This window comes from Kitasatospora sp. NPDC056181 (assembly GCF_042266225.1).
Taxonomy (GTDB): domain Bacteria; phylum Actinomycetota; class Actinomycetes; order Streptomycetales; family Streptomycetaceae; genus Kitasatospora.
The window spans coordinates 1-57,671 of the sequence record NZ_JBHJUK010000037.1 but is presented as its reverse complement, the minus strand read 5'-3'; the positions used below and the strand labels follow the sequence as shown (position 1 = coordinate 57,671).

At 74.0% G+C, this 57,671-nt stretch carries 40 protein-coding genes, 1 pseudogene and 1 riboswitch; of the genes and pseudogenes, 29 read left to right on the top strand and 12 right to left on the bottom strand.

What is annotated here, in order from left to right:
- The first annotated feature begins 521 nt into the window (after nucleotides 1-521).
- From ACFC1F_RS16765 to ACFC1F_RS16750, 4 genes are read left to right on the top strand one after another with little or no spacing between them, the layout of a single operon-like run.
- Entirely contained in the window at nucleotides 522-1,349 is an 828-nt protein-coding gene (locus ACFC1F_RS16765; protein ID WP_376159002.1) for a hypothetical protein, read from the top strand.
- Between the two features lie 58 nt (nucleotides 1,350-1,407).
- Nucleotides 1,408-3,534, top strand: coding sequence for a CHAT domain-containing protein (locus ACFC1F_RS16760; protein WP_376159000.1), 2,127 nt, complete (start codon nucleotides 1,408-1,410; stop codon nucleotides 3,532-3,534).
- A complete protein-coding gene (locus ACFC1F_RS16755) occupies nucleotides 3,531-8,579 on the top strand; it encodes a hypothetical protein (protein ID WP_376158998.1) in 5,049 nt (1,682 codons plus the stop codon). The genes ACFC1F_RS16760 and ACFC1F_RS16755 overlap by 4 nt, the downstream gene beginning before the upstream one ends.
- Before the next feature lie 13 nt (nucleotides 8,580-8,592).
- Complete coding sequence (locus ACFC1F_RS16750) at nucleotides 8,593-9,798, top strand: hypothetical protein (RefSeq protein ID WP_376158996.1); 1,206 nt, start codon at nucleotides 8,593-8,595, stop codon at nucleotides 9,796-9,798.
- 49 nt (nucleotides 9,799-9,847) lie between these two features.
- Here the strand turns inward: ACFC1F_RS16750 and ACFC1F_RS16745 are convergent, their stop codons facing one another.
- Entirely contained in the window at nucleotides 9,848-10,492 is a 645-nt protein-coding gene (locus tag ACFC1F_RS16745) for a GntR family transcriptional regulator (protein WP_209413906.1), read from the bottom strand.
- A 118-nt stretch (nucleotides 10,493-10,610) separates the two neighbouring features.
- On the opposite strand from ACFC1F_RS16745, the gene ACFC1F_RS16740 reads away from it, so the two are divergent.
- The 9 genes from ACFC1F_RS16740 (at nucleotide 10,611) to ACFC1F_RS16700 (ending at nucleotide 22,386) form a co-directional block, all read left to right on the top strand.
- On the top strand, nucleotides 10,611-12,623 hold the full coding sequence (locus ACFC1F_RS16740) for a beta-galactosidase (protein WP_376158994.1): 2,013 nt from the start codon (nucleotides 10,611-10,613) through the stop codon (nucleotides 12,621-12,623).
- A gap of 15 nt (nucleotides 12,624-12,638) precedes the next feature.
- Nucleotides 12,639-14,006 (top strand): aminomethyl-transferring glycine dehydrogenase subunit GcvPA, encoded by a 1,368-nt coding sequence (gcvPA, locus tag ACFC1F_RS16735; RefSeq protein WP_376158993.1) that lies wholly within the window; start codon nucleotides 12,639-12,641, stop codon nucleotides 14,004-14,006.
- Complete coding sequence (gene gcvPB, locus ACFC1F_RS16730) at nucleotides 14,003-15,676, top strand: aminomethyl-transferring glycine dehydrogenase subunit GcvPB (RefSeq protein ID WP_376158992.1); 1,674 nt, start codon at nucleotides 14,003-14,005, stop codon at nucleotides 15,674-15,676. Before gcvPA ends, gcvPB begins: the two co-directional genes overlap by 4 nt.
- Nucleotides 15,673-16,779: an ATP-NAD kinase family protein gene (locus tag ACFC1F_RS16725; RefSeq protein WP_376158990.1), complete on the top strand. Its 1,107-nt coding sequence runs from the start codon at nucleotides 15,673-15,675 to the stop codon at nucleotides 16,777-16,779. The genes gcvPB and ACFC1F_RS16725 overlap by 4 nt, the downstream gene beginning before the upstream one ends.
- Complete coding sequence (locus tag ACFC1F_RS16720; RefSeq protein ID WP_376158988.1) at nucleotides 16,776-17,525, top strand: SDR family NAD(P)-dependent oxidoreductase; 750 nt, start codon at nucleotides 16,776-16,778, stop codon at nucleotides 17,523-17,525. Before ACFC1F_RS16725 ends, ACFC1F_RS16720 begins: the two co-directional genes overlap by 4 nt.
- Before the next feature lie 102 nt (nucleotides 17,526-17,627).
- Nucleotides 17,628-18,938, top strand: a complete 1,311-nt coding sequence (locus tag ACFC1F_RS16715; RefSeq protein WP_376158986.1) for an ABC transporter substrate-binding protein — start codon at nucleotides 17,628-17,630, stop codon at nucleotides 18,936-18,938.
- Nucleotides 18,935-19,900: a carbohydrate ABC transporter permease gene (locus ACFC1F_RS16710; RefSeq protein WP_376158984.1), complete on the top strand. Its 966-nt coding sequence runs from the start codon at nucleotides 18,935-18,937 to the stop codon at nucleotides 19,898-19,900. Before ACFC1F_RS16715 ends, ACFC1F_RS16710 begins: the two co-directional genes overlap by 4 nt.
- Before the next feature lie 9 nt (nucleotides 19,901-19,909).
- A complete protein-coding gene (locus tag ACFC1F_RS16705) occupies nucleotides 19,910-20,749 on the top strand; it encodes a carbohydrate ABC transporter permease (protein WP_209413899.1) in 840 nt (279 codons plus the stop codon).
- The gene (locus ACFC1F_RS16700) at nucleotides 20,749-22,386 is read left to right on the top strand and encodes an amylo-alpha-1,6-glucosidase (protein ID WP_376158982.1); all 1,638 of its coding nucleotides are present in this window, start codon (nucleotides 20,749-20,751) and stop codon (nucleotides 22,384-22,386) included. Before ACFC1F_RS16705 ends, ACFC1F_RS16700 begins: the two co-directional genes overlap by 1 nt.
- Before the next feature lie 212 nt (nucleotides 22,387-22,598).
- On the opposite strand, the gene ACFC1F_RS16695 is transcribed toward ACFC1F_RS16700, so the two are convergent.
- Nucleotides 22,599-22,799, bottom strand: coding sequence for a hypothetical protein (locus ACFC1F_RS16695; RefSeq protein ID WP_376158980.1), 201 nt, complete (start codon nucleotides 22,797-22,799; stop codon nucleotides 22,599-22,601).
- Complete coding sequence (locus ACFC1F_RS16690; RefSeq protein WP_307853244.1) at nucleotides 22,796-23,302, bottom strand: carboxymuconolactone decarboxylase family protein; 507 nt, start codon at nucleotides 23,300-23,302, stop codon at nucleotides 22,796-22,798. Before ACFC1F_RS16690 ends, ACFC1F_RS16695 begins: the two co-directional genes overlap by 4 nt.
- A gap of 240 nt (nucleotides 23,303-23,542) precedes the next feature.
- On the opposite strand from ACFC1F_RS16690, the pseudogene ACFC1F_RS16685 reads away from it, so the two are divergent.
- The 11 genes and pseudogenes from ACFC1F_RS16685 to ACFC1F_RS16635 all read left to right on the top strand — a co-directional run.
- Nucleotides 23,543-25,153, top strand: a pseudogene (locus ACFC1F_RS16685) (AMP-binding protein); the annotation flags it as partial.
- A gap of 15 nt (nucleotides 25,154-25,168) precedes the next feature.
- Nucleotides 25,169-25,570, top strand: coding sequence for an acyl-CoA thioesterase (locus tag ACFC1F_RS16680; protein ID WP_376159016.1), 402 nt, complete (start codon nucleotides 25,169-25,171; stop codon nucleotides 25,568-25,570).
- A 74-nt stretch (nucleotides 25,571-25,644) separates the two neighbouring features.
- Nucleotides 25,645-28,371 (top strand): FAD-dependent monooxygenase, encoded by a 2,727-nt coding sequence (locus tag ACFC1F_RS16675; RefSeq protein ID WP_376158978.1) that lies wholly within the window; start codon nucleotides 25,645-25,647, stop codon nucleotides 28,369-28,371.
- A gap of 11 nt (nucleotides 28,372-28,382) precedes the next feature.
- Nucleotides 28,383-29,441 (top strand): carbon-nitrogen hydrolase family protein, encoded by a 1,059-nt coding sequence (locus tag ACFC1F_RS16670; protein ID WP_376158976.1) that lies wholly within the window; start codon nucleotides 28,383-28,385, stop codon nucleotides 29,439-29,441.
- Nucleotides 29,438-30,550: a cupin domain-containing protein gene (locus ACFC1F_RS16665; RefSeq protein ID WP_376158974.1), complete on the top strand. Its 1,113-nt coding sequence runs from the start codon at nucleotides 29,438-29,440 to the stop codon at nucleotides 30,548-30,550. Before ACFC1F_RS16670 ends, ACFC1F_RS16665 begins: the two co-directional genes overlap by 4 nt.
- Before the next feature lie 11 nt (nucleotides 30,551-30,561).
- A complete protein-coding gene (locus tag ACFC1F_RS16660) occupies nucleotides 30,562-31,659 on the top strand; it encodes a fumarylacetoacetate hydrolase family protein (RefSeq protein ID WP_376158972.1) in 1,098 nt (365 codons plus the stop codon).
- Nucleotides 31,656-32,528, top strand: a complete 873-nt coding sequence (locus ACFC1F_RS16655) for an Asp/Glu racemase (protein ID WP_376158971.1) — start codon at nucleotides 31,656-31,658, stop codon at nucleotides 32,526-32,528. The genes ACFC1F_RS16660 and ACFC1F_RS16655 overlap by 4 nt, the downstream gene beginning before the upstream one ends.
- Nucleotides 32,529-32,576: 48 nt before the next feature.
- On the top strand, nucleotides 32,577-33,548 hold the full coding sequence (locus ACFC1F_RS16650) for a PaaX family transcriptional regulator C-terminal domain-containing protein (protein WP_376158969.1): 972 nt from the start codon (nucleotides 32,577-32,579) through the stop codon (nucleotides 33,546-33,548).
- Nucleotides 33,549-33,598: 50 nt separating this feature from the next.
- Nucleotides 33,599-35,212: an amidohydrolase gene (locus tag ACFC1F_RS16645; RefSeq protein ID WP_376158967.1), complete on the top strand. Its 1,614-nt coding sequence runs from the start codon at nucleotides 33,599-33,601 to the stop codon at nucleotides 35,210-35,212.
- Nucleotides 35,213-35,444: 232 nt separating this feature from the next.
- Nucleotides 35,445-35,585, top strand: a riboswitch (SAM riboswitch).
- 202 nt (nucleotides 35,586-35,787) lie between these two features.
- Nucleotides 35,788-36,501, top strand: coding sequence for an IclR family transcriptional regulator (locus ACFC1F_RS16640; protein WP_376158965.1), 714 nt, complete (start codon nucleotides 35,788-35,790; stop codon nucleotides 36,499-36,501).
- A gap of 225 nt (nucleotides 36,502-36,726) precedes the next feature.
- Complete coding sequence (locus ACFC1F_RS16635; RefSeq protein ID WP_376158963.1) at nucleotides 36,727-38,349, top strand: sulfatase-like hydrolase/transferase; 1,623 nt, start codon at nucleotides 36,727-36,729, stop codon at nucleotides 38,347-38,349.
- A 49-nt stretch (nucleotides 38,350-38,398) separates the two neighbouring features.
- On the opposite strand, the gene ACFC1F_RS16630 is transcribed toward ACFC1F_RS16635, so the two are convergent.
- The 4 genes from ACFC1F_RS16630 to ACFC1F_RS16615 form a co-directional block, all read right to left on the bottom strand.
- Entirely contained in the window at nucleotides 38,399-39,202 is an 804-nt protein-coding gene (locus ACFC1F_RS16630; protein ID WP_376158961.1) for a class I SAM-dependent methyltransferase, read from the bottom strand.
- Nucleotides 39,203-39,530: 328 nt separating this feature from the next.
- The gene (locus ACFC1F_RS16625) at nucleotides 39,531-40,064 is read right to left on the bottom strand and encodes an EF-hand domain-containing protein (RefSeq protein WP_376158959.1); all 534 of its coding nucleotides are present in this window, start codon (nucleotides 40,062-40,064) and stop codon (nucleotides 39,531-39,533) included.
- 48 nt (nucleotides 40,065-40,112) lie between these two features.
- Nucleotides 40,113-40,667, bottom strand: coding sequence for a hypothetical protein (locus ACFC1F_RS16620; protein ID WP_376158957.1), 555 nt, complete (start codon nucleotides 40,665-40,667; stop codon nucleotides 40,113-40,115).
- A gap of 256 nt (nucleotides 40,668-40,923) precedes the next feature.
- Complete coding sequence (locus ACFC1F_RS16615; protein ID WP_376158955.1) at nucleotides 40,924-42,204, bottom strand: amidohydrolase family protein; 1,281 nt, start codon at nucleotides 42,202-42,204, stop codon at nucleotides 40,924-40,926.
- Nucleotides 42,205-42,446: 242 nt separating this feature from the next.
- Between ACFC1F_RS16615 and ACFC1F_RS16610 the strand changes: the two genes are divergently transcribed.
- Nucleotides 42,447-43,511, top strand: coding sequence for an alpha/beta fold hydrolase (locus ACFC1F_RS16610; RefSeq protein WP_376158953.1), 1,065 nt, complete (start codon nucleotides 42,447-42,449; stop codon nucleotides 43,509-43,511).
- A 37-nt stretch (nucleotides 43,512-43,548) separates the two neighbouring features.
- Here the strand turns inward: ACFC1F_RS16610 and ACFC1F_RS16605 are convergent, their stop codons facing one another.
- Genes ACFC1F_RS16605 through ACFC1F_RS16585 form a run of 5 tightly spaced genes read right to left on the bottom strand, consistent with a single transcriptional unit; the run spans nucleotide 43,549 to nucleotide 50,059 of the window.
- Nucleotides 43,549-44,847 (bottom strand): NAD(P)/FAD-dependent oxidoreductase, encoded by a 1,299-nt coding sequence (locus ACFC1F_RS16605; protein ID WP_376158951.1) that lies wholly within the window; start codon nucleotides 44,845-44,847, stop codon nucleotides 43,549-43,551.
- On the bottom strand, nucleotides 44,844-45,617 hold the full coding sequence (locus ACFC1F_RS16600) for an ABC transporter ATP-binding protein (protein ID WP_376158949.1): 774 nt from the start codon (nucleotides 45,615-45,617) through the stop codon (nucleotides 44,844-44,846). The genes ACFC1F_RS16605 and ACFC1F_RS16600 overlap by 4 nt, the downstream gene beginning before the upstream one ends.
- Nucleotides 45,614-47,452 (bottom strand): dipeptide/oligopeptide/nickel ABC transporter permease/ATP-binding protein, encoded by a 1,839-nt coding sequence (locus ACFC1F_RS16595; protein WP_376159014.1) that lies wholly within the window; start codon nucleotides 47,450-47,452, stop codon nucleotides 45,614-45,616. The genes ACFC1F_RS16600 and ACFC1F_RS16595 overlap by 4 nt, the downstream gene beginning before the upstream one ends.
- A 40-nt stretch (nucleotides 47,453-47,492) precedes the next feature.
- Nucleotides 47,493-48,461 (bottom strand): ABC transporter permease, encoded by a 969-nt coding sequence (locus ACFC1F_RS16590; protein WP_376158947.1) that lies wholly within the window; start codon nucleotides 48,459-48,461, stop codon nucleotides 47,493-47,495.
- A 14-nt stretch (nucleotides 48,462-48,475) separates the two neighbouring features.
- On the bottom strand, nucleotides 48,476-50,059 hold the full coding sequence (locus tag ACFC1F_RS16585; protein ID WP_376158945.1) for an ABC transporter substrate-binding protein: 1,584 nt from the start codon (nucleotides 50,057-50,059) through the stop codon (nucleotides 48,476-48,478).
- 209 nt (nucleotides 50,060-50,268) lie between these two features.
- Between ACFC1F_RS16585 and ACFC1F_RS16580 the strand changes: the two genes are divergently transcribed.
- The 4 genes from ACFC1F_RS16580 to ACFC1F_RS16565 all read left to right on the top strand — a co-directional run.
- On the top strand, nucleotides 50,269-51,984 hold the full coding sequence (locus ACFC1F_RS16580) for a DUF885 family protein (RefSeq protein ID WP_376158943.1): 1,716 nt from the start codon (nucleotides 50,269-50,271) through the stop codon (nucleotides 51,982-51,984).
- 311 nt (nucleotides 51,985-52,295) lie between these two features.
- Nucleotides 52,296-52,661 (top strand): DUF5132 domain-containing protein, encoded by a 366-nt coding sequence (locus ACFC1F_RS16575; protein WP_376158941.1) that lies wholly within the window; start codon nucleotides 52,296-52,298, stop codon nucleotides 52,659-52,661.
- Nucleotides 52,662-52,922: 261 nt separating this feature from the next.
- Nucleotides 52,923-55,187 carry an ABC transporter ATP-binding protein gene (locus tag ACFC1F_RS16570; protein WP_376158939.1) on the top strand — a complete coding sequence of 755 codons (2,265 nt, stop codon included), beginning with the start codon at nucleotides 52,923-52,925 and terminating at the stop codon, nucleotides 55,185-55,187.
- 113 nt (nucleotides 55,188-55,300) lie between these two features.
- On the top strand, nucleotides 55,301-57,671 hold a 2,371-nt coding region (locus ACFC1F_RS16565; RefSeq protein WP_376158937.1), incomplete at its 3' end, for an AMP-binding protein.

Sequence of the window (57,671 nt, the reverse complement as noted above, 5' to 3'; positions counted from 1 at the left end):
GTGGCAGACGCAGGCGGCGGGTTCCGGTCGTGTGAGGCGTTCTGCGAGGGCGACGGTGGCACCTGTTCCGGCCGTTGGCTGATGCCGATCGCGGCCTGCCCACAGGTGACGCCGAAGAACGGTGTGCCGGTGGCGCCCGGGCGGCCGCCGGGGGCCCGGACTCGGCTGCGGCGAAGTTCGTTCGCCAGCGCCTCAGGGAAGGATGAGGACGTACGCCCTGGTCGCGAGCCGCAGGCCCGCAGCCGGGGACGAACGACTCACCGAACCCGCAGCACCGGCCTGCCGACCGCCCCGCCGCAGCAGGACGGATCCGGGGAGTGCCCGCCGCGCACCTGATGGGACCGGCCGTTCGGAGGCGTCCGACCCGGCCGTTCCGGGGCCTTTGACAGTGTCATCCGGGGTCATTAGCGTGATGAACAGACGGCTTTTTCCGAGCCACGTTGAACAATTCTCCGACTACCCGGGATTCCGTAGGAGTCGGTCCGGTCGGTTTTTGCGGTTCCCGGACCCGGGAGTTCGCGATGGATGGCTACGACGTCTACCGCACGGCCATGTCCGGCGACCACTGGCGGGGCTGGTGGGTCAACTGGCCGCTGTCGAACCGCATCAGACTCGGCGACGTCTACGAGGTACAGAGGAACGCGTTACACAGAGCGGGTGACCTGGCCGGCCGCGGCATCACCTTCACCACGGAGAACGGGGCACCGCCTGCCACATACGTCTACGACTCCCAGGGCTCGGTGGCGGTGACGTTCAAGGCCTCGGGGACGAGCCCCGGTGCCCTGTCCGCTCTCACTCGGGCCGACGCCGGCGCGGCCCTCGAGTTCCACCGGGACAGGACGGCCTTCGTCGCGTTCCAGGGGATCTCCCAGACGGGCCTCGCCGATGTCCGCGCGCTGGCGGAGCAGCTGGTCGAGGCGTGGATGAACAAGTCCTGGGACGAGTCGCTCCGCGCCGTGACCAGTATGGTCTCCGTGGCGGCCGGAACGGTGCTCACCGCAGCCGCGGCGGGCGCCTCCGCAGTGCTCAGGATGACGGGGGCGGTCGGTGCCGGCGGCCCGACCGCGATGCTGGACCTCGCGGTCGGCGGGTCCTTGGTGAGCAGCAACGCCCTCGGCGCCGAGTGGACCGGCCCGGAGCTCACCCCCTTCTACCAGGTGGTGGGGCTTCGTAAGCCCTGGCTGCGAAAGGTCGAGGCCGACTTCGGTCCGCCGCAGCCCGGCCGTGGGGGCTTCCCGGGCACGCTCGCGCCGATTGTGGTCGAGCAGATCCGCGATGACCCCGATGCCGTGCTGACGGTGGCCGACCCGGAGGAACAACTGCCGTTCGCCACCGGGGAGCCGGGCTGAGAAGAGGACGGAGGTCGTGGTGACTACTGCGCAATTCCGTGTCACCGCCGGTCCGTCCGTGCCGGAGGGCGGGGACTGGTGGACGGATCTGGAGGTAAGCCTGCACGTGCAGGGGCTCTGCCCGGAGGCGCGTCGCGTCGAGGCCGATCAGCACCCGGCGGACCGGGCCGCGTCCGACGAGGGGGCCTCTGACGAGAAAGCCTCCGACCAGGTCGACCCCGAGAAGGCCAAGTCCTTGCTCGGGACGGCCGCGGCGATGCGCCCCCATGCGACGCTGGCGGACCGGGAGGGGGCCGGCGGCCTGCTGATGGCATGCCTGACGCCGGGAAGGGTCGGCCTGCTGTGGGAGCGGGCCCAGGTCTGCGGCACGTCAGCCGAGCCGTTACGGCTGAGCATCGAGATCGCGGTGCCGCAGTTGCGGCCGCTGCCGTGGGAATTGCTCCGGGACGACGGGGAGTGGCTCTTCTACAGCCCGGACTTCCTCTGCGCGCGTCGTTGGGCAGGCGACGGCTCCAGGGCGAGGCGGGGCAGGGTGGTCACGCAAGGAAGCCAACTGGGGCCCCTGCGGGTTTTGGTGGTGGTCTGCAATCCGGATGACGGCAAGGACCGCTCCGACGAGGAACGTGTCAGGATCGCGGCGGCCCTCGGGATCACGCCCTGCGCCCACGTCCAGTTCCTCGAAGCTCCGACACGTCCGGTCCTTGCCAAGGAGCTCAAGACCTGGCACCCGCACGTCCTGCACTTCATCGGTCACGGCATGCCGGCGGTGGCGGGCGACGAGGCCGCCCTGCCCATCAACTGGGTGCCCGACGGGGTTGAGTCCGGTCGGGAGTGCTGGAAGCTGACGTCCTCGATCGTCCACGAGCTGCTCGCGCAGTGGCAGCCGCGGCTCGTCGTCCTGAGCGCCTGCGGGACCGCTGCCGACCTCCAGGACCGCCGCGGCGGCCTGGCGGAGGCCTTTCTCGCGGCCAGGGTGGGAGCGGTGGTGTCCATGCTGGCGGACATCGACTCGCCGGTGTGCGCCGTGTTCGCCAGGGAGCTGTACCGCGAGGTCGCGGATGGCGCCCCGGTCGACCATGCGGTCCGGGAGGCCCGTCAGACGCTGAGCGAGGAGTACACCGAGGAGGGGCACTGGGCGCTCCCCGTCCTCGCCACATCCGGCGACCCCGCGACCGCCCTCGCGATCCACCACGCGCCGCCCCGGGCCGCCGTCGACGCGTTGTGCAAGGGGAAGCGGTACCAGCACCTGGAGCTCTTCGTGGACCGGTCGGAGGAGCGGAGGACGGCGTGGCGGGCGCTCGATCCGAGTGAGTCGGTCTCCGACCGCCGACTGCTCGTGGTGTCGGGGGCGTCGTGGAACACCGACTATCCCCACACGGGCAAGACGTTGTTCACGCTGTCCTGCCTGGTCACCTGCTTCCTCCGGGGGCACCGCATCACCTACGTGGACCTCCAGAGCAGGATGCCGGCGGACGGCGGCACAAGTCCGCGCAAGGGGAAACGCAAGGGGAAGAAGAACTGGCTGGAGTTGCTGCGAGCGGTCCGTGCGGCCTGCCTGGACGGCAGCCAGGCGGAGACGTGGCGGCCGGAGGACTTCTCCCGCTTCAATGCCGAGCTCAACGCCCTCGTCAGGGGATTCGCCCCGGTGCCCGAGCAGGGCGGTGCCGGAAACACCGGCGTGGTCGAGGACGAGGGAGGGTCGTTCGACGAAAATGTCGGGCGGTCGGACGAGCGGCGCCGGAGGATCTTCCGGGTCTTCCTGGAGACTCTGACGCCCCCGGGGGACGACCGGGTCCACGTCCTCGCCCTCGACCATGCCGACTACCTGACGGAGTGGGACTGCCGACAGATGGTCTATCCCGAGCTGATCGAGCCGGTCGCCGCAGGAACCGCACCGGGCGCACTCCGGCTCCTCCTGGTGGCTACGCCGAACTGGATCGGCAAGGCCCTGCCGGAGCGGGACAGTAGCCTGTGGGGGCCGCCGCTGACCTTGAGGGACTTCGACTGCGCGCACCTCATGCGTCTGGCCGACGAGTTCTGCGAGCGGGCCGGCCTTCACTCCGCCGCGGCCAGGGAAGTCTTCGCGGGGTACAGACCAACGCTTTCGCGCGGTGTACCGGTCCAGATGTTCGGCAGCATCGGGGATTGGCTGATCAAACTCAAGGCACAGGGGGAACCGTTATGACCTGGTCTTCCGAAGGACTCGCGGTGCTGGAGGAGATCAAGGCCCGGATCGCCGCCGGTGCGAGCCCCGCCGAGATCCGCCGCTCACTGTGGCCCGGCGCGTGGGAGCCGCTGCTCAAGGCCTGCGCGGCCGCACGCACCTTCGACCGGGAACTGCTGGACGGCGTGCTGCGGCCGGCCGCGGGACCGGGGGCCGTAGCGGACTCGCCCACCCTCGACCGGTTGACCGAGCTGGGGATCGCCGAGCCGGTGCCCGACGAACCCGGCCAGTACCGGCTGACGGACGGTGACCAGGCCGCGTACATGCAGGCCTGGAGGGTGGAGTGGGAGGGCCGCCCGACGGCACCGGCGGAGCTGGCCGATCTGGAACGGCGGCTCGCCGACCACCGCGGGCGTAGCGGCGACCGGGTCGAGCAGCTGCGGCACCTGCTGGTGGCCGACCCGGCGCAGGCGCTCAAGCTGTTCGACGAACTGTTCGTGGAGGCGGACGGGGCGCGGGACTTCGCCCGGTGCCAGGACCTGCTGGACGTCCTCGACGACCCCGACCGGCTCACCCTGGCCGGGCCGGACGTCGCGCACCGCCGTAAGGACCGTGCAGCGTACGTCGGGACACAGGGCTACTGGGCGGTGGACTACGCCCGGTGCGCCCAGTACCTGACTCCGCCCGGCCTGGAGAATCGGGCTGCGGCGCTCCTCAGCGGCACCGGCGAGAGGGTGTGGCAGGTCTTCGCCTCAGCAGGTATGGGGAAGACCATGCAGCTGCGCTGGCTCGTCACGCGCTACTGCGCCCCCGCCGAGCGGGACGTCCCGTGCGCCCGGATCGACTTCGACGTGGTGTCCCCCGCGGCGGTCGGCCGTCACCCCTGGCTGGTCCTGCTGGAGGCCGCCGCGCAGTTCGGCAACCGGTGGCCGCAGGGGACGTTCGGCCGACTCGACCGGTTCGCGCCCTATCGCAGCCTGCTGGACCGGCGCGCCTCCGGCCTGAGCAGCACGGCCGCACAGGGGCTGGGCACCCAGGACACCGGCCAGGTGCGGTCGGAGGTCACGGAACTCTTCGTCGACCGGTTCAACGAGGCCGCCGGCGACCGCCCGGCCCTGCTGGTCTGCGACACGCTGGAGGAACTGCTGCTGCGCGGCGGGGAGGACTTCAAGGGCTTCCTGGAACTGCTCGGACAGGTGCTCCGGGGCTGCCCCCAGCTGCGCCTCGTCCTGGCCGGGCGCTACGACATCGAGGAACGGTTCCCCGGGGCACTCGACGTGCTGGGGAGGGTGGTCCGCGTCGAGGTCGAGCCGTTCACGGACGAGCAGGCGGAGAGGTACCTCGGGGAGATCCGGGGAATCGACGACCCCGCCAAACGCAAGGTGGCGCGGTGCCGGTCCAACGGACGGCCGCTCACGCTCGCGCTCTTCGCCGACGCCATCGTCCAGGACCCGGGGCTGAGCACCAAGACCCTGCAACGGATGCAGGGACCGTTGACCACCCTGCTCATCCGCCGGGTGATCCGGCGGATCGAGGACGAAAGGGTGCGGTGGTTGGTGCGCTACGGGGTGGTCCCGCGCAAACTTCGGCGGAAGGACCTGTTCACCGTGATGCGCCCGTTCCTTCGGAACATGGACCGGCCGACCAGGAACGACGACCCCCGCCGGGATGCGCACGGCCTGGAGGGCCAGGGCGCCTATCCGTTCACCGCCCCGCCCGCCGATGACGCCGAGCTCGTGAGGATCTGGGACCGCCTGCTCGACTATGCGGGCGGCTCCTCCTGGGTCTCCGAGGTGGCGGGAGACCCGTCGGCGGTGGTCTTCCACCCGGACGTGGTCGCGCCGCAGCGGCGGCTCATCTCCGACAAGCCGGTGTTCTGGCAGCTGCACCAGGCCTACGCCCGATACTTCGACGGGCTCGCCGAGAAGGACCCGGGCCAGTGGGCGGACCACACGCGCGAGGCCGTCTACCACCGCTTCCAGCTGCGCGACCCGCAGGCCGTCGAGTACTGGCGGTCGGCCCTGCGCCGGGCCCGCGACGCCGACGCGCTGGAGGACCTGCACACGCTCGCCGGCGAGGTCCTCGGCGGCGACTATCTGGACGGCCGCGGCAGGCCCTGGCGAAGCCGGCACGGCAGGCCGCTGATCGCGTACGCCGCGCTGGCCGAGGCCCGGTTGCAGGAGGCGTACATCATCGGCCGGAGGGCGCTGCGCGACCAGGCGCAGACGTCGGACCCGCGGTGGGACGGCCTCCAGCAGGCGCTGGACCACGTGGAGCTGCTCCGGGGGGACTCGCCCGAGCCGATCCCGGTGTCGGGGTTGGAGGAGGCCCTCCGAGCCATGCACCTGAGCCGTACCGACGGAGCCGAGCGAGCCGCCGCGGTCGCCGAACAAGCCCTGAGGAGCGCGGACGAGCAGGAACGTGCCGACGTGCTGCGGGTGCTCGCCGACAGCCGTGCAGCCGTCGGCGACCCGGCAGCCGAGGAGTTGTACCGGCAGGCGTACGAACTGGCGTTGCTCCAGGGGCGCGAGGTCCTGGCTACCGACATCGCCCTCGCCCTCGCCCGCGAGCGGGAGGAACAGGGCCGCCTCGACGAGGCGCTCCGCTGGTGCGACCGTGCCGCCGTCCGGGAGACGACCGGGGTGGACCGGGTGGCACTGACCAAGGCCCGGCTCCTGCTGGCCTGCTACCGGCCGGCGGAGGCGCTGGAAGGACTCCCGGAGCCGCCCACCGAACCTGGCTCGCTCCCGTGGACGCTCCGGTCCGCCTGCGAGCCGCTGGTCGAAGCCGCGCTGCTGCGCGCGCAGGCGGAGCTGATGCTGGGCCGGAGTGAGCGGGCGCTCCGGGCCCTCGACCGCGCCGACGAGGCCGCCACCGGGATCCCCGGGGCGGGCCGCTACCGGTTCGACGCCCGGATCCACCAGCTCCGCGGCACCGTCCTCGGCGAGAGGCTCGACATCGACGAGGCGGAGCAGTACTTCCGCCAGGCCGAGAGCACCTGGGCGGAGTTCGGGTACCGCTCCGGCCACCCCGAGTGCCGGTACCTGTACGCCCGCTTCCTGCTCAGGGACGTCGGCGACCTCGCGGAGACTCGCCAGCTGCTCACCGCCAACCGTCGGAGCCAGCTCCAGCCGTTAGGTGAACTCCCTGTCCCCGAGGAGGAGTTCGTTTTCCGTACCGAGCTCTTGGAGCGCGAACTCCAGTTGGCGCAGGCCCCGGGAACCGCCCCCGACGGTGAGCCCGTTCGCCCGGCCTCGCCGATGACGCCCCGGCAGAGCGCACTCCTGGCGACCCAGCAGCTGGTCGAGACCTGGTGGCGCGGCCGGCCGGCGGTTCCCGTCCTGGTGGAGGCGCTCGGTGCGATCGAGCCCCCGTCCGCCCGGCTCTTCGTGCTGGAGGAGTTGCGGCGCTGCCCGACTCCGCGCGGGTCCTCCGGCCCGACGATCGGCCGGCTTCGTGGCGTTCTGGAGGAGGCCCGCGGCGACGGCGGCCACCCGGAGGACGCGGCGCTCCGGCGCCAGCTGTTGGCCGAGCTGGACCGGCTGGGACACCGCCCGGGGCGTGCCGTGACGGCCGCGGACGAAGCCCGGAGCGCCCTCCACGCCGACTCCGACCCGCTCGCATGGTGGCGCTGGTTCGAGCTGCGGGCCAGGCTCGGTGCCGCACCCGCACCGGCGCGGTCCGGCTTTCCCCCCATGATCGCCGACCGGCATCCGCTGCTGTACGCGGCGGCCCTGCTCCGGCTGGCGGCCGCGGCTCCCGGGAGTGAACCCGACCTGAACGAACCCGACCTGGTCGCCCTGGCCGTGGAGGTGTCCAGCCAGGTCGGCAGGACGAACCGGTACACGGCCGAAGCGTTCCGCAGACTCGCGGAGACCACCGGCGACGCGCACGCCCAGCGGACGGCCGACCGGCTCTACAAACGCCTCGGCCGGCCGCAGGGACGGTCCGCCGCCTCCCCCCGCGAAGGCCGCCGGCCCGACGAGCCCGCAGATCAGCTGGCGGTTCCCCTGCCGTTCCCCGGGGAGCTGCCCGTCTACGACCCCGATGCGCTTCAGCGTGACCTGCTCCGCGACCAGGACGGTGTCGTGGGGTACCTGTCGGACCTCTTGGCGGAGGCTCCCGTGCCGGTACGGCCGCTCGGCGAGGAGATCCGAGTGCTCCGCCTGGAATCCGACGACCCGTTCGTCCACGCGTTGCCGTGGGAGCTCGCCGTCGTCGATCTTCCGGTCGGGTGTTACCGCAGCCTGCCGGCGGCGGCCGACGCCGGCAACGTCCTGCACCTCCAGACGACGCTGAGGCTGATCGATCCGGGCCTGCCGGTCGACGGGTTCCTCGGGCCGCGTACCAGGCAGGCGCTCACCCGGCTGATGTCCGGGGCGGAGCCGGTCGAGGCGACGGCACCGACCGAACGGCCGAGCGTGGTCATCGTCGCCCCCTCCTCCGACGTCCAGTACGAGTCGCGCGGCAGTCACCTGCTGTCCGGCGTCGACCTCGCCGACGTCTACGCCTCCCGGCGGTTCGAGATCACGCTGGCGGAGTCGGTCGACAGCCTCCGGCGTCCGGGCTCTCCGCCGAGGCTGGTCCATGTCAGCGCCCCGCTGGAGTCGACGGCGGCCGAGCCGTACTTCGACCTGTCCTCCGCCCGGCAGGCGGAGTCGCGGGTGTCGACCAGGTCGCGCGGCTTCGACCTGTCGGCCCCCACCCTGGCCCGCTGGCTGCGCGATGCGCCGGACTGCCTGGTGGTGCTCGATCCGCCGATGCCCGGCTCCCCGCGTGACATCCCGGAGCAGCTGATCGGGCGCAACCTCTTCGCGGCCCAGCTGCTCGCCGAACTCCCCGCCGCCGCCGTGATCGGCATCGGGTTGGACGAGTACCACGCCTACCGGTCCGCCGACCTCATCGCCTCGGCCGTGGCGGAGGCCCGGCCGCTGGCGGAGGCCTTCCGCGAGCTCGTGCTGTACCGGTCCCAACCCGGGCTGACAGGCCTGGAGCTGCTCGCCGCCGCCGGCACAGCCCTGTTCGCCGCACCCGCCACCTACAACGCCACCTACACACTGTCATGAGCGGTCCACCGTTATGAGCGGCGAGGGCTACGAGGAACGCGGCCGGGCCCGGCGCCGGCACCTCGCCGCGAGCCTGGACCGCGACCTCGCCCATTGGCTGGAGGCCACGGAACGGGGCCGCCCGCTGGAGAAGCACCACAGCCAGGTGGCCTGCCTGGCCGGCATGCTCGACGCCTGCCGGCACGACCTCGCAGAGCTGCAGGACAGCGAGTCCACGGAGCGCATCCTCGACCTGCACCACGTGTGGGACTTCTTCCGCAGCAAGCTGATCCTGCGCTGCCTCCCGCAGTACCAGGCGTTCCTGGACACCGCCGACGAGCTCGCCTGGGCCTGCTACGAGCCTGCCTGGCCGGCCGGCGGACCGGCAAAGCCCGTGCCGCCACTGCTCTTCCTCAACCGGGCGGAGGTGCCGTTCGCCCTCGCCCGTGGCAGCGACTACCGGGCGTTACTGCCGAGCGGGGTGCGCACCCATGCCGGTGAGGAGGCGGCAGGGCGGCTGCCGTTCCCGATCATCGGTGTGCCCTGGTACCAGACCGAGCACCTGCCGGGGCTGCTCGCCGTCGCCCACGAGGTCGGCCACCACGTCGAGGACGACCTCGGGCTGACGGGCGCCCTGCGGGACAGGCTTCGGGCGAGCGGGCTCGACGCGGGGCGGCTGATCATCTGGGAGGGATGGCTGGGCGAGGTCTTCGCGGACGTCTGCGCCTGCCTCGCCTGCGGGCCGGCCTACACCGACACCCTGGCCGACGCCCTGACGGCCGTCGGGACCAGGAGGAGCGCCGCCTACCCGCTGTCCTTGCTGAGGATGCGGATCTGCCGGACCGTGCTCGGTTCGTCCGGGCCGGCCCCGGCCGGAGAGGTGGCGGCCGTCGTCGAGGCGCTCACCACGGACGGCTACCCGCAGCTCGGTGGCCGGACCCTGCGGGACGCCCTGGGCTGCGCCGAGGCCCTGGAGCTGACGTCCCCGGCGCTGAACCTGCTGAACGGCCTGGGCTCGGAAACCCGCGACCCGCGGGCGGCGCTGGCGGTCGCGGCCCGTGCCTTCCTGCTGGACCCGGCCCGGTACGACCGGGGGAACGTCGGTGCGCGGGTGTGCAGGGAGGTGCTGGCGCGCCGGCCGGTCGGCCTGCGGTCGGCCGAGGCCGACGCCGGAGCCGGCGCCCGGCAGGCCGGCGTGGCGGCCGGGCACGCCCTCGCCGCGCTGCTGGCCGCGGGCTGAGCGAGGGCCGGGGGAGAGCCGGACCAAGCCCGCGCCGCCCCCGTCCCGGTCAGTCCGCCGGGATGTGGGCGAGCATGCGCTCCATGCCGCCCACCCAGTTGGCGCGCAGGGCGGTGATGGCGCCGGGCAGGTCGTCGTCCAGGAGGCGGCGGGCGATCTCGCAGTGCTCCTCCGACTCGCGGGCCACCGGTTCGTCCTCGGCGACGACCAGGTTCTCGTAGCGCCGCATCCCGGCCTTGACCCGGGTGAGGAGGTCGAGCAGCCGCTCGTTCGAGCAGCCGCTGAGCAGCAGGCCGTGCCATTCGTCGTCGCGCCGGTCGACGGTCGCGTGCGTGGCGACCTGGTCGGGGAAGCCCTGGGCGAGGTCCAGCAGCCGCGGGGCGATGGTCCGCAGATGCTCCGGGTCGGAGGACTCCAGCGCCAGGGACTCGAGTGCCGCGACGATGGCGACCAGCTCGCGGAACTCCTTGCGGCTGACCGGCGCGAAGCGGAAGCCTCGGCCCTGGTTGCTCTCCAGCACGCCCTCGCCCGCCAGGGCGATCAGGGCCTCGCGCAGCGGCGTGCGGCTGACGCCCAGCTCGGCGGCGAGCACGGCCTCGTTGACATCGGCGCCCGCCGAGAACTCGCCGCGGGTGAGCCGCTCCATGAGCTCGTCGCGGATCTGCTCGCGCAGCGGGCGGCGCTCGATCGCCATCGGGATCCCCCATCTTCGGATCTGCAGCATACCCCTTGACCGCATGCAGTGTACTGCACTATGCATTTTGAATACAAAATGCCGAAGTGGGGTCCTCGACCCCCAGGGGAGGCGGAGCATGGGTCTGACACGCGTGCCGGGGCTGCTGTTCGGGGGCGACTACAACCCCGAGCAGTGGCCCGAGGAGGTCTGGCAGGAGGACGTCCGGCTGATGGCCGAGGCCGGCGTCACCATGGTGACCGTCGCGGTCTTCTCCTGGTCCCGGCTGGAACCCGCGCCCGGCGTCTACGACTTCGGCTGGCTCGACCGCGTCCTCGACATGCTCCACGCGCACGGCGTCGCCGCCGACCTCGCCACCGCCACCGCGACGCCCCCGCCCTGGCTGGTCCGGCGCCACCCGGAGATCCGGCCCGTCGACGCCGCCGGCACCCGGCTGGAGTTCGGCTCGCGGCAGGGCTACTGCCCCTCCTCCCCGGTGTTCCGGGCCGCCACCGTCCGGCTGGCCCGCGCCCTGGCCGAGCGCTACCGGGACCACCCCGCGCTCGCGCTGTGGCACGTCGGCAACGAGTACGCCGACCACACGGCCGAGTGCTTCTGCGAAGAGTCGGCCCGCGACTTCCGGCGCTGGCTGCAGGAGCGCCACCGCACCCTCGACGGCCTCAACTCCGCCTGGGGGACGTCGTGCTGGGGCCAGCACTACACCGACTGGACGCAGGTCGAACCGCCCCGCAAGGCCCCCGGCCCGGTCAACCCCACCCAGCTGCTGGACTGGCGCCGCTTCTCCAGCGACGCGCTGCTCGCCTGCTTCGAGGCCGAGCGCGAGGTCCTGAAGGAGGTCACCCCGGACGTCCCGGTGACCACCAACTTCATGAGCGTCCTGCGCGACCTCGACTACTGGAAGTGGGCCGCCGCCGAGGACCTCGTCAGCGACGACGCCTACCCCGACCCGGCCGACCCGCGGGCCCACGTCAGGGCCGCGCTCAGCTACGACCTGATGCGCTCGCTGAAGCGGCAGCCGTGGCTGCTCCTGGAGTCCGCGCCGAGCGCGGTCAGCTGGCGCGCGGTCAACGTCCCCAAGGACCCGGGCGTCATGCGCCTGCACAGCCTCCAGGCGCTGGCCCACGGCTCGGACGGCGTGATGTTCTTCCAGTGGCGCCAGGCCAGGTACGGCCCGGAGAAGTTCCACTCGGCGATGCTCCCGCACGGCGGCACCCGGACCCGCCAGTGGCGGGAGACGGTGACCCTCGGCGCGGACGTGCGGCGGCTGGCCGAGGTCGCGGGCACCACCACCGAGGCCGACGTCGCCCTCCTGCTGGACTGGGACAGCTGGTGGGGGCTGGAGGCCCCCGAGTCGATGCCTTCCGACCGGCTCCGGCTGCACGAGCTCCTCCTCGGCTGGTACGCGCCGCTGCACGCCCGCGGCATCGCCGTCGACCTGGCCCCGCCGGACCGCGACCTCTCCTCCTACCGGCTGGTCATCGCCCCCAACCTCTACCTGTGCACCCCCGGGCAGGCCGCCAACCTGGCCGCCTTCCCCGGGCGGCTGTTGGTCGGCCCGTTCAGCGGGGTGGTCGACGCCGCCGACCACGTCCACGACGGCGGGGCGCCCGGACCGCTGCGCGACCTGCTCGGCGTGCGCGTGGAGGAGTGCCGGCCGATCCCCGACGGCGGGACCCAGGAGGTCGTGACGGTGGACGGCACCCGGCTGCTCGCCCGCACCTGGAGCGAGTGGCTCACCGCCGAGGACGCCGAGGTGCTGGCGCGCTACCGCGGCGGCCCGCTGGACGGCCGCCCGGCCGTCACCCGGCGCGGCGCCGCCACCTACCTCAGCTTCCTGCCCGAGGACCCGGCGCCGCTGCTGGACGAGGCGCTGGCCGCCGCCGGGATCACCGGTGTGACCGGGGCCGGCCTTCCCGAAGGCGTCGAGGCCTGCCGCCGCGGCCCGTACCTGTTCCTGCTCAACCACGGGACGGAGCCGGCCGTCGTCCCGCTGCCGGCCCGCACCGAGCCCGTGACCGCCCTGCCGACCGCCCCGCCGACCGCCCTGCTGACCGACCTGCTGACCGGCCGTCCGCTGCCGGTCGGCCCCGTGACCGTCGCACCGCGCGACGCCGTGGTCCTGAAGCCCTGAGCCCGAGGAGTGCCCGTGGCCCATCCCTACATCCCCAACGCGGGGCCCGAGACGCGGGCGGCGATGCTCGCCGAGATCGGCGCCCCCGACGTCGCCGAGTTCTACGGCGACATCCCCGCCGACCTGCGCCTCGACCGTCCGCTCGACCTGCCCGCGCCGTTCGCCGACGAGCACGGCCTGGCGCGGCACGTCCGCGGCCTGCTGGCCCGGAACACCGACCCGGCCGAACTGCTGAGCTTCCTCGGCCACGGCTGCTACCCGCACCACGTCCCGGCGGTGTGCGACGAGGTCAACGGGCGCGGCGAGTTCCTGACCGCCTACGCGGGCGAGCCCTACGAGGACCACGGCCGGTTCCAGGCCCTCTTCGAGTACGTCTCGATGATGGCCGAGCTGCTGGAGATGGACGTCGTCAACGTCCCCACCTACGACGGCTTCCAGGCGGCCGGGACGGCCCTGCGGATGGCCGCGCGCCGCACCGGCCGGAACCGGGTGCTGGTCAGCGGGGCGGTCGCGGCCGACAAGCTGGCCAAGATCCGCGACTACCTCGCGCCGGACGTCGAGGTGCTGCTCGCCCCGGTGGGCGACTCGGGGGAGATGGGCGACGTCCGGCTGGACGACACCTTCGCCGCCCTCTACCTGGAGACGCCCACCGTCCACGGTGTCGTCGAGACCCGCGGCCGCGAACTGGCCGACCTGGCACACGCCGTCGGCGCCCTGCTGGTCGTCTCCACCGACCCGATCTCGCTCGGCGTGCTCGCCCCGCCGGCCTCCTACGGTGCCGACCTGGTCTGCGGGGACATCCAGTCCCTGGGCATGCACCCGCAGTACGGCGGCGGCCAGGCCGGGTTCATCGCCGCGCACGACGAGGAGCGCCTGGTCGCGGAGTTCCCGTCCCGGCTGTTCGGCATCGCCCCGACCGCCGTCCCCGGCGAGTACGGCTTCGGCGACGTCCTCTACGACCGGACCTCCTTCGCGCTGCGGGAGGAGGGCAAGGAGTGGGTCGGCACCGCGGCCGCCCTGTGGGGCATCACCGCCGGCGTCTACCTCGCGCTGATGGGACCGCAGGGCATGCGGGAGATCGGCGAGACGATCCTCGCCCGCACCCGGTACGCGATGCGTGCGCTCGCCGCCGCCGGCGCCGTCGTCCGCCACCAGGAGGCGGTCCACTTCCGGGAGTTCGCCGTCGAGGTGCCGGACGCCGACGCCCTGCTCGCCGCCCTGCGAGGCCGGGGCGTCCTCGGCGGCGTGCGGCTCGGGCCCCGGGAGGTCCTGGTCTGCGTCACCGAGCGGCACTCCGTCGCCGACATCGACACCCTCGCGGCGGCCGTCAAGGACGCGCTGTCCGCCATCGACGCCCCTTCCGCCACCGGAGGCACCGCGTGAGCTCGCACGGAACGACCGGCGAACCGTTCGCCACCCTGCCGATCGGGGCCAGGCCCGCCCTGCGCCGCTTCCACCAGGCCCGCTGGGACGAGGAGATCGTCTTCGAGCTGTCCCGGCCCGGGCGGCGCGGCGTGGGCGTCCCCGCCCCGGACGCGCCGCTGGTCGAGCTGCCCGAGGGCGTCGCCCGCCGCACCCCGCCCGCGCTGCCCGAACTGTCGCAGAACCAGGTGGTCCGGCACTACCTGCGGCTGTCCCAGGAGACCCTCGGCGCCGACCTGAACATCGACGTCGGCCAGGGCACCTGCACGATGAAGTACAGCCCCAAGGTCAACGACGCCCTCGTGCGCGACCCGCGGGTCGCCGGGCTGCACCCGCTCCAGCCCGAGGACACCGTGCAGGGCGTGCTGGAGATCTACTGGCGGCTGGAGCAGATCCTCAAGGAGATCTCCGGCATGGCACGGGTCTCGCTCCAGCCCGGCGCGGGCTCGGCGGCGATCTACGCCAACATCGCGATGATCCGCGCCTACCACGCCTCCCGGGGCGAGGGGGACCAGCGCGACCAGGTGATCACCACGATGTTCTCCCACCCCTCGAACGCGGCCTGCGCCAAGGTCGCCGGGTACGAGGTCGTCACCCTCATGCCGGACGCCGAGGGCTGCCCCGACATCGAGGCGCTGCGTGCGGCGGTCGGCCCGCGCACCGCCGCACTCCTGATCACCAACCCGGAGGACACCGGGATCTTCAACCCGCGGATCCGCGAGTTCGTCGACCTGGTCCACGAGGCCGGCGGCCTGGCCTGTTACGACCAGGCCAACGCCAACGGCATCCTCGGCATCACCCGGGCCCGGGACGCCGGGTTCGACCTGTGCCACTTCAACCTGCACAAGACCTTCTCGACGCCGCACGCGTGCGGCGGGCCGGCGGCCGGCGCGTGCGGCGTCGCCGAGGCGCTGGTGCCGTTCCTGCCCGGTCCGGTCGTCGACCGCGACGGCGGGTCCTACACGCTGACCGCCCCGGAGCGTTCGGTCGGGAAGATCCGGCCGTTCCTCGGGGTGACGCCCAACGTCGTCCGCGCCTACGCCTGGGTGATGGCGCTCGGGGCGGAGGGCCTGCGCGAGGTCGCGGAGACGGCCGTCCTCAACAACAACTACCTGATGAGCAAGGTGCTGCGGATCCCCGGCGCCTCCGTCCCGTGGGCGCAGCGGCGGCGGGTCGAACAGGTCCGCTACTCCTGGCAGGAGCTGACCGCGGAGACCGGCGTGCACTCGGAGGAGATCGGTGTCCGGGCGGCCGACTTCGGTGTGCACTACTGGACCAGCCACCACCCGTACGTGGTGCCCGAGCCGTTCACCCTGGAGCCGACCGAGTCATACTCCCGGGAGGATCTCGACGAGTACACGGCGATCCTCGCCCACGTCGCCGCCGAGGCGCGCGAGGACCCCGACTTCGTGCGGGGCGCGCCCTACCGGCAGAGCGTCCACCGGATCGACCCCGGCCCGCTGGACGACCCGGCGCAGTGGTCGCCCTCCTGGCGCGCCTACCGCCGCAAGCACGGCGGGACGCAGGGGGCGCGCGACGAGGGGAAGCACGAGGGGAAGCAGGGGGAGGCCCACGAGGGGATGCACGACAGGACGCACGGCGGGAACCACGACCGGACGCACGGCGGATGATCGTCGGCCTGGTCGTGAACCCGGTCGCGGGCCTCGGCGGCGCCGTCGCCCTCAAGGGCAGCGACGGGCCCGGCGTCCAGGCCAGGGCGCTCGCCCTGGGCGCCGTCCCGCGTGCGGCCGGCCGCGCGGCGGCCGCGCTGCGCGCCCTGCACTCCCGGCGTCCCGACGTTCTCGTCCGCACCGTCGCCGGCCCGATGGGGGAGGACAGCGCGCTCGCCGCCGCCGTCCCGTACGAGACCGTCCACCGTGCCCGCTCCGGGGCCGCCACCGGCGCGGTGGACACCCGGGCTGCGGTGGCCGCGCTCGGCACGGTGGACCTGCTGCTGTTCGCGGGCGGCGACGGCACGGCGCGGGACGTCCTGGACGCCGGGCCGCGCCCGCCGGTGCTCGGCGTGCCGGCCGGGGTGAAGGTCTACTCGGGCTGCTTCGCCGTCAGCCCGTTCGCGGCGGGGGCGGCCGCCGCCGGGTTCGACGGGAGGACGGTCGAGGCGGAGGTCGTCGACCTGGACGAGGAGGCGTACCGGGCGGGGCGGGTCGGTGCCCGGCTCTACGGGACCCTCCGGGTGCCGGCGCAGCGGGCGCGGCTCAGCGGCCGCAAGTCCGGCTCCTCGGCGGCGCCGCCGGGCACGGCGGAGTCCATCGCCCGGGCGGTGGTGGCGGCGATGCGGCCCGGTACCGCCTACGCGTTGGGGCCCGGCGCGACCACGCTCGCCGTGGGGCGGGAACTCGGCCTGGAGTTGACGCCGCTGGGCGTGGACGTCGTCCGGGACGGCGCCCTGCTCGCCTCCGACGTGACCGAGCAGCGCCTGCACACCATTGCCATGTCACAGGTGACGCATGGTGTGTTGTCCGTCATCGGTGGGCAGGGTTTCGTGATCGGGCGCGGCAACCAGCAGTTCAGCCCGCGGGTGCTGGCCGGGCTCGCCGGGATCGTCGTCCTCGCCACCCGGGAGAAGCTCGCCGGGCTCGGCGGGCGGCCCCTGCTCGCGGACAGCGGCGACCCGGAGGCCGACGCCGCGCTCGACGGCCACGTCCGGGTCGTCACCGGACACCGTGAATCAGTCCTGTACCGCATCCAGTCCGCGAGTGAGGAGCTCCCATGAACACCCTGCGCAACAAGGTCGCCATCGTCACCGGTGGTGCCTCCGGCATCGGCCGCGCCACCGCCCTGCTGTTCGCCGCCGAGGGCGCCGCCGTGGTCATCGCCGACCTCGCGGACGCCGGCCCGGTCGTCCGCGAGATCGAGGCCGCGGGCGGCCGGGCGGTGGCGGTGCGGGCCGACGTCTCCTCGGAGACCGACTGCGAACGGATCGTCACCATCGCGGTCCGGACGTACGGCGGCCTGCACGTCCTGTTCAACAACGCCGGGATCATCCGCCGCCAGAGCGCGCTGGAGATCTCCGCCGAGGACTGGGACCGGGTGATGGCCGTCAACGTCCGGTCCGTCTACCTGATGTGCCGCTTCGCCGTCCCGGCGATGACGGGGGGCGGCTCGATCATCAACACCGGCTCCGGCTGGGGGTTGAAGGGCGGCGGCAACGCGCTGTCCTACTGCGCCTCCAAGGCCGCGGTCGTCAACATGACGCGCGCCCTGGCGATCGACCACGCCGCCGCCGGCATCCGCGTCAACTCGGTCAACCCGGGCGACACCCTGACCCCGATGCTGCGCGACGAGGCGCGCCAGCTCCACGAGGAGTGGGCGGCCTTCGAGAAGGACGCCGCCGACCGGCCGATGGGCCGCGCGGGCTCGCCCGAGGAGATCGCCAACACCGTCCTGTTCCTCGCCGGCGACGCGAGCAGCTACATGACCGGCTCCGCCCTCGTCGTCGACGGCGGCGGCCTCGCCTGACCCCCCCGCCACCACGCCCCGCACCCACACGCGCACCTCCACCCACCCCACCCGCACCCCACCCGCACCCCTCAGTCCTCACGAAGGCCCAGGAGGCATCCGATGTCCGCTTTCACGAGAAGAACAGCCCTGCTCGCCGCCGCGGTCGCCCTGGCCACCACCGCGTCCGCCTGCAGCGGGTCCGGCGGCGCAGGCCCCGCCTCGGACGGCAAGGACGGCAAGGTCACCATCCGCTGGTCCACCTGGGGCTCGGCCGAGGACACCGCGGCCTTCAAGGCCTTCACCGACGACTTCACCAGGAAGCACCCGAACATCACCCTCAAGCTCGAACAGGTCTCCTCCTACGAGGACTACCACCCCAAGCTGCTCACCCAGCTCACCTCCGGGACCGCCCCCGACGTCGTCTACGTCGGCGACGACTACATCGGCAAGCTCGTCGCCGACGGCGTGCTCGCCCCGCTCGACGAGCAGCTCGCCGGGCCGCAGAGCCGCAGCAGGCCCGCCGACTTCTTCGAGGGCATCTACGGCGGTGCGAAGAAGGACGGCGTCACCTACGGCGTCCCGAACGACACCAACCCCGAGGTCCTCTGGTTCGACAAGAAGGCCCTGGCCGACGCCGGGATCACCGAGGACCCGGCCGTGCTGAACGAGTCCGGGCAGTGGACCATGGCCAAGTACCTGGAGATGAACGCGAAGCTCAAGGCCGCCGGCAAGTACGGCTCCGTCTTCTGGAACTGGTACGGCGCCAACTACAGCGTGGTCAACGGCTTCGGCGGCAAGGTCTGGGACGGCGGCCGGTTCGTCGCGACGTCCGACCCGAAGACCCGGCAGGCGTTCAGGACCCTCGCCGACGGCTACCGGGACAAGACGTTCGCCTCCGCCGACCTGCTGCCCGAGGGCAACGGCGCGGCCACCCAGTTCATCAAGCACAAGGCCGGCTTCTACGCCGGCGGCCGCTGGGTGATCGAGAGCATCGACAAGGGCGGTGACCGCGCCGGCTACGACATCGTGCCGTTCCCCTCCGAGTCCGGGAAGCCGATCCCGGGCGCCGTCGCCGCCTCCTACCTGGCGATCAACAAGGGCAGCAAGCACCCGAAGGAGGCCTTCACCTTCCTCACCGAGTTCGTCAGCAAGGAGGGCCAGCAGCTGCGGCTCAAGGGCGGCAGCGCCGTCCCGTCCGTCAAGGGCGCCGAGAACCTGGTGACCGACGGCAACTACCCGGCGCACGCGAAGACCTTCCTCGACCTGCGCGACCGGGGCTTCGCCAACTACCCCGACGAGGTCGCCGTCCCCGGCCTGACCAAGGCGATCAACGACCAGCTCATGAAGATCTGGGAGGGCAAGACCGGCTTCGACGAGGGCATGACCCAGCTCCAGGCCCTCGTCGACGGCATGAAGGGCCGGCAGGGGTGAGCGCCGTCACCCAGCCCGCGGCCCGGCGGGGCGGGCGCCCCGCCGCCGGCCGGGCCCCCGCGGCCCGCAGCGGCCCCGAGCCGCTCTGGCGCCGCCGCGACCGGCGGTGGGCCCTCGTCTTCCTCGCCCCCCAGCTGCTGGGCCTGCTGGTCTTCCTGGTCGGCCCGCTCGGCTTCGCCGTCGTGCTCTCCTTCATGCGCTGGGACGGCCTGGGCGACGCCACCTGGGTCGGCCTGGACAACTACCGCACCCAGCTGACCGACCCGGAGTTCGGCCGCGCGGTGTGGAACACCCTCAAGATCGGCCTGATCACCGTTCCGGGCGGGCTCGCCCTGGCCCTGCTGATCGCGCTCGCCCTGCACGGCGTGCGCGGCCGGACCGTCTACCGGGTGGTCTACTTCCTGCCCGTGGTGACCAGCTCGGTCGCGGTGTCGGTGATCTGGCAGATGATCCTCGGCGGCGGCGCCGACGGCATCCTCAACGGCACCGTGCACGACCTGCTCGGGGTCACCCTGCCCGACTGGCTGGCCGACCCGGACTGGGTCGTCCCCGCCATCGCGGTCGTGACGATCTGGTCCTCGCTCGGGCTCAACGTCGTCATCTTCCTGGCCGGGCTCGCGACCATCCCGCCGAACCTGCTCGAAGCCGCGCGGATCGACGGCGCCGGCCCGTGGCAGACCCTGCGCTCGGTCACCCTGCCGCTGCTCTCGCCCACCGTCTTCTTCACGGTGGTGGTGTCCGTGATCAGCTCGTTCCAGGCCTTCGACCTCGTCTACGTCCTGGTCAACCCGGACCACAACGAAGGCGCCCAGACCATCGTCTACAAGGTCTACCAGCAGGGCTTCCGCGAGTTCCACTTCGGCCTGTCGAGTGCTGCCGCGCTGCTCCTGCTGCTGTTGACGCTCGTCGTCACGGCGGTCCAGTTCAAGGCGCAGAAGCGCCTCGTCCACTACGAGTCCTGAGGCGCCGCCATGACCGTACGGAACACCACCACCCCCGGCCGCCTCCTTTTGCACGCCGGGCTCGCCCTCGGCGGCCTGCTCATGCTGTTCCCGTTCGTCTGGATGGTCCTGACCTCCTTCAAGGGGGTCGGCCAGATGATCAACGACCCGCTGTCCTGGCTCCCCGCCCCCTGGCGCGCACGGAACTACCCCGACGTGCTCGACGAGGTCCCGATCGGGCGGGCGTACTGGAACAGCATGTACATCGCGGCGGTCACCGTCGCCGCCACCCTGTTGACCGGCGCCATGGCCGCCTACGCCTTCGCCCGGATCCCGTTCCGCGGCTCCGGGCCGCTGTTCGGCCTCTTCCTCGCCACCCAGATGGTCCCGGCCCAGGTCACCATCGTGCCGCTCTACATCATGCTGGCCAGGCTCCAACTGATCGACTCGCACCTGGCGCTGATCCTGCCGGCGGTCGCCAACCCCTTCGCCGTGTTCCTGCTGCGCCAGTTCATCCGGGCCGTCCCGGTCGAACTGGAGGAGGCGGCCCGGATCGACGGCGCGGGCCGCTGGACCGTCTTCTGGCGGATCATCCTGCCCAACATCCGCCCCGGCCTCTGGACGCTCGGCATCATCGTCTTCCTGGCCAGCTGGAACAGCTACTTCTTCCCGCTGGTGTTCCTGAACTCCTCGGAGCTGTTCACCGTCCCGCTGCTGCTCGACTCCTTCAACTCCCAGCGCGGCGGCGTCGACTACGGACTCACCGCCGCCCTGTCCGCGATGACCGTGGTGCCGATGCTCATCGCCTTCCTGGTCGGGCAGCGCAGGATCCTCAACAGCATGGCCTCCTCGGGCCTGGGAGGGCGCTGATGTCCGCACCGACGCCCCCCGCGAGCCCGGCCGGACCCGACCTCGAACTCGACCTCGAACTCGACCTCGTCGAGCGGCCGTTCACCGAACGCGGCTCGCGCCTGCTGGTCACGGCCGGCCCCGACGGCCTGCGGGTCGCCCGGGCCGAGTACGAGACGCCGCTCGCCGCGACCACGGAACTCACCGCGCTGGTCGTGCGCGACCCCGCCGGACGCCCGCTGCCCGTCGTGCGGGCGACACCCGTCGAGGTGGCCTTCGCGGGCGGGGTGTCCCTGCTGTTCGCCGACCACGAGACCCTGGTGCTCGCCGGGCGCGACGCGCGGGCCTCCTGGCGGCTGCCCGACGGGACGGAGCGGACGCTCGCGCTCGACGGCTGCCACGTCCTGGCGGGCCCGTCCGGGACGTGGTCGGCACCGGCCGTGCGCGCCGCCGCCGAGGCGCGCTGGACGGCGTGGTTCGACCGCCTGCCGCCCGTCCGGGCCGACCTCGCGGAGCGTGCCCGGATGGCCTGGTGGACGCTGGCCGTCAACCTGCTGCCGATCGCCGGCCGCGAGGGGCTCGTCCCGTCGAAGTACGGGTACGTCGGCGTCTGGAACTGGGACGCCCTCTTCCACGCCGTCGCCCTGCGCCACGCCTTCCCGGCGCTCGCCCGCGACCAGATCCTGCTCCTCCTCGACCACCAGCTCCCGGACGGCCGGCTCCCCGACGTCGTCCACGACTGCGGCGTGCTCGCCGACACCACCGACCTGCCGCGGGCGGACCACGAGCGCCTGGCCGAGCACGTCGGCAGCGCGAACGGCGCCCGGGCGGGCCGCGCGCCGGTGCCGGTCACCAAACCGCCGCTCGCCGCCTGGGCCGTCTGGAAGGTCCACGAGAGCGACCCGGACGTCCCGTTCCTCGCAGCCGTCTACCCGCGGCTCGTCCGCGCGCACGAGTGGTGGTTCGCCGGCTCCGACCCGGACGGCGACGGCCTCCCCGAGTACCTGCACCCCTACTCGTCCGGCCTCGACGACAGCCCGGTCTGGGACTACGGACCCCGCGCCGAGCCCCCCGACCTCAACTCCTACCTGGTCGTGGAGGCCGACCGCCTGGCGGACATCGCCCACGCCCTCGGCCGCCCCGCCGACGCGGCCCGCTGGCGCTCGCGCGCCGCCGCGCACACCCGACTGCTGGTGGCCCGGCGCTGGGACGGCACCCGCTTCACCACCCTGTCGGCCGGCGTCCCCGTCCCCGTCCGCACCGCGCTCGACCTCATGCCGCTGTTCACCGGCCGGCTGCCCGCCGAGGTCGCCGGCGCCCTGGAGCGGACCCTCCGTTCCCCCGCCTACTGGGGCGAGCGCCCCGTTCCGACCGTGGCCTTCGACGACCCCGCGTTCGACCCGGACACGATGTGGCGGGGCCCGGTCTGGCTCAACATCAACCACCTGCTCGTCGAGGGACTGCGCCGTTCCGGCTTCCCGGACACCGCCGACGAACTCCGCGACCGCACCCTCGCGATGGTCCGCGACGCGGGCGGCCTCTACGAGTACTGGAACCCCCTGACCGGCGCCCGCGCCCCCCGCGCCACCTCGGGCTTCGGCTGGTCGGCCGCGCTCTTCCTCGACCTCGCCGCCCTGCCCACGGCCGACCGGCGATGAGGTCCGGGGTCCCGTGATGCGGACGGCCCCGCCCGGTCGCGATTCCCGCGACGGCGGCCGGCCAGGGCCCGCGAGACGGCGCCGGAAAGGCCGACGGCCGCCCGGCGTCCCGACCCGGGCGGCCGCGCAACGAGGGTTGCGGGGCGTCCCGGGCCGGGCGGCCGGGCAGCCGTCCAGTACGCGGTGGCGGCCGGAACCCGGCCGCCAGGGGGTCACGCGGGAAAGGTGATCAGGCGGACGGCCGGGGCCGAGACCACCTGCACCGTCGCGGTGCCCGGCAGGCGCAGCTTGGCGAAGCCGCCCTGCAGGGCCACCAGCGCCCGGGGGACGGACGAGACCGCCGTGCCGTCCGCGTCCACCACCGTGTAGCCGGCGTTCAGTTCGACCGCCGCCTCGGCCCAGTCCTCGCTCATGCCTTCACCTCGGGGAAGTCCAGCTCCGGACGGGCCAGGTGGTTGTAGTAGTTGGAGAGCGTGTTGAGCGCCACGTGCGCCACCACCTCGCCGGCCTCCGCCTCCGTCACGCCGGCCGCGTCGATCAGCGCACGGGTCCCGTCGCCGATCCGCCCACGGGTGCGGACGAGTTCGCGGGCCAGCGCCAGCAGCGCCCGGGTGTGCGGGTCCGCGTCCGAGGCGTCGCGGGTGGCGAGCAGCTCCTCGTCGCTCAGACCCATCGTGGCGCCGCGCAGCGAGTGGGCGCTGACGCAGTAGGTGCAGTCGTTCTCCTGGGCGACCAGGAGGGCGAGCTGCTCGCGCACCCGGGCCCGCAGCACGCCGCGGCCCAACTGGTCGCGCATCGCCAGGTAGCCCTCCAGGGCGGCCGGCGCCTCGGCCATCGAGGCGTAGAGGTTCGGCACCCGCCCCAGTTGTTTCTGTACCCGGTCGAGCAACTCGCCCTTGTCCGCGGATGTTTGCACGGCTTCCCCCCGATGTGTGACGCCCCCGGAAACGGTACCGATCGGTACCGACAGCAAGACGGTACCGACCGGTGCCGTTTCGCGTCAAGGGCGGCCGGTCGCGCCCCGGGCAGTCCGACGCGGCGGCGGCCCAGCGGGCGCGCGCCCGCCGCCGGCCCGAAGCTTGTATCGCTCTCTTGACTGGCGTCACCAGAGCGCCATACTGGCCTCACTCCCCGCTCGCCGAAGAGGTGCCGCCCTATGGAGCTCACACCCTCAGCGCATCTGGACACGTTCTGCCGCGACAACCTTCCGCCGCCCGACCAGTGGCCCGAACTCCTCTTCGAACTGCCCGAGCTGGCCTATCCCGACCGGCTCAACTGCGCGCACGCGCTGCTCGACGAGACGATCGAGCGCCTCGGCCCCGACCGGCGCTGCCTGCTCACTCCGACGGAGCAGTGGAGCTACGGCGAACTGCGCCGGAACGCGGACGCGGTGGCCCGGGTCCTGACCGAGGACCTGGGCCTGGCCACCGGTAACCGGGTGCTGCTGCGCGGCCCCAACACCCCCTGGCTGGTGGCATGCTGGCTGGGGGTGCTGAAGGCGGGCATGGTGGCGGTCACCACCATGCCGCTGCTGCGGGCACCCGAACTGACCGCGATGCACGAGATCAGCCTGCCGGTGGCGGCACTGTGCGACCACCGCAACCTGGCCGAGCTGGAACGGGCCGCCATACCGGGCCTGACCGTCCTGGCCTACGGCGGCCCCGGGCCGGACGACCTGACCGCCCGCTGCGCCGCCCGGCGCGGCCGCTTCACCGCCGTGCCCACCGCCGCCGACGACGTGGCGCTGATCGCCTTCACCTCCGGTACCACCGGCCGGCCCAAGGCCACCCTCCACTTCCACCGCGACGTCCTCGCCAACGCCGACACCTTCTCCCGGCACGTGCTGCGGCCCACGCCGGACGACCTCTTCGCCGGCACTCCGCCGCTCGCCTTCACCTTCGGCCTCGGCGGGTTGGTGGTCTTCCCGCTGCGGGCCGGCGCCGCCGCGCTGCTGCTGGAGCGGACCGGCCCGGAGGAGCTCGCCGAGCACGTCGCCCGGCACCGGGTCAGCATGCTGTTCACCGCGCCGACCGCCTACCGGGCGATCCTGGCCGCCGGGCTGGCCGGCCGGCTGAAGGACGTACGGCGCTGCGTCTCGGCCGGCGAGCACCTGCCGGTCTCCCTCTGGCAGGCCTTCCACGCGGCCACCGGGCAGCGGCTGGTCGACGGCATCGGGGCCACCGAGCTGCTGCACGTGTTCATCTCCGCCGCCGACGGTGACATCCGCCCCGGCGCGACCGGCCGGCCGGTCCCGGGCTACCGGGCCGCGGTGCTCGACGCCGACGGCGCGCCGGTGCCCGACGGCACCCCGGGCCTGCTCGCCGTCAAGGGCCCGACCGGGTGCCGCTACCTGCGCGACGAGCGCCAGGCCGGCTACGTGCGCAACGGCTGGAACCTCACCGGCGACACCTGTGTGCGCGACCGCGACGGCTACTTCTGGTACCAGGCGCGCACCGACGACATGATCGTCTCGGCCGGCTACAACATCGCCGGGCCCGAGGTCGAGCAGGTGCTGGCCGGCCACCCGGACGTGCTGGACAGCGCGGTGGTCGGCGCGCCCGACGAGCGGCGCGGCAGCGTGGTCAAGGCGTACGTGGTGCTGCGCGAGGGCGTACCGGCCGGACCGGAGACGGTCCGGGAACTCCAGGAGCACGTCAAACGGACGATCGCGCCGTACAAGTACCCGCGCGAGGTCGAGTTCGTCACCGAACTGCCGCGCACCGCCACCGGCAAGCTGCACCGGGCCGAGCTGCGCCGCCGGGCGGCCGCGTACCCGGCCAGCGTGGCGGTGGAGCGGCGGGTGGAGTGGTCGGACACCGACGCGGCCGGGCACTACCACTTCTCGGCGGTGCAGCGCTGGGTCGAGGCCGCCGAGGCGGTGCTGCTGCGCCGGCTCGGGCTGGCCGGGCTGTTCGGCCGGATCCCGCGGGTGCACTTCGAGGCCGACTACCGCGAACGCCTCTGGTTCGGCGACGAGGTCCGCACCGAGCTGCGGGTCCTGCGGGTCGGCGGCTCGTCGTTGCACTACGCCTTCGAGGTGCACGGGCCACAGGGCCTGGCCGCCGCCGGGCGGATGTCGGTGGTGCACGCCGCCCCGCAGGCCAAGGGCACCGAACCCTGGCCCGCCGAGGTGCGCCGGGCGCTCGCCGAGTCCGGGCCGCAGCAGGCGGAGGGCTACCGGTGACCGGGGGAGCGGTGCCGGCGAGCACCGCAGGAGGACCGGTGAGCGGCGCCTCAGGGGGGCCGGCAGGTTCCGCGGTGCAGCGGGTCGCGGTGATCGGCGCCGGGCCCGGCGGACTCTACTTCGCCGCACTGGCCAAGAAGTTGGCGCCGCACCGGGAGATCACGGTGTGGGAGCGCGACGCCCGCGACGACGCGTTCGGCTTCGGCGTGGTCTTCTCGGACGAGACGCTGGACGGCATCGCCCAGGCCGACCCGCCGGTCTTCGCCGCGCTGTCCGCCGAGTTCGCCCGCTGGAGCGACATCGACGTCCGGTACGCCGGCCAGGTGCGCACCTGCGGCGGGCACGGCTTCGCGGCACTGGACCGCAACCGGCTGCGCGCGGTCCTGCAACAGCGCTGCGCCGAGCTGGGGGTGGACGTGCGCTACCGGACACCCGCGCCACCGGTCGCCCGACTGGCGGCCGACCACGACCTGGTGGTGGCCGCCGACGGCGTGCGCTCGGCGACCCGGGCAGCCCTCGCGGAGGCCTTCCGGCCCGAACTGGACGAGCGGCACTGCCGCTACATCTGGCTCGCCACCGACAAGGTCTTCGAGGCCTTCACCTTCATCGTGGAGCAGTACGACTTCGGCGCACTGCAGGTGCACGCCTATCCGTACAGCGACCGGCGTTCGACCTTCATCGTGGAGATGGCCGAGGAGGCGTGGCGCAAGGCGGGCTTCGAGGAGCCGGCCGGGCGGGACCTGGGGCGCGGGCAGAGCGACCTGCCGAGCGTACGGCGGTGCGAGCAACTGCTCGCACCGCACCTGGACGGGCACCGGCTGATCCCGAACGCCTCGCGCTGGATCCGCTTCACCACCGTGCGCAACGCGAGCTGGCACCACCGCAACGTGGTGCTGCTCGGGGACGCCGCGCACACCGCCCACTTCTCGATCGGATCGGGCACCAAACTGGCCCTGGAGGACGCCCTCGCGCTGGCCGCCGCACTGCAGGAAAGCCCGTCGCTGGAGGGCGCGTTGGCGGCCTACGAGGCCGAGCGGCGGCCGGTGGTGGAGTCCGCGCAGCGGGCGGCGCAGGCGAGCCTGGAGTGGTTCGAGACCGTCGGCCGGCACACCGGCCAGGGCGTCGAGCAGTTCGCCTTCAACCTGCTCACCCGCAGCCGCCGGGTCACCTACGGCAACCTGCGCGCCCGGGACGCCGCCTTCGTGGACGCCGTCGACGCGGCCTACGGCGGCGCCGTGGAGGGCGAGCCGGGCGGCGGGTCGGGTGGCTGTGCAGGAGGCGAGGCGGCGGGCCGCGGCTCGACCTCCGGCGACGCGACGTCCGGCGACGCGGCTTGCGGTGGCACGACCTCCGGCGACGCGACGTCGGGCGATGCGACCGCTGCCCGCACGGGCCCCGGCGGCACGGCCCCCGACGGCGGGGGCGGCGGTGGCAGGGCGGCCGTTCCGCCGATGTTCCGGCCGCTGCGGCTGGGCCGGCTGGGGCTGCGCAACCGGATCGTGGTGCCGCCGCTGGCCACCTTCACCGCCGTGGACGGGCTGCCCAGCGGCTTCGACCGGGCCCAGCTCGCCGCCCACGTCCTCGGCGGCGCCGGTCTGGTCTTCACCGGCATGACCGCGGTCAGCGCGCAGGGCCGGGCCACCGAGCGCTGCCCGGGCCTGTGGACGGACGCCCAGGAGGCGGCCTGGCGCTCGGTCGTGCGCGCGGTCCGCGAGCTGGGTGACACCCCGCTGGGCATCCAGCTGACACACGCCGGGCGGCGCGCGTCGAGCACCGTGCCCGGCCCGGACGGGATCGGGCGCGCCCTCGCGGACGGCTGGCCGACGCTGGCGGCCTCGCCGCTGCCGTGGGAGGCGGCGGGCCCGCCGCCGCGCCCGGCCGCCCCGGCGGAACTGGCCGGTGTGGCCGCCGACTTCGCGGCCGCCGCGGCCCGCGCCGACCGGGCCGGATTCGACGTACTGGGGCTGCAGTTCGGCCACGGACACCTGGTCTCCGGGTTCCTCTCGCCGCTGACCAACCACCGCACCGACCGCTACGGCGGCCCGCTGGAACACCGGCTGCGGCTGGCCCTTGAGGTGCTCGCCGCGGTGCGGGCGGTCTGGCCGGCCGGCAAGCCGGTCGTGGTCCGGGTCTCGGCCGCCGACTGGGCGCCGGGCGGCACCACCGAGGCGGAGGCGGTGGCGATCTGCCGGGCACTGGCCGACGCGGGCGCGGACGCCCTGGACGTGTCCACCGGCGAGGTGGTCGCGCACCAGGAGGTGCCGTACGGGCGTGGCTACCAGGTGCCGTTCGCCGACCTGATCCGCCATGCGACCGGGATCCCGACCATCGCGGTCGGCGCGATCTCCGGCCACGACGACGCCAACTCGGTCCTGCTGGCCGGCCGGGCGGACCTGGTCGCGGTCGGCCGGGCCCAGCTGTACGACCCGCTGTGGACGCTGCACGCCGCGGCCGAGCAGGGCTACACCGGCCCCGGGGCGCGCTGGCCGCAGCCCTGGCAGCCGGGCAGCCGCCGGCCGCCCGGGCCCGGCGCGGACCGGGTCGCGCCCCGGCTGCGGCTGCTGCCGGAGGCGGCCGTACCGGTGCACCGCCGCTGGCTGCCGCCGCACCGCCCGGACACCCGCCCTCCTGACGCCGGCCCTCCTGACGCCGGTTCTGGTGCTGCAGGTTCTCGTGCCGCCGCAGGCCGTCCTGGTGCCGACCCTCCTGACGCGGGCCGTCCCGACGGCCCGCCGGGGCGGGCGGCGCACCGCCCGGACGGGCAGCCAGGCCACAAGCCCACCGAAGCCGTGCCGAACTGAGGGAGGACCGGATGCCCCACCTGCCCCGCTTCACCGCCGCCGCCGTCCAGGCCGCCCCCGTCTACCTGGACCCGGACGCCACCGTCGACAAGGCCGTCGCCCTGATCACCGAGGCGGCCGAGCACGGCGCCGAACTGGTGGTCTTCCCCGAGGTCTTCGTGCCCGGCTACCCCTACTGGAACTGGACGATGAACCCCGTCCAGGGTTCGCCCTGGTTCGAACGCCTCTACCTGGCCTCGGTCGACGTCCCCGGCCCGCAGGTGGAGGCGCTGTGCGCGGCCGCCCGGCGGGCCGGCGTGGTCCTGGTGATCGGCGTCAACGAACGCGGCGGGCCCGGCCTGGGCACGCTGTACAACACGCTGCTCACCATCGGCCCGGACGGCCGGCTGCTCGGCGTGCACCGCAAGCTCGTGCCGACCTGGGCCGAGAAGCTGACCTGGGCCCCGGGCGACGGCAGCTCACTGGTGGTGCACCGCACGCCGGTCGGCCCGCTGGGAGCGCTCGCCTGCGGTGAGAACACCAACCCGCTGGCCCGCTACACCCTGCTCGCGCAGGGCGAACTGGTCCACGCCGCGAGCTACATCGCGCTGCCGGTGGCGCCCGACGACTACGACATGGCGGAGGCCATCGCGCTGCGTGCGGCCGCGCACTGCTTCGAGGGCAAGGTGTTCACCGTGGTGTCCTGCTCGACGATCTCGCCCGAGATCGTCGACCTGGTGGCCGGCGACGACCCGCAGGTGCGCAAGCAGCTCGCCCGTCCGCGCGCCGCGCTCTCCGGCGTCTTCGGGCCGGACGGGCGCCCGGTCACCGAGCCGCTGGTCGACGAGGAGGGCATCGTCTACGCCGAGATCGACCTCGCGCGATGCGTCCAGCCCAAGCAGATGCACGACATCGTCGGCCACTACAACCGGTTCGACGTCTTCCGGTTGCACGTCGACAACCGCCCGCACCGGTCCGTCCACCTCGCGGACAGCCACCTCCCCGGCGGCCACCTCCCCGACCACGCCCGGCCCGACGGCCACCGGCCCTACCCCGAGCAGCAGAGCGGCACCCCACAGGAGGAAGCGTGAACGACTACGACGACACCCGGCTGGGCCGGGCCAGGGTCGGGGACAGCCCCGAACTCGCCGCCTACTACGAGGAGCTGGCCAAGCAGGAGGCGGGCGCGCTCTGGACGGTGGCGAACGAGATCGAACCCTGGTACCCGCAGCCCAAGTCCGTCCCGGTGCTCTGGCGCTACGCGGACCTGGCGCCGCTGGTCCGCAAGGCGCTGCCGCTGGTCCGGGCGGACGACGCCGGACGCCGGGTGGTGATGCTGGTCAACCCCGGCCGTCGTGAACTGAGCGCGGCCGTCGGCCTGCTGTACACCGGCCTGCAGATCATGGGCCCGGGCGAGGCGATGACCGCCCACCGCCACCAGGCCGCCGCACTGCGCTTCGTCCACGAGGGCACCGGCGCCTGGACGATCGTGGACGGCCAGAAACTCAAGGTCGGGCCGCGCGACTTCGCGATCACGCCCAACAACACCTGGCACGAGCACGGCAACGAGGCCTCGGACGAACCGGTGATCTGGCAGGACGGGCTGGACATCCCGCTGGTCAACGCGCTCGACGCCGGCTTCTACGAAGTCCACCCCGACCTCTACCAGCAGCCCGGCACGGTGGTGAACTCCTCGCTGCTCCGTTACGCGGGCACCCTGCTGCCGTACGGGGTCGAGCAGTGGAGCCGCCCGTACTCCCCCCTGCTCGGCTGGCCCTGGGAGCCCAGCTACGAGGCGCTGTGCCGGCTGGCCCGGACGGGCGAAGGGTCCCCGTACGACGGCGTGATCATGGAGTACGCCAACCCCGTCACCGGCGGTTCCGTGATGCCGACCATGAGCGCCCACCTGCAACTGCTGCGTCCGGGCCAGGCCACCCTGGCGCACCGGCACACCGGCTCGGTCGTCTACACCGCGGCCAAGGGCCGGGGCGTCTCGGTGATCGCCGGGCAGCGCTTCGAGTGGCAGCAGGGCGACATCTTCGTGGTCCCGTCCTGGGCCTGGCACGAGCACGCGAACTCCGACCCGGGCGAGGACGCCTGCCTCTTCTCGTTCAACGACTTCCCGGTGATGCGCTCGCTCGGCATGTACCGCGAGGAGGCCCACCCGGACAACGGCGGCCACCAGGCCGTCCTCTCGTAAGGAGCTTTCCGATGCACCTGCTCAGCTACCGCACCGGCGGCAGCGGCACGCCGCGCCTCGGCGCGCGGACCGGCGAGCGCGTGGCCGACCTGGCCGCGCTCGCCGCCGCGGCCGGCGCCGCGCTGCCCGGCGACCTGGCAGCGCTGATCCGGGCCGGCGAACCCGCCCTGGCCACCGCCCGCGCGCTGCTGGCCGCGGCACCGGCCGACGCGTGGCTGCCGCTCACCGCGGTCACGCTCTGCGCGCCGCTGCGCCCGGGCAAGATCGTCGGAGTCGGCCTCAACTACGTCGAGCACGTCGAGGAGTCGCACCGCTCGCTCGACACCGAGCGCGAACTGCCCGACCGCCCGGTGCTGTTCGGCAAACCGGCCACCGCCGTCACCGGACCGGGCGGGCCGATCCTGCACAACGCCGACCTGACCAAGCAGCTCGACTGGGAGTGCGAACTGGCCGTGGTGATCGGCCGTACCGCCCGCCGGGTCACCGAGGCGGACGCGCTGCGGCACGTCTTCGGCTACAGCATCGTCAACGACGTCAGCGCGCGCGACCAGCGCCGCTCCGGGCAGTGGTTCTTCTCCAAGGGCCAGGACTCCTACTGCCCGTTCGGGCCGGTCGTGGTCACCGCCGACGAGATCCCCGACCCGCAGAACCTCGGTCTCTCGCTCAAGGTCAACGGCGTGACCAAGCAGGACTCCAACACCCGCCACATGCTCTTCGGCGTCGCCCGGCTGATCGCCGACATCTCCTCCGGCATGACCCTGGAGCCCGGTGACGTGATCGCCACCGGCTCGCCGTCCGGCGTCGGCGCCGGCCTGGTCCCGCCGCAGTTCCTGCAGCCCGGCGACCTGGTGGAGGCCACCGTCGAGCGGATCGGCACGCTCGCCAACCCGGTCGTCGACGCCCGCGGCCACCAGGCAGGCTACGAGGCAGGCTACGGGGCCGACTACGGGGCCGACTACGGGGCCGACTACGAGGCCGGTCACGACGCCCGGGGCCACGACGCCCGGGGCCACGACGCCCGGGGCCACGACGCCCGGGGCCACGACGCCCTCGCCCACGACGCCCTCGCCCACGGCCTGCGGCCCGACGACGAGGGGGTGGGCGCATGACCACCTACCGGATCGGCCAGATCGTCCCGAGCTCCAACGTCACCATGGAGACCGAGGTCCCGGCCCTGCTGCGGGCCAGGGAGACGGTCGCCCCCGAGCGCTTCACCTTCCACTCCAGCCGGATGCGGATGACCAGGGTCACCCCCGAGCAACTGCGCGCGATGGACGCGGACTCGGACCGCTGCGCGCTCGAACTCTCCGACGCCCGGGTCGACGTGCTCGGCTACGCCTGCCTGGTCGCGGTCATGAGCACCGGGCCCGGCTACCACCGGGAGTCCGAGCAGCGGCTGCACCGGCGCACCGTCGAGAACGGCGCACCGGCGCCGGTGGTGACCAGCGCCGGCGCCCTGGTGGCCGGGCTGCACGTCCTCGGGGCGAAGAAGGTCGCGCTGGTCGCGCCCTACCTGCGACCGCTCGCCCGGACGGTGGTGGACTACCTGGCGCACGAGGGCATCACGGTGATCGACCACGCGGCCCTGGAGATCCCGGACAACCTGGCGGTCGCCGCCCACGACCCGGCCCGGCTGCCCGGGATCGCCGCCCGCCTGGCGCACGCCGACGCGGACGCCGTGGTGCTCTCCGCCTGCGTGCAGATGCCGTCGCTGGCGGCCGTCGAGGAGGCCGAGCAGCAGCTCGGCAAGCCGGTGGTCTCCGCGGCGATCTGCACCGTCCACCAGTTGCTGCGCGCGCTCGGGCTGCCCGCCTTCGCTCCCGGGGCGGGGGCGTTGCTCTCCGGTGCCTACGCCGGGAGCACGTCACCGGCCCAGGGGCCGACGCCCGCCGCACCGGTGTCCGGGCCGCCGGCAGTTGTCCCGCAGCCGCCCGCCGCGCCGCCGTCCGGACCACTTGGCTGCGCTCCGACAGTATGATCACGCCGGACGGCCGGCTGGAGCGGCCACGACGGGAGGAGGGCCGCCATGCCGGAGAACACGTCACGCCCCAGCTCCCTGATCCACACGATCTACGGCGAGTTCGTCCGGCGGCTCGGCGGCTGGATCTCGATAGCCGACCTGATCGCGCTGATGGCCGAACTGGACGTCGACGCGCCCGCCGTCCGGTCGGCGATCTCGCGGCTGAAGAAGGCCGGCACCCTGCTGCAGGAGCGGCGCGAGGGCACCGGCTACCGGCTGAGCCCGGAGATGGGCCCGGTCTTCGACGAGGGTGACCGCCGGATCTTCCACAGTCTGGCGCCCGCCGAACTCGCCGACGGCTGGGTGGTCGCGGTCTTCTCCGTCCCCGAGTCGGAGCGGGCCAGCCGCCACCAGCTGCGCTCGCGGCTGAGCTGGCTCGGCTTCGGCAACGCCGCCCCCGGGGTCTGGCTGGCACCCGCCCGGGTGCTGCCGGACGCCCGGCGGCTGCTGGAACGGCTCGGGCTGAGCGCGTACGTCCACCTCTTCCTGTCCGAGTACGCCGGGTTCGCCGAACTGCGCTCGGCGGTCGGCTCCTGGTGGGACTTCCCGGCGATCGAGGCGCAGTACGCCGAGTTCACCGAGGACTGGGGGCAGGTGGCCGCCGGCCTGCGCCCGCACCCGCGGATCGAGCCGGTCGAGGCGTTCCGCGCGTACGTGCCGATGCTCACCCAGTGGCGCCGGCTGCCCTACCTCGACCCGGGACTGCCGACGCCGCTGCTGCCGCCGGAGTGGAACGCCGTCGCGGCCCGCGCAGTCTTCACCGAACTGCACGGGCTGCTCGCCGAACCCGGCTTCCGGCACGTCGAGCAGCTCACCGGGCTGTCGCGCCCGGGGCTCGGCACGCACCCCGAGCCGGGGCTCACCGCACAGCAGGACCTCACCGCACAGCCCGAGCCGGGGCTCCGCACACAGCCGGACCTCACCGCACAGCAGGACCTCACCGTACAGCCCGAGCCGGAGCCCTGTCCGAAGCCGTAGCCCCAACCCGCAGCCCGACCAGGCGCCATGACGCCGGAGGAGACGCCGCCGTGACCGACCACGCCCCCGCCGACCTGCTGATCCGGTCCGGCACCGTCCACACGCTCGTCCCCGGCGAGGCGCCGCGTCGTGCGCTGGCCGTCACCGGCGACCGGATCACCGCGCTGTCCGCCGCGGCCGACGGCCTGGACCACCTGGCCGGCCCGGGGACGGAGGTGCTGGACCTGCCCGGCACCACCGTGCTGCCGGCCTTCGACGACACCCACACCCATCTGATCCTCGCCGCGCACAGCGTCCACGACGTGCCGGTCCACCGGGCCCGCGACCTCGGCGAGTTCCTCGGCCTGATCCGCGAGCGGGCGGCGAGCACGCCCCCCGGGCAGTGGATCCGCACCACGATCAACTGGCAGGAGGTCAACCTCGCCGAACAGCGCCTGCCCCGCACCGAGGAGCTGGACGCGGCCACCGACCGGCACCCGGTGCTGGTGCGGCGCGGCGCCTACAACATGGTGCTCAACACCCCCGCGCTGCGACTGGCCGGCATCACCGCCGCCACCGAACCCCCGCCCGGCGGCGTGATCGAGCGGGACGAGCAGGGCCGGTTGACCGGCCGGCTGGTCGACAAGGCGGTCGCACTCGCCGAACGGGTACTGCCGCGCCCCGCGCTCGCCGACCGGATCGAGGGCCTGCGGGCCGCGTCCGCCGACTACGCCGCGACGGGCATCGGCACGGTCCGCGACTGCCTGGTCCCGGTGGAGGACCTCGACGTGCTGCGCGCGGCCCGGCAGGCCGGTGCACTGAGCGTGCGGGTGCGCGCCCTGGTCTCCGGTTTCGGTGCCCGCACGCCCGGGCAGGTGGACGAGCTGCTCGACCGGATGGAGCCCTGGCGCGCCGAGGGCGACGCGTGGTTGAGCGTCTGGGGCGTCAAGTTCGGCATCGACGGCGGCATCGAGGCGGGTGCGCTGGACGAGCCGTACGAAGGCCGCCCGTGCTATCACGGCACGCTCCTCTGGGAGCCGCAGGAGCTGGCCGCGGCGGTCGACCGGGTGGTCGAGCGCGGCTGGCGGGTCGGCGTGCACGCATGGGGGGACCGCGGACTCCGTACGCTGCTGGACGTCTTCGAGCAGGTGCTCAAGGACCGCCCCGGGCTGGCCCCGGGCACCCTGGTCGTGGAGCACGGCGGACTGGCCCGCCCCGACCAGCGATCGCGCGCGATCGCGCTCGGCATCCCGGTCACCGTCCAGCACCCGCTGCTGCACGATGCGGCGACGGCCCAGATCCGGGCCTGGGGCGCCGAGCGGGTCCGCGGGATCTTCCCGTTGCGCGAGTGGCTGGACGAGGGCGCGTTGCTCGCGGCCGGCTCCGACTTCCCCGTCGGGCCCTACGGGGCGATGGTCTCGGTGTGGGGCATGACGACCCGGGAGACCGTGGCCGGCGCGCAGGGCGCCGAGCACGCGATCACCCGGGCCGAGGCGATTGCGCTGCACACCGTCGACGCGGCCCGGCTGGTCGGCGAGAGTGCGACGCGTGGCAGCCTGCGGCCCGGCGCGCTGGCGGACCTGACCCTCTGGCCCGCGGACCCGCTGAACTGCCCGCCGGACGAGCTGCCGCGGCTGCGGCCGGTCCGCGTCGTGCTCGGGGGCCGGACGGTGCACCGGGCCTGACGGTCGGACGGTGCACCGGGCTTGACGGTCGGACGGTGCACCGGGCTTGACGGTCGGACGGTGCCGGATCTGACGGCCGGACGGCCGCCGGGGCGCGGTCGCGGGGTGGTGGGGCGGGGCGTTCCGCGGAGGCCGATCCCGCCGGGCCAGCCTCCCGGAGGATGTGCGGTGCCCGCGTCCGGGGCGGGGGCCGTTTAACGGGCCGCCCGGGAAGTCTTGTATCGTTCCTCGCGAATCATCCAGAGGGGTGGAGGGACCGGCCCTACGAAGCCCCGGCAACTCCCCGGTCGACCCGGCGTCCAAAGTGCGCCGCACCGACCGGGATCAGTGCCAACTCCGGCCTGTCGCCAATGTGGCGCGGGAAAGATGAGGAGACACGGTGCTCTCTGTGCTGTCCTTCGCCCGGGCGCTTCCCGCCCCGGCCCTTCCGCGTACCCGTCTCGTGCCCGGCGCAGGCAATCGGCCGACCTCTTCGGCCTTCCCTCGCTGACCACACCCCCCCCGGCTCCCCGCCCGGAGCCCCCGTGAGCAGAGCCCACCTGCTGCTCGCGGGACTTGAGACGGAGTACCCACCCATGGAAAACACGAGCGGCGTCGGCGTGCTCGACAAGGTCACCTCGATCCTCGGCACCCTGGAGGCCGGTCCCGCCACCCTGGCAGGACTCGTCGCCTCCACCGGCCTGGCGCGGCCCACGGCCCACCGGCTCGCCGTCGCACTCGAACAGCACCGGCTGGTCGCCCGGGACCTGCAGGGCCGGTTCGTCCTCGGACCCCGGCTCGCCGAGCTGTCGGCGGCCGCCGGCGAGGACCGCCTGCTGGGCGCCGCCGGCCCGGTCCTCACCCACCTGCGCGACGTCACCGGCGAGAGCGCACAGCTCTACCGCCGGCAGGGCGAGATCCGGATCTGCGTGGCCGCCGCCGAGCGGCTCTCCGGCCTGCGCGACACCGTTCCCGTCGGAGTCACCCTTCCCATGAAGGTGGGATCCGCCGCCCAGATCCTGCTCGCCTGGGAGGAGCCCGAGCGCCTCCACCGGGGCCTCCAGGGCGCCCGCTTCACGGCCACGGCCCTCAGCGGCGTACGGCGCCGCGGCTGGGCGCAGTCCATCGGCGAACGAGAGCTCGGGGTCGCCTCCGTCTCCGCGCCCGTCCGGGGCCCGTCCAACCGGGTCGTGGCCGCCGTCTCCGTGTCCGGCCCGATCGAACGGCTCACCCGTCACCCCGGCGCGCGCCTCTCCCAGGCCGTCACCGAGGCGGCCAAGCTCCTCACCGAGGCCCTGAGCCACCCCTGACCGGCCGGTGTCCCTGACCGGCCGGTGTCCCTGAACAGCTGGTGTCACTGACCGGCCGAGTCCCGGCCGGCCGGCTCACCCGGACGGACCCGGCCGGCCGTGTCCTCGCGCACGCCGTGCGGGAGCAGAACCTAGATTCGGCTGACATGCACCTTCCGTGCCGTCCGCGTCCTCCCCGTGCGCCCGCAGCGCACGTGGGGGCATATCCCCGAAGGACAGGTGGCCATGACACGTCGTCCGAACATCCTGCTGATCGTCACCGACGAGGAGCGGGCCACGATCCCCCGGCCGCAGGGCTTCACGCTCCCCGCGCGGGAGCGGCTCGCCGAGCGGGGCACGACCTTCGAGCGGTACTACACCGCGTCGGCGATGTGCAGCTCCGCGCGGTCCGTCGTCTACACCGGGCAGCACCTACCGCTGACGGAGATCTACGACAACGACAACATGCCCTACATCCGGCCGCTCCGACCGGAGTTGGGCACGCTCGGCACGATGCTCCGCGAGGCCGGGTACTACGCCACCTACCAGGGCAAGTGGCACCTGTCGAACGCCTACGTCACCCCGCAGAACCCCGGCCCCACCACGGACGCGCTGGAGCCCTACGGATTCAGCGAGTTCAACGACTGGGGCGACATCGACGGCGGCGCCTGGGCCGGGCTCAAGATCGACCCGGTCATCGCCGGCCAGGCGGTGAAGTGGCTGCGCAACCGGGCCCCGGTCGTGGCGGCGGACCAGCCGTGGTTCATGGCGGTCAACTTCGTCAATCCGCACGACATCATGAGCTTCGACTACGGCGGCTCGTCCCAGGTGCAGCTCCCGTTCGGCCTCGCCCACGCCGTCGTGACCAGGCCGGCCCCCGACATCCCGGTGTACCGGCGCCGCTGGGACTTCGACCTGCCCGCCAGCCTGCACGACGACCTGTCCGGCGCGGCCCCGGCGGTGGCCGAGTTCGCGCGGATGCTCGACACCGTCTTCGGCCCGGTCGCCGACGACCGGCACTGGTACGACGGCCTGAACTTCTACCTCAACGCGATCCGCGACGTGGACCGCAGCATCGAGCTGGTCCTCGACGCGCTGGAGGCCTCCGGGCAGGCCGACCGCACCGTCGTCGTCTTCACCTCCGACCACGGCGAGATGGCCGGCTCGCACGGGCTGCGCCAGAAGGGCGGCCTGGTCTACGACGAGAACCTCCACGTCCCCTTCATCCTCAGCCACCCCGACTTCCCGAGCGGGGTGAGCACCGAGGCCCTCGCCTCCGCCGTCGACATCGCCCCGACCCTGCTGGAGTTCGCCGGCGTCGACCCGTCCGGGCGGGCCACCCGCCACCCCGCGCTCAAGGGCCGCTCCCTGCGTCCGGTGCTCGACGGCGGCACCGTCCGCGACGGCGTGCTCACCGCCATCGAGTCGGTCACCGCCCTGGACGCCTCCTTCTGGTTCGAGTTCGCCGACCCCGAGGCTCCCGGGCGGATCCAGTCCGGCGACCTGCGGCCGGACTGGACCAAGCGCGGCTTCCTGCGCGGCTACACCGATGCCCGGTACACCTTCGGCCGCTACTTCTCCCCGCTCAACCCCAACCGCCCGACCAGCCCCGAGGCCCTGTACGCGCTCAACGACGTCGTCCTCTACGACCGCGCCGAGGACCCCGCCGAGACGCGCAACCTCGCCGCCGACCCCGCGCACCGCGACCTCGTCGCCCGGTACAGCACGCTGCTGGAGGACCTCATCACCGCCGAGATCGGCACCGACACCCGCGCCTGGGTCACCGAGCGCCCCCGTCTGCTCGGCTGGCCCACCTGGCACGGCGACACCGACCAGCCCGCCGCGGCGGCGGGCACAGCCCGGCGCTGAACCCACGCCGAAGCCCGGACCCGCCGCGGCGCCGGCCGGCGGCAGGTTCCTAGGGCTTCCAGCCCCAGGCGGTGAGCATGCCGGCCGACAGGGCGGCGCATTCGTCGGAGTCCAGGTAGCGGATCGCCGCGTCCACCGCCTCGTCGTCGACCAGGCCGGTGGCGCGCATCGCGGCTCTGCTCCGGTCCCACGTGTCCGCCCAGAAGCGGCTGATGGGGCTGCCCGGCAGCAGCGGTGGCACGTGGACCTCGGCGGCGACGGACCGGAGCCCCGCTCGGCGCAGCAGGTGCGGGTACGACGGCACCCAGGAGACGTCCGTGCCGATGGTGGACCGCAGCCCCTCCCACATCGCCCGCATCACCGTGCTGTACGGCGTGCCGGGCGTCCGCCCGCGCGTCAGGTCGACCGCGTCGCTGAGCACCAGCACGCCTCCGGGGACGAGGAGTTCGGCGAGTGCGGTGATCAGGCGGTCGTGCTCGGGCAGGTGCATCAGGACGAAGCGTGCGTGGACGAGGCGGAACCGGCCGGGGGCGAAGTCCGGAGCGGTGACGTCGGCTTCGAGCAGGTCGAGCCCGGGCCGCCCGGTGAGAAAACGCACGTCGCGGTCCACGGCGAGCACGCTTGCCACCCGGGCCTCGTCGAGGAGCCGGCGGGAGACCGTGCCCGTGCCGGCGCCCACGTCGAGGCAGTGCCACCCCGGGCCGGCCCCGAGGGTCCTCAGCCGCGCCATCGTGACGTCGTCGTAGGCGAGCGCGCCGAGGTCGGTCCGTTCACCCTCGCCCGCCTGCTCGGGACGGAAGACGGCCTCGCCGTAGCGGCCGCCCGCCCCGTCCCCGCTCGCTGCGGCGGTCACGTCGCCGCCTCCGTGGTGCCGCGGGTGTCGTCGGGCCCGGGGGACCCGGGGGACCGGAGCAGCGGGTCGTCGAACGGTTTCATGGTGGGCCCTCCTCGCGCGGTGGGGGCGGCCCCGCCCCGGGGCCGCCGCGCCACCGATCCTGCACCGGAGCCCGCCGGGGCGGCCGAGGCACGCCGTGCCTGGGCCGATCGGCCCAACGGGTGCGGCGGCCCCGGCGCAGGGCGCCGAGGTGCGGGGGTTGGTTCTCGCGGGGGTGGGTGGACGGGAGACGGGCGGTGACGGTGTTCCCGCTGTGGCCGAGCGGTCGGGCTCGGGCGAGGGGCGGTCAGTACAGGGCGTCGCCCATGGGAGATCCGTCGCCCGTGACGTAGGCGCGGATCGACGCCAGGTACTCCTGGCGGCCGACACGTCCGTCGCCGTCGCGGTCCAGCGCGTCGAATGCGGCGCCGGCGTTGTCGGCCCGGTTGCCCAGTGCCCGGCGCAGGGTGGTGAACTGCGTGCGGTCCAGGGTGCCGTCCCGGTCGGCGTCGGCGAGGTCGAACAGGGCGCCCAGGGCGTACTGGCAGACGGTGTCGAACTTGTCGGCGTCCACCCAGGCGAGGTACTCCTGGTAGGTCATCAGGCCGTCGCCGTTGGCGTCCATCGCGGCCCAGGCGCGTTCGCCGGTGGTGCGTGCGGCGATGACCAGTGGATCGTCGTCGTCGCGTCCGGTTGCCCGCCGGGCGCGTTCGATCCGTACGAAGTAGTCGTGGCGGGAGGCGACACCGTCTCCGTCGGTGTCCAGCATCGCGTAGATGCGGGCCTTGGCGGTGGTGGGGTCGGCCGGGGCCTGTTGCGGTCCGGCTGGGGGGAGCAGCATGGCGGGTCTTCCTTCACGTGCGGGGCGTGTGCCGGTCGGCCGGGCCGGTCAGTGGGTGAGGCGGAGTACGAGGGTCGAGTCGACGGTGGTCTCGCCGGCCGGAGTACCGCAGCCGGTGCCGGTGCTGGTGCCCAGCGCGTTGACGGTGTCGCCCGCGTAGCGTGCGCTGTCGGCGGTGACGACGCCGGTGACGACCAGTGAGGCGGTGCCGTTCACCTTGATCACGTCGGTCCTGTCGAACCGGAAGGTGGAGCTGGATCCGTCGGTCCAGTGGACGGTCGTGGTGGACGTGTCCCCGTGTTCGTCGCCGGTGCACTCCGTGGCCGGCATGGTGACCGTCCGCTCGAAGGTACCGGTGTCCGCGGGTGCGCCGGCGGCATCCACGCACCTCATGGTGCCGGTCATGGCCAGCGTGTCGGGCAAGGGCAGGTCGGTGCCGCCTGCACCGACCGCGGTGGCGAAGACGCCGTGGGCGTCCAGCACACAGGTGGCATCGGTCGTGGGCCCGGACGGGTCGGCCTGGGCCGGGGCCCCGGCGAGCAGCGGCGCCGCGGCGAGCAGCGGGGCGGCGGCCAGCAAGGCACCACGGACAGCGATCTTCATGGGGGGTCTCCCGTGTTCTCTGCAGCGGGGAACGGGTGTACGGGTGCGTGGCCAGGAGTACCGTCGACGACGGGGACCGGCAGCTTCGGGGCCGCTGCGGTGTCGGGCCCGAGGCCGCCGCCGGGTGCGAGTGTCCACGGACGAGAACGTAGGGCACCCGGGGAATCAAGATCGCGTCACAGGCCGGGAGATCACCCGAACGGGAGGTGGCGGGAGGTGGTGGACGGCCGGGCAGCGGCGCCGTTCGCGGGCGGGGTCAGTCCAGCTCGTTCTTGTGGACGACGCCGTTCTTGACGATGAGGCGCAGGTGGCGTTCGGGATCGGCGAGGACGGACAGGTCGGTGGTCGGGTCGCCGTCGACGACCAGGAGGTCGGCCCACGCTCCCGGCGCCACGACCCCGAGCGGTGCCGCGCGGTAGGGGTCGCGGGGGCCGGACAGCCGGAACAGTTCGGCGTTGCCGGAGGTGGCCATGCGCAGGACCTCGACCGGGCTGAGGTGGGCGCCGAGCCGGACGAGCATCTCGTTCTGCCGGTGGCCGTTCCCGGGGTCGAGCACCAGGTCGGTGCCGAAGGCCAGCCGCACGCCGTGCGCACGTGCCCACGCGAAGGTGCGGGAGACGCCCTCGCACACCTCGCGGTTCTTGCGGTTGCTGTCCGCCGACGCGTAGTGGTGGTCGTCGACCTCGAACGGCTGGGTGCTCAGCCACACGTCCCGCTCCGCGAGGTGGCGGACGGTGTCCTCGTCGGCGAGGTGCCCGTGCTCGATGCAGCGCACCCCGGCCTCCACCGCGCGGCGCACGCCTTCGGAGGTGTAGACGTGCACGGTCACGTAGGTGCCCCAGTCGGAGGCCGCGGCGACCGCCGCCTCCAGTTCCGCCGTGGTGAACTGCAGCACGTCCAGCGGGTCGAACTCGGAGATGACGCCGCCGCCGGCCATCAGCTTGATCTGCGTCGCGCCCTTCCTGAGCTGCTCGCGCACTGCGGCGAGGACCCGCTCCGGCCCGTCGGCCACCCGGGTGAAGCCGATCTGTTCGGCCCGGGCCTGCGGCCCGCCGAGGGCGGTCGGGGTGTCGTAGACGGCGCCGAAGTCGCCGTGGCCGGAGGTCTGGGAGACGGCCGCCTGGCTCGGGTAGATCCGCGGCCCCGGGAAGAGCCCGCGGTCGAGGGCCCGTCGCAGCGGCTCGGTGTCGCCGGCCATGTCCCGCACCGTGGTGAAGCCGCGCATCAGCATGTCGCGGGCCGCGGCCAGGGCCTGGTAGTACACCGTGCCGGTCGGTGCGAGCTGCAGCTCCGCCAGGGTGGCGCCGATCGCGAACAGGTGGACGTGCGCGTCGGTGAGGCCCGGGATGAGCGTGCGGCCGCCGCCGTCCAGCACCGTCACGCCCCGGGCGCCACGCGGGGAGGCGCGGCCCGGCACCACCTCCGTGATCCTGTCCCGCTCGATCCGGACGTGTCCCGGTACCGCCTCCTCGCCGATCCCGTCGAAGACGCGCACGTTGGTCACCAGCAGCCCGGCACCGGAGTCGTCGACACTCATGGCGCCATCTTCGGCCGGTCACGGGGCCGGGACCAGACGGGTCACCCGAACGGACCAGAGCCGGTCCTCGGAGTCCCGCCGTACGCCGGGCCGGGAGGCGATGACCGAGGGTTCCCCGGCGTGCGCGGTGCGCGCCGGGGGGCGGTTGTGGGGTGAGGGCGGGGGTGGACGGGGAAGGACACGGACAGGGGTCGGTTGTCGGATGCTGCTGTCACGGAGGACCTATGCGCCGGGACGGACGGATGGCGAACAGTCTGCTCGCACTGCTGAGCCGGGACTGGGCGGGTGTGCCGGTCGCGCTGGTGGTGGCCGCGATGGGCGGCTTCCTCGTCGGGCTCGGTGCGACCTGGGCGGTGGCGCTCGGTGGGCTGCTGGTGGCAGCCGGTGCGGTGATGCTGGCCGGGGCCGTGCGGCACGTGGTGCTGATGGCCCGCGAGGCGGGGGAGCGGCCGATGCCGGGGACGCTGGTCGACGTGGATGGTCACCGGATGCACGTCCTGGCGGAGGGGGACGCGGCGGCCGGGCCGACCGTGGTGTGGATGCCCGGCGGACACGCGCCCGGTGAGGAGTTCGAGGAGCTGCACGCGATGGCGGCGGCCCGGACCCGCTCGGTCCTGGTCGACCGGTTCGGCACGGGCTGGAGCGATGCCGGGCCCTTCCCGCGGACCACGGCGGTGGAGGCGGAGGAACTGCTGGCGGCGTTGGAGAGGGCGGGGGAGCGGCCCCCGTTCGTGCTCGTCGGCCACTCCTTCGGCGGGTTACTGGTCGCCAACGCGGCCCGGCGGCGGCCGGATCTGGTGGCGGGGCTGGTGCTGCTGGACCCGACGCCCCTGGAGGTCATCGCCTTCGCGCCGTCCAACCGGCTGATCACGGGGATGCGCCGCAGCTTCCTGCTGGCGGCGGTGCGGCAGCTGTTCGGTGCGCACCGCGGCCGCGGCGGTCGGACCGCCCCGCAGTGCGCCGCCGCGTCGATCTTCGCCGAGCTCTCGCCGTCCGGCCTGGCCGCGGTGGGCTGGGAGACCGTGGTGTACGACGGGGATCTCGGGGACGTGCCGCTGGTGCTGGTGATACCGCGTGATCTCATCGGCGGTGAGGCGGTGCTGGCCGGTGCCCGGGACGCGGTCGAGGCCGAGCGGATCAGGAACTTCTACCTCCGGACCAGGGTCCGGTACCTGGCGGCGTCGACGGCGTCCCGGTTGGTGTACACGCCGGAGGGGACCGGCCACGACTTCCCGCGCGAGGCGCCCGGGTTCGTGGTCGGCGTGGTCGAGGACCTGGCGCGGGAGCTGCGGGTGACCAGCCGGTGACCGGCCGTCGACCGGCCGGCGGCCGACCGGCCGCCGATCAGCCCATGACCGTGCGCGCGGAGCCGGCCCGGACCGGGCGGCGGCGGGAGAAGGCGCCCAGGTCCACGATGTTGCCGGTGTGTTCGCAGCGGTGGCGGACCGGGTCGCCGTCGTGGTCGTGGCCGGCCTCGACCTGGTCGATCAGGTTCGCCAGGTAGCGGCCCACCAGCGGGGCGTTCTTGAACTGGTTGCCGCTCGTGCCCATGGCGACGTAGTAGCCGTCGAGGGCGGTGCGGTCGTAGATCGGGGTCCAGTCGTCGGAGACGTCGTACACGCCCGCGACCCCGAGGGGCCGGTTGGGGACGCCGATCGCCGGGAAGCGGCGTGCGGCCCTCGTCACCTGGGTCCGGAAGCGACGGGCGGTGGGGCGGGGGTCGGCCTCGTCCGGGTCGTCGATCCACTCGGGCGGGTCGCACTCCGGCTCGGTGCCGCCGACCAGGAGACGGCCGCCGGGGGCCGGTCGGAGGTAGGTGCCGAGGTCGAGGTCGGCGACGACGGGACCGGTGGCGCGGTCGCCCGGAGCGGGGACCTGGTGGACCTCCTCGCGCATCGGGCGCACGCCGACGGTGAAGTCGCCCCCGACGCCCGCCAGCCGGTTGAGGCCACCCGACCACGGGCCGGCGGCGTTGACCACGACCGGTGCGGCGATCCGTGTCCCGTCGGCCAGGCGGATGCCCGTCACCTGGTCGGTGGTCCGCTCGACGGCGGCCACGGTCGCGTGGAACAGGAAGCGCGTGCCCAGTTCGCCCGCCGCGTCCGCGAGGTTCTGGGCGGCGAGCTGAGGGTCGTCGACGAACCCGGCGTCCGGGGTGAACAGGGCGCCGAGCTCGCCGGTCGGGCCGGCGAAGAAGGCGTCGTCGTCCACCGGCTTCGGCGGCCAGTACCGCCCGGCGTCGATGCCGGGCAGGCGCCGGCGCAGCTCGGCGGCGTCCCACCGCTCGTACGGGACCCCGACGCGGTCGAACAGGGCGGTGACAGCGGCGGGCGCGGTGTCCGGGGAGTCGAGCAGCACGGCGCCGGCGCGGTGGAAGGCGGCGAGCGGGCGGCGGCCGGTGAGCCGCAGGTGGTCGGGCCAGGACGTCCAGAGGTGCCGGGCCTCCCAGGCCGTGGCGACGCCGTCGAAGGTGGAGTAGTTGAACCGGATGATCGCGCTGGAGGCGCTGGTGGAGCCGTGGCCGACGGCGCCGGCCTTGTCGACGACGAGCACCCCACGCCCGGTCCGGGCGAGTTCCAGGGCGATGGCGGAGCCGATCACGCCGGCTCCGACCACGACGGCGTCCGGTCGGCGGGTGGTCATCGGAGCCTCCTCAGGCTCGGCACGGAGGCGAGCAGCGTCCGGGTGTACGGGTGTTGCGGTGCGCGCAGAAGGGCCTCGGTGGTGGCGGTCTCGACGATCCGGCCGTGCCGCATGACCGCCACCGTGTCGCAGACGTGGCAGACCGCGGGCAGGTTGTGGCCGATGAACAGCATGGTGAGGCCGAGCCGCCGCTGGAGTTCGCGGACGGTGTTGAGCACGGAGGCCTGCACCGAGACGTCGAGCGCCGAGGTGATCTCGTCGGCGATCAGCAGGCCGGGGCCGACGGCCAGGGCGCGGGCGACGGCGACCCGCTGGCGCTGGCCGCCGGACAGCTGCCGCGGCAGGCGGTCGGCGAGCCGGGGATCGAGGCCGACGAGTTCGAGCAGGCCGGTGACGCGGTCGGCCCGGGCCCGCCGGTCGAGCCGGTGGAAGACGGTGGCCGCCTCGGCGAGCGTCTGGCGGACCGTCATCCTCGGGTCCAGCGCGGTGTCCGGGTCCTGGAGGACGACCTGGACCAGGCGGCCGAGCCGGCGCCGGTCACGGACGGTGCGGACGCGGACCTCCCGCCCGTCGAGCAGGACCCGGCCCCCGTGCACGGGGACGAGGCCGACGATCGCGCGGGCCAGGCTCGACTTGCCGGAGCCGGACTCGCCGACCAGCCCGAGCGTGGTCCCGGACGGGACCTCCAGCGAGACGCCGTCCACGGCGGTGACCGGACCGTACGGGCCGCGGTGGCGGACGGTGAGGCCGGAGACCTCAAGGGCGGTCATGACGCGGCCACCGCGACGGGGTACCAGCACGCGACCTGCTGGAGCTGGTCGAGGTCCTCCAGCGGCGGGGCCTGCTCGGCGCAGCGGTCCCGGCTGTGCGCGCAGCGGGGCTCGAACGGACAGCCGGGGGCCGGCGCGAGCGGGTCGGGCGGCGCACCCTCCACGGTGGGCAGCGGCCGGTCGCGATCCGCCGTGAGGTCCGGCACCGACGCGACCAGGGCCCGGGTGTAGGGGTGCCGGGGGGCGGTGGCGAGCCGGTCGGCGGGCAGGGCCTCGACGATGGTGCCCGCGTACATCACCAGCACGCGGTCGCAGAACTCCCCCACCAGCGCGACGTCGTGGCTGATGAACAGGACGGCGGCGGAGGTGTCCCGCCGGATCTCGGACAGCAGCCGGGTGATCTGCCGCTGCACGGTGACGTCGAGGGCGGTGGTCGGCTCGTCGGCGATGATCAGGCCCGGTCGCACCATCAGCCCGGCGGCGATCATCACCCGCTGGCGCTGGCCGCCGGAGAGCTGGTGGGGGCGGGCGCGCAGCACGGCCGGGGGCAGGGCGACCCGGCGCAGGGCGTCGGAGGCCTCCAGCGACGCCTGCGCCCGGCTCGCGCCGCGATGGGCCCGGACGGTCTCGGTGAGCTGGGTGGAGATCCGCAGCGACGGGTTGAGCGCCGACGCCGGGTTCTGGAAGACCACCGCCAGTCCGGTGGCGAGGTGGTGCCCGCGCTCCTTCGGCGTCATGGCGGCGAGGTCGCTGCCGTGCAGACGGAGGGTCCGCCGGGTCACCCGGGCCCGGTCCGGGAGCAGGTCGGCGATGGCGAGCGCGGTGAGCGACTTGCCGGAGCCGGACTCGCCGACGAGCCCGACGATCTCGCCGGGCCGCAGCGACAGGCTCACGCCGCGCACCGGCCGGATCACGCCGTCCGGGGTGGGGAGTTCGACGCCGAGGTCCTCCACCTGGAGCACCAGGCCGTCCTCGGCGGGCCCTCCCCCAGCCTTCGGCCGGGGGGACCCCCATGGCGCGACCGGCTGCGGGGGCGTGCGGGGTGCCGGGTCCCGCCGGGCGACGTCGCCGGCCAGGACCTCGCCGAGCAGCTGGAAGGTCACGGCCGCGTAGAGGACGGCCAGGCCGGGGGCGAGGGCGGGCAGCGGGTCGGCGTAGACGCGGTCGAGCCCCTGGTTGAGCAGCTGCCCCCAGTCGTAGCCGGGTGGTTGGACACCCAGGCCGAGGAAGCTCAGCCCGGAGAGCGCGACGAGGGCGGTGCCCGCCGCCGTGGTGGTGCTCAGCAACAGCGGCTCGGCGATGTTGGGCAGCACGTGCCGCCACAGCAGCCGGTGCCGGCGCAGGCCGAGTACGCGGGCCGCGGCCAGGTGGTCGGTGCCCGCGACGCCGGCTGCGAGGGTCTGGGCGAGCCGGGCGAAGCCGGGGACGCCCGCGACGGCGAGGGCGAGCACCGCCCCGCCGGCGCCCGCGCCGAACACCACCGCGAGGAAGAGCGCGACCAGCAGTGCGGGGAAGGCGAGCAGCAGGGTGATCAGCGCGGCGAGGTGCCGGCGGGTGCGGGGGCCGACGACGGCGGTGGCCGCGCCGAGCAGGACGCCCGCGGTCGCGCCGAGCAGGGTCGCGGCCAGCGCGGGCAGCAGGGAGGGCCGGGTGGCGGTCAGGACCCGGGCGAGCACGTCCCGTCCGAGGTTGTCGGTGCCGAAGGGGTGCGCCGCCGAGGGGCCCTGCAGCACCGCCGAGGGGTCGGGGCGGTCCGCGGCCGCGCCCCAGAGGAGCGGGGCGGCCAGCGCGAGCAGCACCAGCGAGGCCAGCATGGCCGCCGCGACCCAGGCCATGGGCGAGTGGCGGTACCGGGTGGGAAGGGGCATCGGGTCCTCAGCTCTCCAGGATCGCCGAACGCGGGTCGAGCAGCGCCAGCAGCACGTCGACCAGGAGGCCGGAGAGCAGCACGGTGGTGCCCAGGACCAGCACCATCGCCTGGATCACCGGGTAGTCCTGGGCGGTCACGGACTGCGCCATCGCCGAACCGATGCCGGGCCAGGCGAACACCCGCTCGACCAGGACGGTGCCGGCGATCATGGCGGGCAGCAGGCTGCCGGCGACGGTGAGCGAGGCGGTCGCCATGTTCGGCGCCGCGTGCCGCAGGTAGCGGCGGGCGGGGGACAGGCGCTTCCCCCGGGCCGTGCGCAGGTAGTCCTCGGACAGCACCTTCAGCGCCTCCACCCGGACGATCCGCACCAGGACGGCCGTGGGCGCGAGGGAGAGCGCGAGCACCGGCAGTACGAAGGACTCGACGCCCGTCGCCCCGGCCACCGGGAGCAGCTGGAGGCCGACGGCCAGCAGCGCGGTCAGCCCGGCGGCCAGGACGAAGTCCGGCACCCCGGCCAGGCCGGCGGTCACCGCCGTGAACGCCAGCTCGCTGCGCGGGTGCCGGCCGTCCCGGGTGCGGACGGCGGCGAGCAGTCCGCAGGGCAGGGCGACGGCGAGGGTGACGAGGAAGGCCAGGCCGGCGATCTCCAGGGTGGCCGGCAGCCGGGTGCGGACCAGCTCGGCGACCGGGGTGCCGGTGACCAGCGAGGTGCCGAGATCGCCGTGCACCAGGCCCTCCAGGTAGTGCCGGAACTGGGACGGGAAGGGCGCGTCGAGGCCGAGCTGGTGCCTGCGGGCGGCCACCAGGGCGGGGGAGGCGTCGATGCCGAGGGCGGCGCGGACCGGATCTCCCGGGACCAGCCGGACCATCGCGAACGACGCGGTGAGCACGACCCCGAGGGAGAGGAGCAGCCGGGCCGTGCGGCGCCCCAGGAACGCCGTCCACGGGTGCCGGAGCAGGTGGGGTAAGGACACGTCGGGCCCCCGGGTCATTGGTGCAGGCGGATGCTGGTGGGGACGATCTGGCCGCCGAAGGTGGTGGCGAAGGTGGTGCGGTGGCCGTACACGGTGCTCCGGCCGTCGGCGATCGGCAGGGCGTCGGCCGAGCGGAGGAGGGCGGCGGAGGCCTGGTTCCAGCTGCCGCAGCCGGCGGTGTCGGTCTCCTGGAGCGCCCGGGCGACCAGGGCGTCGTACTCGGGGTTGGCGACACCCGCGAAGTTGAGGCCCTGGGCGGGGGTGGGACCGGAGAAGAAGGGGATGAAGCCGACCGGCAGGGCGAAGCCCGGGGTGCTGCCGACCACGACGTCGAAGTCGCCGCTCTGGTACATGGCGTTGACGAGGGCGGGCAGGCTCTCGGTGACCAGCCTGACGTCCGCGCCGAGCGCCGTCCACGTCCGGGCCATCAGCTCGGCGGCGGACGGCAGGGTCGGGCCGAGGTCCGGGCTGGTGATCAGCCGCAACCGGAGCAGCCGGCCGTCCTTGGTCAGCGGGCCGCCGCGGTCGCGGGTCCAGCCGGCGGAGCGCAGGGCCTCGGCGGCGTCCTGCGCGGGCAGGTTGGCGGAGGCGAGGTCGGCGTGGCAGACGGCTCCCTCGGCGCCGAAGTCGGTGGCGGGCCGGCCGGTGCCGCCGACGGCGACGTTGGCGAGGCCCTGGCGGTCGAGCGCCGACACCAGGGCGCGGCGCAGCGCCGGGTCGGCGAGGGGCCGGCCGGGGCGCTGGTTGAAGAAGGTCAGCCCGACCACGGTGGCCACGTCGGCGGAGGTCAGGCCGCGGCCGGTGAGCCGGGCGCGGTCGGGGCCGTTCACGCTCGCGATCTCGACGCCACCGGTGAGCAGCAGGTTCGCGGCGGTGGAGGCCTGGGGCACCACCGAGAGGACGATCCGGGCCGGGAGGCCGGGCTCCGCGGTGCCCGCCCCGGCGGGCCCCCAGGTGTAGCCCTCGCGGACGGTGAACTCGTACGGCCCGCCGGGGGTGTAGCGGGTGAGCACGTACGGGCCGGTGCCCTGGGTGGCGCGGTCCAGGGACCGGGGCCGGTCGAGGCCGGCGGGGCAGACGACCGGCAGCAGGCCCAGGGTGCGGACGAGGAACGGGAAGGGGGCGGCGGCGGTGGCCGACACGGTGCCGGCCCGGTCGTCGGCGCTCGCCGTGAAGGGGACGCCCGGCAGGACGGTCCGGGCGCCGGCGAGCTGGTTGGCCGGGTCGCCCGCGTAGGTCAGTGCCCGGGCCACCGCGGAGGCGGTGAGGGGGGTGCCGTCGGAGCAGGTGATACCCGGGCGGAGGGTGAAGACGGCCGTGGTCGTGGTGGCCTGCCAGGACGAGGCCAGGCCCGAGACCACGGTGCCGTCGGGGGCGACGTTGACCAGCGAGTCGTAGGCGTAACGGGCCTGAGAGGCCCCGAAGGTGGAGTACGGGTCGAAGCTCGGGGTCTCGCTGGACCCGGCGATCCGGACGGTCCCGTGGTCGACGAGCGGCGTGCTCGTCGAGGACCGGGCGGTGCCCCCGCAGCCGGCCACCGCGACGGCCATGGCGGTGACGGCGGCCGCCAGGGGGACCGGCAGGGTGTGACGCGACATGGGGTCATGGTGCCACCGCGCCTTGGCTCCGGCGATTCAACTCGGCTGCCTGGCAAGCGTGTTCGAACCCCTGCAGCCGCCTCCTGGGGCGGCTTTCGCGGTTCGCGCGGCCCCGGGCGGCCGGGTGCGTCTCATCCGTTCGGGGGACAACACGGCCGTCGTTTCGCGGACCGGGCGACGGCGCGGCCGGTCGTCGCCACACTGGCCGCATGAGGACGAGGACGAACGGACCGGGTGAGGAGGTCGGCCACCTGGCCGACCGCTACTGGGAGTTCCTGCTGGAACGCGATCCACTGCTGAGGGTGCGCCAGGACCTCCCGGTCGAGACGCTCCCCGGGGTGTCGCCCGCCGAGGCCGAGGAGCGGGCCCGGTTCGCGGAGGGCGTGCTGGGCCGGGTCCGGGCGCTCGACGGCGCGGAGCTGTCGGGTGTCGACGCCGACACCGCGGCGTTCCTCGCGGGGGTGGCGGAGCAGGAGCTGCGGGACCACCGCTGCTACTGGCTGACGCCCGCGGCCACGCCGTACCGGCTGTTCCCGCTGTCGCAGTACGCCGACGCCGTCCTGCGCCCGTTCCGCTTCGCCGAACGGCAGGACGTCGAGCGGTACTTGTCGTTGCTGGACGAGCTGGCCCGGGTGGTCGGCTCGATCGCCGGCAAGACGGCGGAACAGGCCGCCCGCGGTTTCCGGGTGCCCGCCCCGGCCCTGCCCGGTGCGCGCGCCACCGTCGTCGGCCTGCAGTCGTCCGTGGCGCGCCGCGCGGAGGTGGACGACGGCCGGCTCGGCCGACTGGTCCGGGCCGACCGCGGGCGGCTCCGGGAGGGGGTGCGGCGGCTGGTGGACTCCGCGCTGGCCCCGGCCTTCGACGGTCTGCTCGCCCTCCTCGACGACCCGGACGGCCTGCGCGAGGCGCCGCAGGCCGTCGGCTGGGCACGGTACGAGGGCGGGGAGGAGGCGTACCGGGAGTTCGTCCGGACCCACAGCGGGGGCGACACACCTCCCGAGCGGCTCCACGAGCTGGGCCGCGAGCAGTGCCGGGAACTCGCCGAGCGGATGCGGGAGGTCCGCGCCGCCTTCGGCTTCCCGGGTGCCGAGGACGGGTTCCACGAGCGGCTGCGCACCGAGCCCCGGCTGTACGCCCGGACGCCCGAGGAGGTCGAGGCCCGCTACCGAGCCCACCTCGACCGGCTCGCCCCGCTGCTGCCGCAGTGGTTCGCCGTGCTGCCGGCCGCGCCGTACGGGCTGGCGCGGCTGGACCCGGCGCTGGAGGCGGGGATGACCTTCGGGTACTACGAGCCGCCGACCCCGGCCAGCCCGGTCGGGCGTTACCGCTACAACGGATCGGACCTGGAGCGGCGCTCGCTCCTGGGCTCGGCCTCCCTGATCTACCACGAGCTGGCGCCGGGACACCACTTCCACCTCGCCCGGCAGGCGGAGAACCGCGGGCTGCCGCAACTGCGGCGTGAGGTGGCCGGGTTCGGCGCGTTCAACGAGGGCTGGGCCGAGTACGCGGCCGGCCTCGGCTGGGAGGCGGGCCTCTACGACGACCCGTGGGACGCCTACGGGCGCCTCGCCCAGGAGCGGTTCACCGCGCAGCGGCTGGTCGTCGACACCGGGCTGAACCTCGGGACGATGAGCCTCGCGCAGGCGCGGGAGTTCATGCGCGCCAACACCACCGAGGCGGACGGGCAGATCGACTCGGACCTGCTGCGCTACGCGACCGACCTGCCGGGGCAGGCGCTCTCCTACCGCGCCGGCTTCCTGGAGTTCGGCCGGCTGCGGGCCCGGGCGGAGGCCGGCCCGGGCGCCGGGTTCGACGTGCGGGCCTTCCACGAGGCGGTGCTGGGTGGTGGCGGGCTGCCGTTCCCCGCCCTGCGGCGGAGGGTGGCGCGCGAGCTCGGCGGGCACCGGGAAAGCGGTCAGTATTGATATGTCAATATGACTGAAACCTCCCGTGGGGGTATGCGTACTGCCATCAGTTGCGGCCGAGGGCGCGGATAACACTCGCACGGGTGAAACCCGCCGGGACTGTTTGGCCTCGATGGACATGACTGGACTACGGTGGCGGAGGAGCGGGCGGTGTGCCCCCGTCGACGAGGAATTCGGCCCGGCCGGGAATCCGGCAAAAAAGGGGGTCGGGAGTTCCGGAAGAGGGTGCTCCCGTCCGCTCGGCTGTGCGTACTCCGGAGTTCGCAGTACCCGGGGCCCTGTCATCCGTCTGCGTAGAGAGGTGGAGCATCATGCCGCCCGTAGTCCCGCCGTTCCTCGTCGGTCTCATCGTCGCGCCACTGGCCAAGCGTCTCCTCAAGCCGCTGGTGCGCGGCGTCGTCAAGACGTCCGTCGGAATTGCCATGGAGGTGAAGAAGGCGGCCCACGAGGCCGGGGAGAACATCCACGACCTCGCGGCCGAGGTGGCCGCCGACATGGTGGCGGCGCAGATCGTCGCCGGTGACGGCCACCGGGGCGCCGACGGTGCCCCCGCGAACGGGGAGAAGGGTGCCCCCGCGAACGGGGAGAAGGACGAGACCGCCGTCCGGCCCGAGTCCGAGACGAGGGCCCCGAAGATCCGCGCGACCGCCGGTGTGGGTGCCGGCAAGGTGCACTGACACCCTGATCCGCGGTCCGGCCCGCCGCCCGGGCCCGTCCTCCGGCCGACCCCGGGGGACGCGTCCGCGCGGCGGTCGGGCGCGGGCCTTTCGGCCGTATCGCTTTCCTCCCGCACTTTCCACTCCGTCGCAGTAATCCGCCGTGCGCGGTATTCCGCCGCGCCCGCTGACGGAACTTTCCGCGACCTCCGCAAACAGGTGATCGTACACATGCCATCTCTGCTGGGTGCCGCAGCCGGATATCGCACCGTGGATTTGGACGTGAGCCCGCGCTCGGTCATTCCGGGCCGCCAGCGCTGGGACGTCAAGCTGGTTCTCGGACGGCCCCGGGCGGCCGAACTCCTCGCCGCCGCCCTGCGCCGCATCCCCGGGATCACCGAGGCGCAGGCCAGTCCGATCACCGGTGGGGTCCTCGTCCGGCACGACGCGCGGGTGCGCGCCGCGGACGTCGGCCGGATCGTCCGCAGGGCGGTCGCCATGGTCGCGGAGGGTCCGACCCGGCCGGTGCGGCCGGCGCCGGCCGCACCGGCCGCCGGACCGGCCCCGCGCCCGGACCGCGGCCTCGTCGTGCGCCCCGTCCTCGCCGTCGGCGGCGGGGTCGCGGCCGGCGTCGCGCTGATCCGCGGCTCGGCACTGAGCAGGCAGCTGGTGGCCCTCGGCGGGGTCGCGGCCGCGACGGCGGCCGTGGTCCGGAAGGCCTGGCACGGAACGGTCGACACCACCCGGGAGGTCTCCGGGGCCGGAGCGGCAGCCGGAGCCGGCGCCGCACGCCACCCCCTGCTGGAGATCGTCGGGCCGCACCGGCGGCGGCTCTACCGGGCCGGCGCACTGTCCGTCGCCTGCCAGGTCTCCGAGATGGCGCTCGGCACCTTCCTCGGGTGGACGGCACTGGTGCTCATCAAGGGCGAGGCCGCACCGCTGGTCAGTCTCGGACTGACCACCGCGTCCGCCCAACTCTGGGGCCTGGCCGGGCTGGTGGCCGCCGCCTGCGCCGCCGTGGCGGGTCTCTCGTACTCCTCGAACCTCCAGTGGCGCCGGCTCGGCCAGGACATCGAGCACGACTGGCGGGGCCGCACGTACGCCCATGTGCAGCACCTCGAACTGCGGCACCTGGAGGGCGAGCGGACCAGCCGGGTGGCCGGCGCGCTCACCGACGACGTCGGCCAGCTGGGCACCTTCTTCGCCACCTCGGCCAACGACGTGCTGCAACTGGGCACCAGCCTGGCACTCCTGGTACCGGTGTTCCTGCTGCTGGCCCCGCAGATCGCCTGGATCGCGTTCCTGCCGATCCCGGCCATCGCCTGGCTCTCGCTCCACCACCAGGAGAAGGTCGCGGCCGACTACGCCGTCACCGGCGAGCGCCGGGCCAGGCTGGGCAGCCAGGTGATCAACTCGCTGGAGGCCGGCGCCACCGTCAAGAGCTTCTGCACCGAGGACTACGAGGCCGAACGCATCGACGGGCTGAGCGAGGCCGCCCAGGAGAGCAGCCGGCAGACCGACCGGAGCACGATCCGCCACGCCGAGACCGTCCGGGCCTGCACCACCGCCTCGATGGCCGGCACCCTGCTGATCGGAGGCGGCTCGGTCCTCAACGGCACCCTCCGCTTCGAGGTGTTCAGCCCGCTGATCGGGCTGCCCCAGATGGTGCTGCTGCGGATGAACCGGCTCGGCGGCATCGTCGACCAGTACCAGCGCACGCTCTCCGCCTACGACCGGGTGCAGCGGCTGCGCTCCCTGCCCGTCGAGACCGACGGCACGGGCGAGCCGCTCGACGCCGGGAAGGTGCGGGGCGAGATCGTCCTCGACGAGGTGACCTTCGCCTACCCCGACCGGCCGCCGGCGCTGGACAACCTGTCGCTGACGATCCCCGCCCAGCGGACCACCGCCATCGTCGGCGCCACCGGCTCCGGCAAGACGACGATCGCCAAGCTGCTGATGCGTTTCCAGGACGCCGAGTCCGGCGCCGTGCTGCTCGACGGCCGGGACGTGCGCGACCTGCCGAGGCGGGACCTGCGCAACGCCGTCGGCTTCGTCGCCCAGGACCCGTTCCTCTTCGACGGCAGCATCGCCGACAACATCCGCTACGGCAGCTTCGGAGCCTCCGACCAGGCCGTCGTTGAGGCGGCCACGACGGCCGAGGCGCACACCTTCATCTCGACGCTGCCGGACGGCTACGACACGCTGATCGGTGAGCGCGGCGCCGCGCTCTCGGGCGGCCAACGGCAGCGGATCGCCCTGGCGCGGGCGATCCTCAAGGACGCGCCGGTCGTGATCCTGGACGAGGCCACCTCCGCCGTGGACAACGAGACCGAGGCCGCCATCCAGCGCGCGCTCCGCGGCTTCGCGGCCGACCGGACGATGGTCATCATCGCCCACCGGCTCTCCACCGTCCGCCACGCCGACCGGATCTACGTCATGGACAAGGGCGGCGTCGTCGCCGAACAGGGCACCCACGACGAACTCGTCGCCCAGCACGGACTCTACGCATCCCTCTGGCAGCTCCAGGCCGGCGAACTCGCCGCCTGACCGCAGCACCCCGCACCGCGCCCACCCGCCCGCCGACCGCGTGACACCACCGCGGTCGGCGCGGCCCGGCGTGCCCTGCCACCACGCTTGCCCACACTCTCGGAGGTACCCCCATGTCCCGTCGCGACGGTGACGCCCTTCCCCTGACAACGGCCCAGCGCGAGATCTGGCTCGCCGAGCAGAGCTCCCGGACGCCGATCCCGGGCTACCGCGTCGGCGAGTGCCTGGAGATCCACGGGCCGGTGGACCGGGAGGTGTTCGAGACCGCGCTGCGCCGGGTGGTCTCCGAGGTCGACGCCCTGCACGTGACATTCGTCGACGACGGCGAGGGCCCGCGCCAGGTCCTCCGGGAGAGTTGGGACTGGGCGCCCGCGCACCTCGACCTCAGCGGGGAGCCGGATCCCTGGGCAGCGGCCGTGGCGTGGATGGAGCGGGACCTGATGCGCCCGCTGGACCTCGCCCGTGACCCGCTGTTCGGGCACGCGCTGATCAAGGCGTCGCCGACGGAATTCCTCTGGTACCTGAACTACCACCACGTGGTGCTGGACGCGATCAGCAGCTCCATGCTGCGGCAGCGGGTCGGCGAGGTGTACTCGGCCCTGGCCGAGGGCGGCGCCGTGCCGCCGTGCCCGTTCGGCTCACTGCGGGACCTGGTCGACAGCGACGCCGCCTACCGCGCGTCGACGGACTTCACCGCTGACCGCGCCTACTGGACGGAGCGTTTCGCGGACCTGCCCGCCCCGACCCGGCTCACCGACGCCACCGCGACCGACCCGCACCGCGCCCTCCGGCTGGCCGAGGAGCGGGCACTGCACCGCCCGGACGCCCTGCGGGCGGCGGCGGGACGGACCGGTGTCCGGTGGTCCCGCCTGGTGATCGCGGCGGCGGCGCTCTACGCGCACCGGCTGACCGGCAACCAGGACGTGGTGCTCGCCCTGCCCGTCACCGCCCGCCGGGGCGCCGACCGCGACCTGATGTCGGTTCCGGGAACGATGTCCAACGTGGTGCCGCTGCGGCTGACCGTGCGGCCCGACATGCCGTGGCGTGACCTCGTCGCCCAGGTCGCCGAGGAGGTCGACGCGGCCGTCGCGCACGAGCGCTACCGCAGCGAGGACCTGCTGCGGGACCTCGGCGCGCCCGGCGGCATCGGGACGGCGTTCCCGCTGATCGTCAACATCATGGCCTTCAACTCCCGGCCGGACTTCGCCGGCCACCCGGCCTCCGTCCACCACTTCGTGTCGGGGTCCACCACCGACCTCGCCGTCTGGGTGTTCGACTACCGGGACGGCAACCCGCCGCTCCTGCGCCTCCACGGCTCCCCGGAGGCGTACGGCGACGACGACCTCGTCGCCCACCAGCAGCGGCTGCTCGCCCTGCTGGACACGGTCGCGGACTGCGACCCGGACGACGCGGTGGGCCGGATCGACCTGCTCACCGCCGAGGAGCAGCGCGAAGTGGCGGCGCTCGGTGCCGGGCCGGTGGCGGCCGCACCGGCCGCGAGCCTGCCGGAGCTGTTCCGGGAGCACGTGCGGGCGACCCCGGAGCTGGTCGCGCTCGTCTGCGGCGACGTCTCGCTGACGTATGCGGAGCTGGACGCACGGGCGAACCAGCTGGCGCACGCCCTGATCGAGCGGGGCGCGGGGCCGGAGCGGCTGGTGGCGGTGGCGCTGCCGCGCTCGGCCGAGCTGGTGGTGGCGATCCTCGCGGTACTGAAGACCGGCGCGGCGTACGTCCCGGTCGACCCCGAGTACCCGGCCGCCCGGATCGCGTACCTGCTCGACGACGCCCGGCCGGCCCTGGTGGTGACCGACTCCCGCAGCACGGAGCGGCTGCCCGGAGCCGGGCCCGTCGACCGGATGGTCCTCGACGACCCGGCGACGGCCGCCCTGGTGGCGGGCTGCCCGGCGGCCGACCCGATGGTGGCCGTCGATCCGAGCCACCCGGCGTACGTCATCTACACCTCCGGCTCCACCGGACGGCCCAAGGGCGTGGCGCCGACCCACGGCGGCCTGCTCAACCTGCTCACCGACCTCCGACAGGTGCACCTCCCGGCGGTGCTCGGGGAACGGCAGCGGCTGCGGGTGGCCCTGACCACGTCGGTGTCGTTCGACGCCTCCTGGAACCAGCTGCTCGCCCTGTTCACGGGCCACGAGCTGCACGTCCTGGACCACGCGACCTGGACCGACCCGGACGCCTTCGTCGAGTACGCCACGCGCTGCGGGCTGGACTTCGTCGAGGCCACCCCCTCCTACCTCCACGTGCTGGTCGCCCACGGACTGCTGGACGATCCGCAGCGCCGCCCGGCACTGGTCGCGGCCGGCGGCGAGGCCGTCCCCGAGCAGCTGTGGGAGCAGCTGCGGGGGGCCGAGGGGGTGTCCTGCCACAACTTCTACGGACCGTCCGAGTGCACCGTCAACTCGGTGGTCGCGTCGATGGGGTCGAGCCCGCGCCCGGTCATCGGCCGCCCGGTGACCAACGCGAGGC

Bases quoted from the DNA above. Each gene is read 5' to 3' on its own strand.
- ACFC1F_RS16745 (WP_209413906.1), bottom strand. From the start codon at position 10,492: ATGGCGATCGAGCGCCGCCCGCTGCGCGAGCAGATCCGCGACGAGCTC.
- ACFC1F_RS16640 (WP_376158965.1), top strand. From the start codon at position 35,788: ATGGAAAACACGAGCGGCGTCGGCGTGCTCGACAAGGTCACCTCGATC.
- ACFC1F_RS16700 (WP_376158982.1), top strand. From the start codon at position 20,749: ATGTCCGCACCGACGCCCCCCGCGAGCCCGGCCGGACCCGACCTCGAA.
- ACFC1F_RS16740 (WP_376158994.1), top strand. From the start codon at position 10,611: ATGGGTCTGACACGCGTGCCGGGGCTGCTGTTCGGGGGCGACTACAAC.
- ACFC1F_RS16600 (WP_376158949.1), bottom strand. From the start codon at position 45,617: ATGACCGCCCTTGAGGTCTCCGGCCTCACCGTCCGCCACCGCGGCCCG.
- ACFC1F_RS16580 (WP_376158943.1), top strand. From the start codon at position 50,269: ATGAGGACGAGGACGAACGGACCGGGTGAGGAGGTCGGCCACCTGGCC.
- ACFC1F_RS16720 (WP_376158988.1), top strand. From the start codon at position 16,776: ATGAACACCCTGCGCAACAAGGTCGCCATCGTCACCGGTGGTGCCTCC.
- ACFC1F_RS16750 (WP_376158996.1), top strand. From the start codon at position 8,593: ATGAGCGGCGAGGGCTACGAGGAACGCGGCCGGGCCCGGCGCCGGCAC.
- ACFC1F_RS16705 (WP_209413899.1), top strand. From the start codon at position 19,910: ATGACCGTACGGAACACCACCACCCCCGGCCGCCTCCTTTTGCACGCC.
- ACFC1F_RS16655 (WP_376158971.1), top strand. From the start codon at position 31,656: ATGACCACCTACCGGATCGGCCAGATCGTCCCGAGCTCCAACGTCACC.
- ACFC1F_RS16725 (WP_376158990.1), top strand. From the start codon at position 15,673: ATGATCGTCGGCCTGGTCGTGAACCCGGTCGCGGGCCTCGGCGGCGCC.
- ACFC1F_RS16625 (WP_376158959.1), bottom strand. From the start codon at position 40,064: ATGCTGCTCCCCCCAGCCGGACCGCAACAGGCCCCGGCCGACCCCACC.
- ACFC1F_RS16620 (WP_376158957.1), bottom strand. From the start codon at position 40,667: ATGAAGATCGCTGTCCGTGGTGCCTTGCTGGCCGCCGCCCCGCTGCTC.
- ACFC1F_RS16635 (WP_376158963.1), top strand. From the start codon at position 36,727: ATGACACGTCGTCCGAACATCCTGCTGATCGTCACCGACGAGGAGCGG.
- ACFC1F_RS16660 (WP_376158972.1), top strand. From the start codon at position 30,562: ATGCACCTGCTCAGCTACCGCACCGGCGGCAGCGGCACGCCGCGCCTC.
- ACFC1F_RS16575 (WP_376158941.1), top strand. From the start codon at position 52,296: ATGCCGCCCGTAGTCCCGCCGTTCCTCGTCGGTCTCATCGTCGCGCCA.
- ACFC1F_RS16670 (WP_376158976.1), top strand. From the start codon at position 28,383: ATGCCCCACCTGCCCCGCTTCACCGCCGCCGCCGTCCAGGCCGCCCCC.
- ACFC1F_RS16650 (WP_376158969.1), top strand. From the start codon at position 32,577: ATGCCGGAGAACACGTCACGCCCCAGCTCCCTGATCCACACGATCTAC.
- ACFC1F_RS16585 (WP_376158945.1), bottom strand. From the start codon at position 50,059: ATGTCGCGTCACACCCTGCCGGTCCCCCTGGCGGCCGCCGTCACCGCC.
- ACFC1F_RS16715 (WP_376158986.1), top strand. From the start codon at position 17,628: ATGTCCGCTTTCACGAGAAGAACAGCCCTGCTCGCCGCCGCGGTCGCC.
- ACFC1F_RS16595 (WP_376159014.1), bottom strand. From the start codon at position 47,452: ATGGCCTGGGTCGCGGCGGCCATGCTGGCCTCGCTGGTGCTGCTCGCG.
- ACFC1F_RS16765 (WP_376159002.1), top strand. From the start codon at position 522: ATGGATGGCTACGACGTCTACCGCACGGCCATGTCCGGCGACCACTGG.
- ACFC1F_RS16695 (WP_376158980.1), bottom strand. From the start codon at position 22,799: ATGAGCGAGGACTGGGCCGAGGCGGCGGTCGAACTGAACGCCGGCTAC.
- ACFC1F_RS16755 (WP_376158998.1), top strand. From the start codon at position 3,531: ATGACCTGGTCTTCCGAAGGACTCGCGGTGCTGGAGGAGATCAAGGCC.
- ACFC1F_RS16605 (WP_376158951.1), bottom strand. From the start codon at position 44,847: ATGACCACCCGCCGACCGGACGCCGTCGTGGTCGGAGCCGGCGTGATC.
- ACFC1F_RS16615 (WP_376158955.1), bottom strand. From the start codon at position 42,204: ATGAGTGTCGACGACTCCGGTGCCGGGCTGCTGGTGACCAACGTGCGC.
- ACFC1F_RS16610 (WP_376158953.1), top strand. From the start codon at position 42,447: ATGGCGAACAGTCTGCTCGCACTGCTGAGCCGGGACTGGGCGGGTGTG.